This is a genomic window from Streptomyces sp. NPDC049915 (assembly GCF_040656475.1).
Classification (GTDB): domain Bacteria; phylum Actinomycetota; class Actinomycetes; order Streptomycetales; family Streptomycetaceae; genus Streptomyces.
In genome coordinates this window covers 1-55,003 of sequence record NZ_JBFAMH010000011.1, presented here as the reverse complement: position 1 = coordinate 55,003, position 55,003 = coordinate 1, and the positions used below count along the sequence as shown (strand labels likewise).

Below are 55,003 nucleotides of genomic sequence, written 5' to 3'. Positions count from 1 at the left end.
CGGCGAACAGCTCCAGCAGGGAGCCGTCGACCAGGAGCCGTACGCTGCGGGCCGGGGTCCGCAGCACAAGCGGGGCCGAGCCACCCCGTTCAAACTCCGTTAACAATGGACTGTGATCTCTCCGGTCTCCTCGATGCCCCGGAGCGCCCACCGGAACCGTCCGGAGGCGACTCCCTACGTCGATCTCACCCGTGCCGAGTGGAGCGCGCTGCGCGACAAGACTCCGCTGCCACTGAGCGCGGAGGAGGTCGAACGGCTGCGCGGCCTCGGTGACGTCATCGACCTCGACGAGGTGCGGGACATCTACCTCCCGCTGTCCCGGCTGCTCAACCTCTACGTCGGCGCCACCGACGGCCTCAGAGGGGCGCTGAACACCTTCCTCGGGGAGCAGGGCTCCCAGTCCGGCACGCCGTTCGTCATAGGGGTCGCCGGCTCGGTCGCCGTGGGGAAGTCCACGGTCGCCCGTCTGCTGCAGGCCCTGCTCTCGCGCTGGCCCGAACACCCACGCGTCGAGCTGGTCACGACGGACGGGTTCCTGCTGCCCACCAAGGAGCTCCAGGCGCGCGGCCTGATGTCGCGCAAGGGCTTCCCCGAGTCGTACGACCGCCGCGCCCTGACCCGGTTCGTCGCCGACATCAAGGCCGGCAAGGGCGAGGTCACCGCGCCCGTCTACTCCCACCTGATCTACGACATCGTCCCCGACGAGAAGCTCGTCGTGCGCCGCCCGGACATCCTGATCGTCGAAGGGCTCAACGTCCTGCAGCCCGCCCTGCCCGGCAACGACGGCCGCACCCGGGTCGGCCTCGCCGACTACTTCGACTTCAGCGTGTACGTCGACGCGCGCACCGAGGACATCGAGCGCTGGTACCTGAGCCGCTTCAGGAAGCTGCGCGAGACGGCCTTCCAGGACCCGTCGTCGTACTTCCGCAAGTACACGCAGGTGTCCGAGGAGGAGGCTCTCGACTACGCCCGCACCATGTGGCGGACGATCAACAAGCCGAACCTGGTCGAGAACATCGCCCCCACCCGCGGCCGCGCCACCCTGGTCGTCCGCAAGGGCCCGGACCACAAGGTGCAGCGCCTGAGCCTGCGCAAGCTGTAACGGCCCCGGGGCACCCGGGGCGCCTGTTAGAAAGGGCGTCATGCTGCATCTACGCCTGATCACACCGTCCGACACCACGGACGACGTGGTCCGTCTGATCGAGAAGACCGTCGGCACCACGCATCTCGTGGTGCTGCCGGGCGCCGCCCGCGACCCGGCCGGGGACGTGGTGCAGTGCGACGTGGCGCGTGAGGCCGCCGACCAGTTGCTGTCGGGTCTTCAGCACCTCGGCCTGGAGCGCACCGGCTCCATCGCCGCCGAGAACATCGACCTGTCTCTGTCCACCCGGGCCGACAAGGCGGAGGCCGACGCACCGGGCGAAGGCGCGGACGCGGTGCTGTGGGAGCACCTCACCGAAGCCACCCACGAGGAGTCGACCCTCTCGGTCACCTACGTCGCGTTCATCACGCTGGCCACGATGATCGCGGCGTGCGGTGTGGTGCTGGACAACGCGATCCTGATCGTCGGCGCGATGGCCGTCGGCCCGGAGTTCGGACCGCTGGCCGGCATCTGCACAGCGATCGTGCAGCGCACCCCGCGTCTCGCCCTGCGGTCCCTGATCGCGCTGCTGGTCGGCTTCGCGGCGGCCATGGCGGTGACCGCGGGCTTCAGCCTCTTCATGGACGCCGTCGGCCTGTTCACCAAGGGGCAGTTGGAGGCGGAGCGACCCAACACCGGCTTCATCTACGCGCCGGACTGGTTCTCGTTCGTCGTCGCGGTCCTCGCCGGCTGCGCCGGCACCCTGTCCCTGACCTCGTCGAAGTCCGGCGCCCTGGTCGGCGTCGCCATCTCCGTCACCACGGTCCCGGCCGCGGCGAACGCGGCGGTCGCCGCGATCTACGGCGACACCACCCAGACGATCCGCTCCACGGAACAACTCCTGCTGAACCTGCTGGGCATCGTCCTGGCGGGAACGCTCACGCTCCTGGCCCAGAAGTACTTCTGGGCCAGGCAACGGGCGCATTCCAAGGAGCAGCAGCAGGGCAGCTAGCCCGAGATCAGCCCAGCGCCGACTTCACGACATCGGCCAGCCGCCCGGCAACGGACCGAGCCTGCTCGATGTCCGCCGCCTCGACCATCACCCGGACCAACGGCTCGGTGCCGGACGGCCGCAACAGCACTCGCCCGGTCTCGCCAAGCTCCCGCTCCGCGTCGGAAACGGCCGTCGCCAGCTCACCGGAGGTCTTCACCCGGGCCCGGTCCACGTCCCGCACGTTGATCAGCACCTGCGGCAGCCGCTCCATCACGGATGCCAGCTCCCGCAGCGACCGCCCGGTCTCGGCGACGCGCGCGGCGAGCAGGAGGCCCGTCAGCGTGCCGTCGCCCGTCGTCGCGTGGTCGAGGATGATCACGTGCCCGGACTGCTCGCCGCCGAGCGCGTACCCGTGCTCCTTCATCTCCTCCAGCACATAGCGGTCGCCGACCGCGGTCTGGACGAGCTTCAGCCCCTCACGCTCCAGCGCCAGCTTGAAGCCGAGGTTGGACATGACGGTCGCGACGACGGTGTCGGAGCGCAGCGCGGACCGCTCCCGCATGGCGAGGGCCAGCACGGCGAGGATCTGGTCGCCGTCGATCTCCTCACCGGTGTGGTCGACGGCGAGGCAGCGGTCGGCGTCGCCGTCGTGGGCGATGCCGAAGTGCGCGCCGTGCTCGATGACCGCTGCCTTGAGCAGGTCGAGGTGGGTGGAGCCGCAGCCGTCGTTGATGTTGAGCCCGTCCGGCTCCGCACCGATCGTGATGATCTCGGCGCCGGCCCGCGTGAACGCCTCCGGGGAGACCCGGGCGGCGGCGCCGTGCGCCTCGTCGAGGACGATCTTCAGCCCGTCGAGCCGGTTCGGCAGCACGCCGATCAGGTGGTCGACGTACCGGTCGGAGCCCTCCTCGTAGTCGCGGACGCGGCCCACGCCGGCACCGGTGGGGCGGTCCCACGGCTCGCCGTGGCGGTGGGAGTCGTACACCGCCTCGATCCGGTCCTCGAGCTCGTCGGCGAGTTTGTGGCCGCCGCGGGCGAAGAACTTGATGCCGTTGTCGGGCATGGCGTTGTGGCTGGCGGACAGCATCACACCGAGGTCGGCGCCGAGCGCGCCGGTCAGGAACGCGACGGCCGGGGTCGGCAGGACACCGACGCGCAGCACGTCGACGCCGGCGCTGGCGAGGCCCGCGACGACGGCCGCTTCCAGGAACTCCCCGGACGCGCGCGGGTCACGGCCGACCACCGCGACCGGCCGGTGCCCCTCGAAGGTGCCCGCCTCGGCGAGTACGTGTGCCGCCGCGACGGACAGGCCGAGTGCCATCTCGGCGGTCAGATCCGCGTTGGCGACACCACGCACACCGTCCGTGCCGAAGAGTCGTCCCACGTGTCCTCCTGAGGAAGCGTCAGTTACGAAGAGCGGCGCGCCGGTGCGGCCCCTGCGCGTGCCGTTCGTGTCCCGGGACTGCGCCGCCCGGGCACGCAATCGCACAAGCTGCTGAACGTCTTGTGCCGTTATACGCCCGAAGGCTGTGATAAACGAACGCCCCGGCGGCACACTGGCGTGCCGCCGGGGCGTTCGGAGTACGCGGAGGGCAACCGAAACGGAAGCCCGGATACGTACGAGCAGGCAGCGAAGCTTAGCGCTTGCTGTACTGCGGGGCCTTGCGGGCCTTCTTCAGACCGGCCTTCTTGCGCTCGACCGCACGGTCGTCGCGCTTGAGGAAGCCGGCCTTCTTCAGCGGGCCGCGGTTGTTGTCGACGTCGGCCTCGTTCAGGGCACGGGCGACACCGAGGCGCAGGGCACCGGCCTGACCGGAGACACCGCCACCCGCGATGCGGGCGATGACGTCGTAACGGCCCTCGAGCTCGAGCACCTTGAAGGGCTCGTTGACTTCCTGCTGGTGCACCTTGTTCGGGAAGTAGTCCTCGAGGGTGCGACCGTTGATCTTCCACTTGCCGGTGCCCGGGACGATCCGGACACGGGCGATGGCGTTCTTGCGGCGGCCCAGGCCGGCGGCCGGCTGGGGCTCGCCGAAGCGGGAAGCCATGGACTCCGAGGTGTACTCGCCCTCGACGGGCACCTCGGACTCCGTGGTGTAGCTCTCGATGTCGATCTCTTCGATCGGCTGCTCGGCAGTGGTCTCGGCCACGATTCTCCTCAGATTCTCTTCGGTCTTAGGGGGTGGCCGGACTTACTGCGCGACCTGGGTGATCTCGAACGGCACCGGCTGCTGGGCAGCGTGCGGGTGCTGGTCACCCTTGTAGACCTTCAGCTTCGAGAGCATCTGACGGCCCAGCGTGTTCTTGGGGAGCATGCCCTTGACGGCCTTCTCGATGGCCTTCTCGGGGTTCTTCTCCAGCAGCTCGTCGTAACGGACCGAGCGCAGACCACCCGGGTAGCCGGAGTGGCGGTACGCCATCTTCTGGGTCCGCTTGTTGCCGGACAGGTGCACCTTGTCGGCGTTGATGATGATGACGAAGTCACCGGTGTCGACGTGCGGTGCGTAGATCGGCTTGTGCTTGCCACGCAGGATGGAGGCCGCAGTGGAGGCCAGACGGCCCAGGACGATGTCCTGAGCGTCGATGACGTGCCACTGGCGCGTCACATCGCCGGGCTTGGGGCTGTACGTACGCACGGTTCGTAGCCTTCGCTTCGAGTGAATGGTCCTAGACAAGGTCACCGAAACGATCACGACAGCCTTGACCCACGGCGGCGACGCATACCGCGTACGTGGGGTCGCTGGTCATCGGCCCGGTGGACCGGTGTAAGGGCCCGTCCCGTGAGAATGAGCAAGCCAATACACAACGAACAAGCAGAATACCGGGGCACAGGGGGTGGGTCAAAACGGCCCCGCTCAGGCACCTCGCGGGCACCCCCGCTCCCCCCTCCCCACTGCACGGGCCATGACACACGGGCACCCCGTCTAAGATGCGCCCCATGAGCTATGGGCAGGGGGGACCCCAGCAGCCCCAGTGGGATCCCTGGAAACCGAACTCCCAGCAGCCGTGGAGCGACGGCGGTGACGGCGAGACCCCGGACTGGGCGGCACTGGCCGAGGCGTCCGAGGCGCGCAACAAGCGGCGCCGGATGCTGTTCATCGGCGGCGGCGCGCTGGCCACCCTCGCGGTCGGCGCCGCGGTCGCCCTGGCCGTGACCTCGGCGAACGGCAGCGATCAGGCGGGCGGCGACCCCAGCTCGCTGCCGCCGACGGCGTCCATCCCAGGCGAGACGGCCACGGCCCCGTCGTTCGCACCGACGAGCGCCCCGCCCCCGCTGGACCCGAAGGACTTCGTCTCCAGCAAGAACAAGGACACCGCACCGCTCGGCCCGGACATCCTCTTCCCCGGCTCGCAGCTCACCATGGGCTCGACCGTGTACAAGAAGGGCCCCACCGCCGACACCAAGGACTGCGCGTCGGCCGCCAAGGGCACCCTGCCCCAGGCGCTCACCGCCGGCGGCTGCACCCGTCTGATGCGCGTCACCTACACACAGGGCGCTGTCGCGGTCACGGTCGGTGTCGCGGTCTTCGACACGGAGGCGCAGGCCGCCCGGGCGAAGAAGGCGACCTCCCCCAAGAAGGGCATGGTGCAGCCGCTGTCGGGCAAGGACGTCAAGCCGTTCTGCGACGGCGCGGTCTGCCGCTCCACGACGAACTCCTACGGCCGCTACGCCTACTTCACCCTCACCGGTTTCACCAGCGGCAAGGACGTCACCCTGAAGGACACCAAGGCCTTCGCGGCCGGTGACGACCTCGCCCAGTTCGCCTTCAACCAGATCAAGCGGCGCGGCGAGGCCCAGGCGTCGGCGGCGGCGAACGGCTGACCCGCCGGACGCGTCGGGCAGGTTAACTTCTCCCGACAGCTCCTCCGCGGGCGTTTCCCGGGCCCGGCACGCGTGCCAGCATCGGTGATCAGCCGGCCGTCGCCGGCGCGCCCACCGGACCGGGGCGGCGCGGGCGACCGATCTCACGGCGAGATTCGATCTCGGGGGGAGTCCCGCAGCCTCATGTCCGAAGCGATCCTTCTCGTGGGTGGTCAGGGCACTCGGCTGCGCCCCCTGACCAGCCACATCCCCAAGCCGCTGCTGCCCGTCGCCGGGGTGCCGTTCCTCACACACCAGCTGGCGCGGGCCGCCGCCGCGGGCGTCACCCGCGTCGTCCTCGCCACGTCCTACCTCGCGGAACTCTTCGAGGCGGAGTACGGCAACGGCGCACGGCTGGGCCTGGAGCTGGAGTACGTCACCGAGGAGAGCGCCCTCGGCACCGGCGGCGCCATCCGCAACGCCGCCCGGCGCCTGCGCAGCGCGCCCGACGAGGCGGTGCTCGTCTTCAACGGCGACATCCTCTCCGGCGTCGACATCGCCGCCCTGCGCGCCCACCACCGGACCACCGGCGCGGACGTCACCCTGCAGCTGAAACGGGTCGGCGACCCGCGCGCCTTCGGCCTGGTCCCGACCGACGAGGGCGGCCGCGTCACCGCGTTCCTGGAGAAGCCGCAGACCCCGCAAGAGATCATCACCGACCAGATCAACGCCGGCTGCTACGTCTTCACCCGCTCGGTCATCGACCGCATCCCGCCGGGCCGGGTCGTGTCCGTGGAACGCGAGACGTTCCCCGAACTGCTCGCGGCCGATGCCCACGTCCGCGGTGTGGTGGACGACACCTACTGGCTCGACCTCGGCACCCCGGCCGCCTTCGTCCAGGGCTCGGCCGACCTGGTCCGCGGCCGCGTCACCTCCCCCGCGCTGCCCGGCCCGCCCGGCGACGCGCTGGTCCTGCCCGGCGCGCGCGTCCACCCCGGCGCGGTGCTCGGCGGCGGCACGGTCGTCTCCCCCGGCGCGGTGATCGACGAGGGCGCCGTCGTCGAGGGCAGCGTGGTGATGACGGGCGCCCACATCGCCCCCGGCGCCACGATCCACGCCTCGGCCGTCGGCCGCCACGCCCGCGTGGGCCCCCTCACATCCGTGGCCGGGACGGTCATCGGCGACGGCGCCCACGTCGAGGAGGGCAACGAACTCCCCGCCGGGGTACGCATCGCCTGCGGTTCGCGGATAGCGCCGTACAGCGTGCGCCTGTCGGCGGCGCCGACGCCCTGCGCGAGGGAACACACGGCAGTGAGACCCACCTCAGGGGCGCGGGGAACTGCGCGACCGGCCACGACGGCGTAGCGCCGGCAGGACGGCAGAGCCCGGCACTAACAACAGCCGCCCCGCAGGGGCAGGCTGCGCTTGTTGCGCGCCTCACGACTGCGCTCCGCGAGCAGCGAGTCCGCCGGATACCCGACCTCCTCCAGCGTCAGCCCGTGCGGCCGCACCACATGCACGGCAGAGTCCCGCACCCCCGCGGCCAGCACCTTCGCGGGCCACTCGGGCGCCCGGTGCCCGTCCCCCACGAACAACAGCGCCCCGATCAACGACCGCACCATGTTGTGGCAGAAGGCGTCGGCCCGGACGGTGGCGGTGATGATCCCGTCGTCGCCCCGCGACAGGCTCAGCTCCTGCAAGGTACGGATGGTGGTCGCGCCCTCCCGCTTCTTGCAGTAGGCGGCGAAGTCGTGCTCGCCCAGCAGTCCCCGGGCGGCCTCGTTCATGGCGTCGACGTCGAGCGGCCAGTCGTGCCACAGCACGTGCCCCCGCAGCAGCGGGTCGACGCCGCCGGGGTTGTCCGTCACCCGGTACGCGTACCGGCGCCAGATCGCCGAGAAACGGGCGTTGAAGCCGCTCGGCGCGGGCCGCAGGGCCCACACGCGCACATCCTTCGGCAGCCGCCCGGCGAGGCGCTTCAGCAGCTTCTCGTGATGCTCACGCCAGACGCCCTCGGGCAGATCCACGTGCGCCACCTGCCCGCGCGCGTGCACCCCGGCGTCGGTGCGTCCGGCGACGGTCAGCTCGTACGTCTCCCGGGAGCGGGTGACGGTCCGCAGCGCGTCCTCGATCTCCCCCTGCACGGTGCGCCGGCCGCCGGCCTGCTTGGCCCATCCGGAGAAGTCGGTTCCGTCGTAGGACAGATCGAGGCGGACACGGACGTAACCGGGCGCTGCTTCTTCACTCACGTACAGATCCTCTCAGCAACACAAGAACGGGCCCGCTCCTCGAAAGGAACGGGCCCGCTCTTCAGACGTCAGGCAGAGCCTCAGGCGTCCTTGGACTCCTCGGCGGGAGCCTCGGCGGCGTCCTCGGCCTTGGTCTCCTCGACCTTGGCCTCGTCGGCCTCCTTGACCGCGCGCTTGGTGGCGGCCTCGGCCTCACCAGTCGCCTGCTGCGCGACCGTCAGCGCCTCGACCAGCTCGATGACAGCCATGGGCGCGTTGTCGCCACGGCGGTTACCGATCTTGGTGATGCGGGTGTAGCCACCCGGACGGTTCTCGTAGCGCGGGCCGATCTCGGTGAAGAGCGTGTGGACGACGCTCTTGTCCGTGATCACCTGGAGCACCTGACGGCGGTTGTGAAGGTCGCCCTTCTTCGCCTTGGTGACCAGACGCTCGGCGTACGGACGCAGCTTGCGCGCCTTCGCCTCGGTGGTGGTGATACGGCCGTGCTCGAAGAGGCTCTTCGCGAGGTTCGCGAGGAGGAGCTTCTCGTGCGCGGCGCTGCCGCCCAGACGGGCACCCTTGGTGGGCTTCGGCATGATCTATCTCCTGTGTGTCTGCCCCGGCCGTATCAGGTACCGGAGTCAGTATCCGAGCAGACGGTTGTCTGTCGGAGATCCGAGCAGGCCCCGAAGGGGCCTGGCCCGGAAAGGGGCGCGGGGGAACTGCGCGACCAGCCACGACCGGCCCGCGGATACAGTACGGCCTCCCCGCGGAGCGCTCAGTACTGCTCGGTCTCGACGAACCCGGCGTCCGCGTCGTCGTCGGCGCCGAAGGCGTCCGCGGCGGCGGTCGGGTCGAATCCGGGCGGGCTGTCCTTGAGGGCCAGGCCCATGCCGGCCAGCTTCGCCTTGACCTCGTCGATGGACTTCGCACCGAAGTTGCGGATGTCCAGCAGGTCGGCCTCGGAACGAGCGACGAGCTCACCCACGGAGTGGATGCCCTCACGCTTGAGGCAGTTGTACGACCGAACGGTGAGCTCGAGCTCCTCGATCGGCAGCGCCAGATCGGCGGCCAGCGCGGCGTCCGTCGGGGACGGACCCATGTCGATGCCCTCGGCGTCGATGTTCAGCTCGCGAGCGAGACCGAACAGCTCGACCAGCGTCTTACCGGCGGAGGCCATGGCGTCACGCGGACGCATCGCCTGCTTGGTCTCGACGTCGACGATCAGCTTGTCGAAGTCGGTGCGCTGCTCGACACGCGTGGCCTCGACCTTGTACGTGACCTTCAGCACCGGCGAGTAGATGGAGTCGACCGGGATACGGCCGATCTCCTGGCCCGCCTGCTTGTTCTGCACGGCGGAGACGTAGCCGCGACCGCGCTCGACGGTCAGCTCCATCTCCAGCTTGCCCTTGCCGTTGAGCGTGGCGAGGACGAGGTCGGGGTTGTGCACCTCGACACCGGCCGGGGGCGCGATGTCGGCGGCGGTGACCAGACCCGGGCCCTGCTTGCGCAGGTACATCACGACCGGCTCGTCGTGCTCCGAGGAGACGACCAGCTGCTTGATGTTGAGGATCAGGTCGGTGACGTCCTCCTTGACGCCCGGCACGGTGGTGAACTCGTGCAGGACACCGTCGATCCGGATCGAGGTGACGGCGGCACCCGGGATCGAGGAGAGGAGCGTGCGGCGGAGGGAGTTGCCGAGGGTGTAGCCGAAGCCCGGCTCCAGCGGCTCGATCACGAACCGGGAGCGGAATTCGTCGACGACCTCTTCGGTCAACGAGGGACGCTGAGCGATCAGCATGTGTGGATCAGATCCTTCTTTCGTGGACGCCCGCTATTTGACGCCCGACGGAAACCTCGCCCGGTGAAAAGCGCGGGTACTGCAAGGGTACGGGCGGCACGACCCGAAGGAGCCGTACCGCCCGGAAAGCCCTGGAGAAGCGAGGTCAGACGCGACGACGCTTCGGCGGACGGCAGCCGTTGTGCGGGGTCGGGGTGACGTCCTGGATGGAGCCGACCTCGAGGCCCGTGGCCTGCAGGGAGCGGATCGCGGTCTCACGACCGGAACCCGGGCCCTTCACGAACACGTCGACCTTGCGCATGCCGTGCTCCTGAGCGCGGCGGGCAGCCGACTCGGCGGCCATCTGCGCGGCGAACGGCGTGGACTTCCGGGAGCCCTTGAAGCCGACGTGGCCGGCGGAGGCCCAGGAGATCACGTTGCCCGACGGGTCCGTGATGGAGACGATCGTGTTGTTGAACGTGCTCTTGATGTGCGCGTGGCCGTGAGCGACGTTCTTCTTTTCCTTGCGGCGCACCTTCTTGGCAGCGCCCTGACGACCCTTGGGGGGCATCTACTAACTCCTACGGGAGGTGGTCGGTCCTACAGCGAAGACCGTGGACAGAGGTCCGCTGCGGACTACTTCTTGCCCGGCTTCTTCTTGCCGGCGATGGCGCGACGCGGGCCCTTGCGGGTACGAGCGTTGGTGCTGGTGCGCTGACCGCGGACGGGCAGACCGCGACGGTGACGCAGACCCTGGTAGCAACCGATCTCGACCTTGCGGCGGATGTCGGCCTGGATCTCGCGACGGAGGTCACCCTCGGTCTTGATGTTGTTGTCGACGTACTCGCGGATCGCGACGAGCTGCTCCTCGGAGAGGTCGCGGACGCGGGTGTTCGGGTCGACGCCGGTCGCTGCCAGCGTCTCCTTCGAGAGGGTCCGGCCGATGCCGAACACGTAGGTGAGGGCGACCTCCACGCGCTTTTCGCGCGGGATGTCAACACCGGAAACGCGTGCCATTCAATGGCTCCTGGTGATCTTCGGAGGTCTTCCACAGGACCGGTTCCCAGCCGCCGTATCAGGTACGAACTGGGTCCCCGGCCTCCGAGCCGGGGGTGTCAGGCGAACGCACGAGGGATGCCTGGGTCCTGCGTATGAACAATTCAGCTCGCGTCGCGCGAAACTCTGCGATTCAAGTGCAGAGGGTGCGATCCGTGTGCGATCAGCCCTGGCGCTGCTTGTGGCGCGGGTTCTCGCAGATGATCATGACCCGGCCGTGACGGCGGATCACCCTGCACTTGTCGCAGATCTTCTTGACGCTCGGCTTGACCTTCATGGGATGTGAGGTTCTCCGGGTCAGTTGCCGGCGGCCCCGTGCACAGAGAGGGCACAAGGCGTGGGCAAGATCTACTTGTACCGGTAGACGATCCGGCCACGCGTCAGGTCGTACGGAGACAGCTCCACCACGACCCGGTCGTCAGGGAGGATGCGGATGTAGTGCATACGCATCTTGCCGCTGATGTGTGCCAGGACCTGGTGGCCGTTCTGGAGCTCGACCTTGAACATGGCGTTCGGAAGAGACTCGACGACAGTGCCCTCGATCTCGATGGCACCTTGCTTCTTGGCCACGCTTCGCCCTTCGAATCGACTACCTTGATCGACTCCAGCGTGCACCGTTTGTAAGCATGCGGACATGCGGGTGCACCAGAGCCGACGAGTCAGTCTACGTCAGCACACCCGAAAAGGCGAAACGAGGAAGTCTGCCCTACGGGGGAGATCGTCATGCAAAGGGGGCGCAACTCAGGTCGGCAGACCTGGCGCGGCTCAGCCCAGCGGATCCGGCGCCGCCGTCACGCCGTACTCGGCCAGCTTGGCCTTGCCGGCGTCGGGGGCGGTCAGGACCAGAGGGCCCTCTTCCGTCAGGGCGACGGAATGCTCCCAGTGGGAGGACCAGGTGCCGTCGGTCGTGATGACCGTCCAGTCGTCGGAGAGGACCTCGGTCTTCGGTGTGCCGAGGGACACCATCGGCTCGATCGCCAGGCAGAAGCCGGGAACCAGCTTGGGGCCCTTGCCGCGGCGCTTCTCGACGTAGTTCAGCAGGTGCGGGTCCATGTGCATCTCGGTGCCGATGCCGTGGCCGCCGTAGTCCTCGATGATCCCGTAGCGGCCGCCGCCGGGCTTGGGCTGGCGGCGGATGTACGTCTCGATCGCGCGGGAGATGTCGACGAGCCGGTTGCCGAGCTTCATCGCGGCGATGCCTGCCCACATCGACTCTTCGGTCACCCGGGACAGCTCGACCAGCTCCGGGGCGTGACCGGAACCCACGAACGCCGTGTACGCGGCGTCGCCGTGCCAGCCGTCGACGATCGCGCCGCAGTCGATGGAGATGATGTCGCCGTCCTTCAGCACGACGTCATCCGAAGGGATGCCATGGACGACGACCTCGTTGACGGAGGTGCAGATCGTCGCGGGGAAGCCGCCGTAGCCGAGGAAGTTCGGCTTGGCGCCGTGCTCGGCGAGCACCTTGCGCGCGACATCGTCCAGGTCCTTGGTCGTGGCGCCCGGCACCGCCGCCTCGCGGGTGGCCTGATGGATGGCGGCGACGACCAGGCCCGCCGCACGCATCTTCGCGATCTGCTCGGGCGTCTTGATCTGCACCATGGGGGGCCTGCGCTCTCCGTCACTCACGTCAACCGGTTACCAACACAACAGTACGGCCGTGACGCCCCCCAGGGCGCCACGGCCGACAGCGGACCGACGACTACTGGCCGTCGTCCTCACGCTTCAGCGCACCGAGCGCCCGCTGCGTGACCTCGTCCACCGGACCCATGGCCGAGATCGTCACGACCAGGCCCTGGGACTTGTAGTAGTCGATGATCGGCTCGGTCTGCGTGTGGTAGACCTCAAGCCGCGTGCGCACCGTCTCCTCGGTGTCGTCGTCCCGCTGGTACAGCTCGCCGCCGCAGACGTCGCAGACGCCTTCCTTGGCCGGCTTCTTGTACGACACATGGAAGACGTGCGCCGAGTCGTTGCGGCAGATGCGACGGCCGGCGATGCGCTTCACGACCTCGTCCTCGGGGGCTTCGAGGTCGAGTACCGCGTCCAGCTTGATGTTCTCGGTGTTCAGCAGTTCGTCCAGCGCCTCGGCCTGCGAGACATTGCGCGGGAAGCCGTCCAGCAGGAAGCCGTTCTCGGCGTCCGGCTGCTCCATGCGGTCCTTCGCCATCGCGATGGTGACCTCGTCGGGGACGAGGTTACCGGCGTCCATGTAGGACTTCGCGAGCTTCCCGAGCTCCGTCTGCCGGCTGATGTTGGCGCGGAAGAGGTCGCCCGTGGAGATGTGCGGGACGCGCAGGCGCTCGGCAAGGCGGGTGGCCTGCGTACCCTTTCCGGCACCCGGCGGCCCGACGAGGACGATTCGCATCAGCGGAGGAACCCTTCGTAATTGCGCTGCTGGAGCTGGCTCTCGATCTGCTTCACCGTCTCGAGACCCACACCCACGATGATCAGGATGCTGGTCCCACCGAACGGGAAGTTCTGGCTTGCCCCGAAGCCCACCAACGCCATCGTCGGCACGAGAGCGATCAGTCCCAAGTACAGCGAACCCGGCCAGGTGATCCGGTTGAGCACGTAGGAGAGGTACTCAGCGGTCGGTCGGCCAGCCCGGATGCCCGGGATGAAGCCACCATACTTCTTCATGTTGTCGGCGACTTCCTCGGGGTTGAAGGAGATCGCCACATAGAAGAACGCGAAGAAAACGATGAGCAAGAAGTACGAAGTGATGTAAATCGGGTGGTCGCCCTTCACCAGGTTCTGCTGAACCCAGGTCTTCCATCCCGAGTTACCCCCGGCGAACTGCGCGATCAGCGCCGGAATGTAGAGCAGCGACGAGGCGAAGATGACGGGAATCACACCCGCCTGGTTCACCTTCAGCGGGATGTAGGTCGACGTACCGCCGTAGGAACGGCGGCCGATCATCCGCTTCGCGTACTGGACCGGAATACGGCGCTGGGCCTGCTCCACGAAGACCACGAGTCCGACCATGACCAGGCCGACCAGGATCACCGTGCCGAACTCGATCCAGCCGCCGGCCAGGTTGCCCGACTTCTTGATCGACCACAGGGCGGACGGGAAGGTCGCGGCGATCGAGATGAACATCAGGATCGACATGCCGTTGCCGATACCGCGGTCGGTGACCAGCTCACCCAGCCACATCACGACGGCCGTACCGGCGGTCATGCAGATGACCATGGTGATGGTGGAGAAGATGGCCCGGTCGGGAACGATCTGCGACGCGACGGTGCAGCCGTTGAACAGGGCGCCGCTGCGGGCGGTGGCCACCAGACCGGTGCCCTGCAGGATGGCCAGGGCGATGGTCAGGTACCGGGTGTACTGGGTGATCTTGGCCGTGCCGGCCTGGCCCTCCTTCTTGAGGGCCTCCAGGCGCGGGATCACCACGGTCAGCAGCTGCAGGATGATGCTCGCCGTGATGTACGGCATGATGCCCAGCGCGAAGACCGTGATCTGCAGCAGCGCACCGCCGCTGAACATGTTGACCAGACCGAAGAGGCCCTGGTTGCCGGACGCCTCGTCCACACACTGTTGGACGGACTTGTAGTCCACGCCGGGAATCGGGATGTGGGTACCGACCCGGTAGACCACGATGATGCCGAGCGTGAAGAGCAGCTTCTTGCGCAGGTCGGGCGTCTTGAACGCCCGGGCGAACGCGGTGAGCACGGTGCCTCCTGCGACCCCCGCGCAACTGCGTCGAAGGGCGGTCTTGAGGTTCGACGAATACGAAAAAGAACAGTGGACGCTACCTTACCGGCGACACTGCTCCCCTAGGAACGACCAACCGGGGATACCCCAATTGTGGGGTATCCCCGGTTGACGCGTTACGCGTTACGTCATCGGGCTCAGATGAGCTCGGTGACCGTACCGCCGGCGGCGGTGATCTTCTCCTTGGCGGAGCCGGAGACGGCGTCGACCGTCACCTGCAGCGCCACGGAGATCTCGCCCTGGCCGAGGACCTTGACGAGGCTGTTCTTGCGCACGGCACCCTTGGCCACGAGGGACTCGACAGTGACCTCGCCACCCTCGGGGTAGAGCGCGGCCAGCTTGTCGAGGTTCACGACCTGGTACTCGGTCTTGAACGGGTTCTTGAAGCCCTTGAGCTTCGGGAGACGCATGTGGAGGGGCATCTGCCCACCCTCGAAGCGCTCCGGAACCTGGTAGCGGGCCTTGGTGCCCTTGGTACCACGACCGGCCGTCTTACCCTTCGACGCCTCACCACGACCGACACGGGTCTTGGCGGTCTTGGCGCCCGGGGCGGGACGGAGGTTGTGGATCTTGAGCGGGTTGTTCTCCGCCATGATCAGTCGACCTCCTCGACCGTCACGAGGTGGCGGACGGTGTGCACCATTCCGCGGAACTCGGGGCGGTCCTCCTTGACGACCTGCGTGTTGATGCCCTTGAGACCAAGGGACCGCAGGGTGTCACGGTGGTTCTGCTTGCTGCCGATGTAGGACTTGACCTGCGTGATCTTGAGCTGCGCCATGATTACGCACCCGCCCCGGCACGCGCACGCAGCAGAGCCGCGGGGGCGACGTCCTCGAGCGGCAGACCACGGCGGGCCGCGATCTCCTCGGGACGCTGCAGACCCTTCAGGGCCGCCACGGTCGCGTGCACGATGTTGATGGCGTTGTCGGAGCCCAGGGACTTCGACAGGATGTCGTGAACGCCGGCGCACTCGAGCACGGCACGCACGGGACCACCGGCGATAACACCGGTACCCGGCGAAGCCGGCTTGAGCAGCACGACGCCGGCAGCCTTCTCACCCTGGATCGGGTGGGGGATGGTGCCCTGGATACGGGGGACCTTGAAGAAGTGCTTCTTGGCCTCCTCTACACCCTTGGCGATGGCGGCCGGCACCTCCTTGGCCTTGCCGTAACCGACACCCACGGTGCCGTCACCGTCGCCCACCACGACCAGCGCGGTGAAGCTGAAGCGACGACCACCCTTCACAACCTTGGCGACACGGTTGATCGCGACGACGCGCTCGACGTACGCGGTCTTCTCGGCGGCAGCAGCGCCGCCGTCACGGCCCTTCCGGTCCCGCCGCTCGCCGCCACCGGCACCGCTTCCGCGGCGCTGGGGTCCAGCCATTGGATTACCTCTCTCTTTCCGCTAGCTACAAGCGGCTCAGAACTTGAGCCCGGCCTCGCGGGCGGCGTCCGCCAGGGCAGCGATGCGCCCGGCGTACTGGTTGCCACCACGGTCGAATACGACGGCCTCGACACCGGCGGCCTTGGCACGCTCGGCAACCAGGGCGCCGACCTGCTTGGCCAGGGCCGACTTGTCGCCCTCGGCACCGCGGATCGAGCTGTCCAGGGTGGACGCCGACGCGAGGGTGTGGCCCTTCAGGTCGTCGATCACCTGCGCCACGATGTGACGGTTGGAGCGGGTCACGACCAGGCGGGGACGCTCCGCAGTACCGGAGACGTTCTTGCGGATCCGAAGGTGACGACGCTTGATAGCAGCACGCTTGTAAGCGTCGCCCTTGAGAATCTTCTGTCCGTATGCCATGGCTTACTTACCCGCCTTTCCGACCTTGCGGCGGATGACTTCGCCCTCGTACTTGACGCCCTTGGCCTTGTACGGGTCGGGCTTGCGCAGCTTGCGGATGTTGGCCGCAACCTCGCCGACCTTCTGCTTGTCGATGCCCTCGACCGAGAAACGGGTCGGGGTCTCCACCTTGAAGGAGATGCCCTCGGGGGCCTCGACGGTGATCGGGTGGCTGTAGCCCAGCGCGAACTCGAGGTTCGAACCCTTGGCGGTCACTCGGTAACCGACACCGCTGATCTCGAGCTTCTTGACGTATCCCTGGGTCACACCGGTGATCATGTTCGCCACCAGCGTGCGGGACAGGCCGTGCAGGGCCTTGCTCTGCCGCTCGTCGTTCGGGCGGAGCACCTGGAGGGTGCCGTCCTCGCCCTTAGCGATGTCGATCGGCGCGACGATGGTGTGGGTCAGCTCGCCCTTGGGGCCCTTGACCTTGACCGTACGGCCGTCGATGGTGACGTCCACGCCGGCGGGAACCGGGATGGGGAGCTTGCCGATACGCGACATAGCTGTTTCCTCCGTTCCCTTCCGTTACCAGACGTAGGCGAGGACTTCCCCACCCACGCCCTTCTTCTGCGCCTGCTTGTCGGTCAGCAGGCCGTGAGACGTGGAGATGATCGCCACGCCGAGGCCGCCGAGCACCTTCGGCAGGTTGGTGGACTTCGCGTAGACCCGGAGGCCGGGCTTCGAGATCCGCTTGATGCCCGCGATGGAGCGCTCACGGTTCGGGCCGAACTTCAGGTCGAGCACGAGGTTCTTGCCGACCTCGGCGTCCTCGACCTTCCAGCCGGTGATGAAGCCCTCCTGCTGGAGGATCTCCGCGATGTGAGACTTGATCTTGGAGTGCGGCATCGACACGGAGTCGTGGTAAGCCGCGTTCGCGTTCCGCAGACGCGTCAGCATGTCTGCGATCGGATCAGTCATGGTCATGAATTGGCCTGTGGCCTTTCTCGCCGGGGTTTCCTATATGCGCCATCCCTCTCCCCATACATGGACGGGACGGGTGCGGTGCGGGGACCTACGGCGTAGTAAGTCGTTCAGGGCGGCAGAGGCCCAACCCTCCTAGCCTAAGCCATGAGAGCTCGGGCCTCTGCCGTCCCGGTTGCTTACCGAGAGGTCCAGGTATCCCTAACTACGGGATTACCAGGAGCTCTTGGTCACGCCCGGCAGCTCGCCACGGTGAGCCATCTCACGAAGGCACACGCGGCAGAGGCCGAACTTGCGGTACACGGAGTGCGGGCGGCCGCAGCGCTGGCAACGGGTGTAGCCACGCACACCGAACTTGGGCTTGCGAGCAGCCTTCGCGATGAGAGCCTTCTTCGCCATCTCGCTCACGCCTCCTTGAACGGGAAGCCGAGGTGACGGAGGAGCGCGCGGCCCTCTTCGTCGTTGGTCGCCGTGGTGACCACGGTGATGTCCATACCCCGGACACGGTCGATCTTGTCCTGGTCGATCTCGTGGAACATGACCTGCTCCGTGAGACCGAAGGTGTAGTTGCCACGGCCGTCGAACTGCTTGGGGGACAGGCCGCGGAAGTCGCGGATGCGCGGCAGCGCGAGCGACAGGGTGCGGTCCAGGAACTCCCACATGCGGTCGCCACGGAGCGTGACGTGGGCACCGATCGGCTGACCCTCACGCAGCTTGAACTGCGCGATGGACTTGCGGGCCTTGGTGACGGCCGGCTTCTGACCGGTGATCGTGGTGAGGTCGCGAATGGCGCCCTCGATCAGCTTCGAGTCGCGGGCGGCGTCGCCCACACCCATGTTGACCACGATCTTGACGAGGCCCGGAACCTGCATGACGTTCTCGTACTTGAACTCGTCACGCAGCTTGCCGATGATCTCCTCGCGGTACTTCGTCTTGAGACGCGGAGTCACGGTGGTCGTCATCAGATGTCCTCACCCGTCCGCTTGGCAACGCGGATCTTGTTGCCCTCGTCGTCGAAGCGGTAGCCGACGCGGGTCGGGACCTTCTGGCCTTCCTTCTCCACGACCAGCATGACGTTGCTGACGTGGATGGGGGCCTCGGTGGTCACGATGCCGCCGGCCTGCGAACCGCCGGCGGTGGGGCCGGCCTTCGTGTGCTTCTTGACCCGGTTGACACCCTCGACCAGGACGCGCTCGTCGCGCGGGTAAGCGGCAATGACCTTGCCCTGCTTGCCCTTGTCCTTACCGGTGATGACCTGGACCAGGTCGCCCTTCTTGATCTTCATGCTCACAGCACCTCCGGCGCGAGGGAGATGATCTTCATGAACTTCTTCTCGCGCAGCTCACGGCCCACCGGGCCGAAGATACGGGTGCCGCGGGGGTCGCCGTCGTTCTTCAGAATGACGGCGGCGTTCTCGTCGAAGCGGATGTACGAGCCGTCCGGACGGCGGCGCTCCTTGACGGTGCGAACGATGACCGCCTTGACGACGTCACCCTTCTTCACGTTGCCACCGGGGATCGCGTCCTTGACGGTGGCGACGATGACGTCACCGATGCCCGCGTAGCGGCGACCGGAGCCACCGAGCACACGGATGCAAAGGATTTCCTTCGCACCAGTGTTGTCGGCGACACGCAGTCGCGACTCCTGCTGGATCACGTCTATCTCCTGGATGTCTGCCGGTTCCCGGGGAGAAGCGTGAATGACTCACGCTTCTCCCCGAGCCTGGCGGAACGGTGCGTAGGGGGTCCCCCTACGAGGGATTACTTGGCCTTCTCGAGGATCTCGACGACGCGCCAGCGCTTCGTCGCGGACAGCGGCCGGGTCTCCATGAGGAGGACGCGGTCGCCGACGCCCGCAGCGTTCTGCTCGTCGTGGGCCTTGAGCTTGTTCGTACGGCGGATGACCTTGCCGTACAGCGCGTGCTTGACACGGTCCTCGACGGCGACGACGACGGTCTTGTCCATCTTGTCGCTGACGACCAGACCCTCACGGGTCTTGCGGAATCCGCGTGCCTCGGTGTTCTCAGTCACGTTGCTCTCGCTCATCAGGCGCTCTCCACCGTCTCGATGCCCAGCTCGCGCTCACGCATCAGGGTGTAGATCCGCGCGATGTCCTTACGGACGGCCTTCAGCCGGCCGTGGTTCTCGAGCTGACCCGTCGCCGCCTGGAAGCGGAGGTTGAACAGCTCTTCCTTGGCCTCGCGGAGCTTGTTCAGAAGCTCCTCGTTGCCCAGCTCGCGCAGCTCGGACGCCTTGGTACCGGCCGACATCACGCTTCACCTGCCTCGCGCTTGACGATCCGGCACTTCATCGGCAGCTTGTGGGCCGCACGAGTCAGCGCCTCACGGGCGATCTTCTCGTTGGGGTACGACAGCTCGAACATCACACGTCCGGGCTTGACGTTCGCGATCCACCACTCCGGAGAACCCTTACCGGAACCCATGCGGGTCTCGGCAGGCTTCTTGGTGAGGGGACGGTCCGGGTAGATGTTGATCCAGACCTTGCCGCCACGCTTGATGTGACGGGTCATCGCGATACGGGCCGCCTCGATCTGGCGGTTCGTCACGTAGGCCGGGGTCAGCGCCTGGATGCCGTATTCGCCGAACGCAACCTGCGTTCCACCCTTGGACATACCGTTGCGCTTCGGGTGGTGCTGCTTGCGGTGCTTGACCCTACGGGGGATCAGCATTTCGGTCAGGCCTCCGTTCCGGTGCTCTCAGCCGGAGCGGACGCGGGAGCCTCGGCCTTGGGGGCCTCGGCGCCGGCAGCCTGCTGCGGCTTGCGACCGCGCCCGCCACGCTCGCCACCACGGCCACCACGGGCCGGGCGGTCGGCGCCGCCACGGGCCGGGCGGTTACCCGCACGGGCCGCAGCGTTCTCGGCGCGGACCTCGGCGATGTTCTTCACGTCGCCCTTGTAGATCCAGACCTTCACGCCGATGCGGCCGAAGGTCGTCTTGGCCTCGAAGAAGCCGTAGTCCACGTTCGCGCGGAGCGTGTGCAGGGGCACACGGCCCTCGCGGTAGAACTCCGAGCGGGACATCTCGGCGCCACCGAGGCGGCCACCGCACTGGATCTTGATGCCCTTGGCGCCGGCCTTCATCGCCGACTGCATGCTCTTACGCATGGCGCGGCGGAAGGAGACGCGGGAGGAGAGCTGCTCGGCGACGGCCTGGGCAACCAGCTGAGCGTCGGTCTCGGGGTTCTTGACCTCGAGGATGTTCAGCTGGACCTGCTTGCCCGTGAGCTTCTCGAGGTCACCGCGGATGCGGTCGGCCTCGGCGCCACGGCGGCCGATGACGATGCCCGGACGAGCGGTGTGGATGTCCACACGCACGCGGTCACGGGTGCGCTCGATCTCCACCTTCGAGATGCCGGCGCGCTCCATGCCGGACGTCATCATCCGACGGATGGCGACGTCTTCCTTGACGTAGTCCTTGTACAGCTTGTCGGCGTACCAACGCGACTTGAAGTCGGTCGTGACACCGAGCCGGAACCCGTGCGGGTTTACCTTCTGGCCCATTACCGGGTTCCTTCCTTGCTGCTGACGACCACGGTGATGTGGCTGGTCCGCTTGCGGATCCGGTAGGCGCGGCCCTGGGCACGCGGCCGGAACCGCTTCAGGGTCGGGCCCTCGTCGACGTAGGCCTCGGAGATGAAGAGGCTGTCGGCGTCGGTGTGGTCGTAGTTGTGCGCGGCGTTGGCGATGGCGCTGTCGAGCACCTTGCCCACCGGCACCGAGGCGGCCTGCGGAGCGAATCGCAGGACCGCCTGGGCCTCCGTGGCGTCCATGCCACGGATGAGGTCCACCACGCGGCGGGCCTTCATGGGCGTGACGCGGATGTACCGCGCCTGGGCCCTGGCTTCCATGGTTGTCCCTTCAGTTACTTACGTGTCTGAATGCGATCCGCTACTAGCGGCGCTTCGACTTCCGGTCTTCCTTGACGTGACCCCGGAAGGTGCGCGTCGGCGAGAACTCGCCGAGCTTGTGGCCGACCATCGCCTCGGTGACGAACACCGGGATGTGGGTCTTGCCGTTGTGCACCGCGATCGTGTGACCCAGCATCGCCGGGACGATCATGGAGCGACGGGACCAGGTCTTGATGACGTTCTTGGTGCCGGCTTCGTTCTGCGTGTCCACCTTCTTGATCAGGTGGTCGTCGACGAAGGGCCCCTTCTTGAGACTACGCGGCATCTAAACCCGCTCCTAGCGCTTCTTGTTCGTCTTGCGGCGGCGGACGATGTACTTGTTCGAAGCCTTCTTAGGCGAACGAGTACGACCTTCCTTCTGACCCCAGGGGCTGACCGGGTGGCGACCACCGGAGGTCTTGCCCTCACCACCACCGTGGGGGTGGTCAACCGGGTTCATCGCCACACCGCGAACGGTCGGGCGGACGCCCAGCCAGCGCTTACGGCCGGCCTTGCCCCAGTTGATGTTGCTCTGCTCGGCGTTGCCGACCTCACCGACGGTGGCGCGGCAGCGCACGTCGACCAGGCGGATCTCACCGGAGGGCATGCGCAGGTGGGCCATCTGGCCCTCCTTCGCGAGCAGCTGCACGGAGGCACCGGCGGAGCGGGCGAACTTGGCGCCGCCGCCCGGACGAAGCTCCACGGAGTGGATCGTCGTACCGACGGGGATGTTGCGCAGCGCCAGGTTGTTACCGGGCTTGATGTCGGCACCGGGGCCGTTCTCGATCCGGTCACCCTGGTTCAGCCCACGCGGGGCCAGGATGTAGCGCTTCTCGCCGTCCGCGTAGTGGAGCAGCGCGATGCGCGCGGTGCGGTTCGGGTCGTACTCGATGTGCGCGACCTTCGCCGGCACGCCGTCCTTGTCGTGACGACGGAAGTCGATCACTCGGTAGGCGCGCTTGTGGCCACCGCCCTGGTGGCGGACGGTCACACGACCGGCGTTGTTACGGCCGCCCTTGCTGTGCAGCGGGCGGACCAGCGACTTCTCCGGCGTGGACCGCGTGACCTCGACGAAGTCGGCAACGCTGGCGCCACGACGGCCCGGCGTAGTCGGCTTGTACTTGCGGATTCCCATTTCTCAGTCCTCGTCCGATATCGGACGATCCGACCCGCTTACGCGGTCGGACCGCCGAAGATGTCGATACGGTCGCCCTCGGCGAGGGTCACGATCGCCCGCTTGCTGCCGGCACGCTGACCGAAGCCGGTCTTGGTGCGCTTGCGCTTGCCCTGGCGGTTGATCGTGTTGACCCCGGTGACCTTGACCGAGAAGACCGCCTGGACGGCCTGCTTGATCTGGGTCTTGTTGGCGCCCGGGGCGACGATGAACGTGTACTTGTTCTCGTCGAGGAGCGCGTAGCTCTTCTCGGAGACGACCGGCTTGAGCAGCACGTCACGGGGGTCCGTGAAGGACTTGCTCAGCGGGGTCTCGACGGTGTTCTTGCCCTCGGCGGCGTGACGACGCGCCTTGGCGACGCGCGCGGCCTTGGCGGCCTTGGCCGCCTTCGAGGCGATAGCGGGGTGACGGATAGCCATCAGGCCTCGCTCCCTTCGGTGTCATTGGCCTTCGGGCCGGACACGAAGGACTCGAACGCGGACTGGGTGAAGACCACGTCGTCCGAGACGAGAACGTCGTACGTGTTCAGCTGGCCCGGCTCCAGGATGTGGACCTGGGGCAGGTTGCGGGCGGACAGCCACGCGGCCTCGTCGGCGCGGTCGACGACCAGGAGCAGGTTCTTGCGCTCCGAGATCTTGCCGAACAGCGACTTGGCGGCCTTCGTGGACGGGTTCGCGCCCTCGACCACGCCGGAGACGACGTGGATGCGGTTGTGGCGGGCCCGGTCGGTGAGGGCGTGGCGCAGGGCCGCGGCCTTCATCTTCTTCGGGGTCCGCTGCGAGTAGTCACGCGGCACGGGACCGTGCACGACGCCACCACCGGCGAACTGCGGCGCGCGGGTCGAACCCTGACGGGCGCGACCGGTGCCCTTCTGGCGGTACGGCTTCCTGCCACCGCCGCGGACCTCGCCACGCGTCTTCGTCTTGTGGGTGCCCTGGCGGGCAGCGGCCAGCTGCGCGACGACGACCTGGTGGATCAGCGGGATGCTGATCTTTTCCACGTCGAAGATCTCCGCGGGGAGCTCGACGGAACCGGCCTTGTCGCCCGCCGGCGAAAGGATGTCAACAGTGCTCATCGGTTACCTCAGGCCCCCTTGGCCGCGGTGCGGACCAGGACGAGGCCGCCGTTCGGACCGGGAACCGCGCCCTTGATGAGCAGCAGACCCTTCTCCGCGTCAACGGCGTGGACGGTCAGGTTCTGGGTGGTGACCCGCTCGTTGCCCATACGACCCGCCATGCGCAGGCCCTTGAACACACGGCCCGGGGTGGCGCAGCCACCGATGGAACCGGGCGAGCGGTGCTTGCGCTGGGTGCCGTGACCGGCGCCGAGGCCACCGAAGTTGTGGCGCTTCATGACACCGGCGAAGCCCTTGCCCTTGCTCTTGCCGGTGACGTCGACCTTCACGCCGGCCTCGAACACCTCAGCGGTGATCTCCTGGCCGAGGGTGTACTCGGAGGCGTCGGCCGTCCGGATCTCGACGAGGTGGCGACGGGGGGTGACGTCGGCCTTGGCGAAGTGACCCTTGAGGGGCTTGTTCACCTTGCGCGGGTCGATCTCGCCGAAGGCGATCTGGACCGACTCGTAGCCGTCGACGTCGTTGGTACGGACCTGGGTGACGACGTTGGGGCTGGCCTTGACGACGGTGACCGGAACAACACGGTTGTTCTCGTCCCACACCTGCGTCATGCCGAGCTTCTCGCCCAGGATGCCCTTGATCTGCTTAGCCATTCTCAGCCCACCAGCCTCAGAGCTTGATCTCGATGTCGACACCGGCCGGGAGGTCGAGTCGCATCAGAGAGTCAACGGTCTTGGGGGTCGGGTCGAGGATGTCGATCAGGCGCTTGTGCGTGCGCATCTCGAAGTGCTCGCGCGAGTCCTTGTACTTGTGCGGCGACTTGATGACGCAGTACACGTTCTTCTCAGTGGGCAGCGGCACCGGGCCCGCGACCGACGCACCAGTGCGCGTCACCGTCTCGACGATCTTCTTCGCCGAAGAGTCGATGACTTCGTGGTCGTAGGCCTTGAGCCGGATGCGGATCTTCTGTCCCGCCATGGCTACTCAGTAGTCCTGTCTCTCTACAGCTCTGGAACCTGGTGTCCCTTCGACTCTGTCCGACCCACGCGGTCGGGCGTGTCGCACTCCCGCTGACACAGATGTCCCTTGTTCGAACATCCCTTGCCTGGGGAAGAGGTTCACCGGGTGCCTGGCCAGTGCCGCACCACACTTCCCGGAAGATTCCCGTACGTCCGCCCCAGCGCTGCCCGAGGGCAGTTAGGGCGACGAGTACTGTGGGACTCGCTTCCGGTCCTCCCGGCGGGAGGCGCGCAGCATCAACACTCGACCGAGCAACTCCGACAGTCTGCCATATGGGGCAGGCCGGACGCCAATCGAGCGGAAGAGATTACCCCGGGGGTGACGCAGGTCAAACCCGGGGCGCCCGCCACCCTCAGTCCCGAGTGGCGTAGGTCACGAAATCCGCCCACGCGCTCTCCGTGAGCGCGAGCCGGGGACCGGCGGTGTGCTTGGAGTCACGCACGTGCACGGCGCCGGGAGCGTGGGCGACCTCGACGCAGGAGTTGCCGTCGGTACCACCGCTGTAGCTGCTCTTGAACCAGACCAGCTCGGCGGTGTCCCCGGCCGTGGTCTTGCGGATCATGTCTCTCCCAGCAGGTGCTCGATGAAGGCCAGCGACTCCCGGGGCGAGAGCGCCTGAGCCCGGATGGTGCCATACCGCAGCTCAAGGATGCGCAGGTGTTTGGGATCATGCGTCGGCCGGCCGTTGAACGCGCCGTCGGAGCGGCCCACCGCCGTCCCGTCCGGGAACTTGAGCAGCTCGATCCTGCCGTCCAACCCTGGATGGGCCTCGGTGTTCGTAGGCATCACCTGGAGCGTGACATTGCGCAACTGCCCCACCTCCAGCAGACGTTCGAGCTGCCGTCGCCAGGCCATTGTGCCCCCGACCTGCCGACGTAGTGGCGCCTCTTCCAAAACGAAGTGGATCGAGGATGCCGGATCCCGCTCGAAAACCGACTGCCGCGCCAGCCGAGCCGCCACCATGCGCTCGACGTCGTCCGGTGAGTACGGCGGCTGGGCCGCGCCGATCACGGCTCGTGCATGGTCCGGCGTCTGGAGCAACCCGGCGATGATGTTGCACTCATACACCCCGATCTCCACCGCCTGCGCTTCCAGCTTCGCCAGCTCCCGCACCCGCTTCGGATAGCGGACCTTCTTCACGTCCTCCCACGTCGCCGCGATGAGCCCGCCGGCGTTCAGCACCTGGTCGGCCGCGACCAGGTAGTCCTGGCGGGGAATCCGCTTCCCGGACTCGATCTTGTAGACCATGTCCTCGCTGTAGCCGATGAGCCTGCCGAACTCGGCGGCCCGCAGCCCGGCCGCCTCCCGGCGCAGTTTCAGCTGCCGCCCGACCGTGGCGATGACGGCCACGCCCCACTCGTCGTCCGGGTCCACTTCCCAACCCGGCTCGTCCGCCTCGCTCTTGAGCCGTACCGCCTCGCCGTCCACGGACATCCGCGCCCCTCCGTCGTCCCGTTGCCGCGCCGTACGTCGGCGCCCTACCCCTGGCAACCGTGCCGACAGCCAAGACAGCACCGGACAAGCGCCGGACAGTGACCGTACGCAACCGCCCTGTCACTCTCCACGGTAGGCAGAAGCCGCCACGCTGAGTGACGTGAATCAGGAAATCGCCGCCTCCGGCACCGAACTCGCCCACTCCGTCCCCCACTTCAGCGTGCTGCTGTCGTCCACCGCGCGCGGCGCCCGCCTGGCCCGGCTGCTCGCCGAGGCGCAACTGCGCCGCTGGGGGCTGCCGACCGAGCCCGCGAACCACCTCGTGGCCGAGCTGGCGGCCAACGCGGCCACCCACGGCCGCGTCCCCGGGCGCAACTTCCGGCTGACGCTGTTCGTGGTCGGCGGCACCCTGCGCATCGAGGTGACGGACACGCGGGGTGAGCGTCTGCCGGAGGTGCGGTGCCCGGAGGAGAGTGCCGAGTCCGGGCGGGGGCTGCTCCTCGTCGAGGCGCTCGCGGACCGGTGGGGTGTGCGGGAGGAACGCTTCCCGCGCAAGACCGTCTGGGCGGAGATCGGGACGGGGAGCACCGCGTCGCGGCCGGTCACGTTCCGGTGAGCGGCGACGCGGCCCGGCGCGTGGTCAATGCTTTAAAGAACCCTGAGGAAAGTACCGGCCCAACCCGGCCCCACCCCGCCGACTACCCTGCGGACCCCCGTCACCCGCACGAGTGGTCTTCTTCAACTGGACTGGATTTGCAGCCAGTTCGATGGCATATGCTCGCGGCGACCACAACCGAAGACATGCGACGGCCCCCGGCCGGGACTGGCATCCCGATCGAGGGCCTGACCACCGAGGAAGAGAAGAGCTTCCCGATGGGTACCGAGCACTTTAGCGCGCCCCCGTGCGCCCAGCCGCTGAATCAGCGCGGCATCACCCACATCAACACCCCGCACACCACCTGCTTCACGGTCATCGGCAACCACCTCGCGCAGCACCGCGAGCTGTCGCTCACCGCGATCGGTATCGCCACCCACATCCAGTCGCTGCCCGCCGGCGCCCCCGTCGGCATCAAGACGCTCGCCGCCCGCTTCCCGGAGGGCGAGACCCGTATCGCCGCCGCCCTGCGCGAACTGGAGGCCCACGGCTACCTGGCCCGCATCCGCCAGAAGCTCCCGAACGGCCGGATCATCACGCACACGGTGTCGTACAACCGGCCCGCCACCGGCGCGACCCCTCGCCCCGAGACACCGCCGCCGCCACCACCGCGGGCACCCGCTCCCCCGCCGCCTCCGGCACCGGTCCCCGAGCCCGCGCCCGCGCCCGAGGCACCACCGCGGCCCGCGTCACCTCCGCTCCCCGAGCCGCAGGGCCTTGACCTGGACCGTCACCGTGCGGCCACGGCCGTCCTGGCCAGCCTCCACCACCGCGACCCCCGCCTGCTGCTCTCCGAGCGCGCCGTCCACCGCCTCGCCCCGGCCGTCGCCGCCTGGCTCGAACGCGGCGTACGGCCCGAAGCCGTCCACCACGCCCTGACCGCGAACCTCCCACGCGAGTCTTTGCGCAACCCGGCGGCCCTGCTCGCCCACCGCCTGACCGAGCTGCTCCCTCCTCCCGCGCCCCCCGAACCGCCGGCCGCCGGGAACCGCCCCACCGGACGCCTGCCCCTGCACAGCTGTGAGGGGTGCGAACGCGCGATTCGCACCCCTCACCCAGGCACCTACTGCCGCGACTGCCGGGAAGGCCACCCCGGCAGCCGGTCAGCGGCGTGATCACATCACTTCGTGAAGTACCCCGTGATGTCGGCGATCAGGTCTACCGAGCCCCACTGGTTGTAGAAATCCACCTTGCCGTTCACGACCGGGACGATCACCAGGTTCGGGATCGTCAGGCCCGACGTGAAGTTCAGGTTCGACGCCGACGTGCGGGCCGTACCGTCCGGGTAGACCGAGACGAAGCTCGACGACGTCGGGTTCGTCGCCGTCACGTTCAGGACCACCGCCGTCACACCGGACGACGGCACGCCCTGGACGCCGGCCACCGGCAGCGACACCACGCCCTGCGGACCCACCGGAGCCTTCGGGACACCGATGCCGTACCGCGTGTCCATCAGCCGCAGCGGGCCCAGGTTGATGTGCGAGGCGCCCTCGGTGCCGGAGGTGAAGTAGCCGGTGATGTCGGCGATCAGATCGACCGAGCCCCACTGGTTGTAGAAGTCCACCTTGCCGTTGACCACCGGGACGATCACCAGGTTCGGGATCGTCTGGCGGGCGGTGAAGTTCAGGTTCGACGCCGACGTGCGCGCCGTACCGTCCGGGTAGACCGAGACGAAGCTCGACGACGTCGGGTTCGTCGCCGTCACGTTCAGGACCACCGCCGTCACACCGGACGACGGCACACCCTGGACGCCGGCCACCGGCAGCGACACCACGCCCTGAGGACCCACCGGGGCCTTCGGGACACCGATGCCGTACCGCGTGTCCATCAGCCGCAGCGGGCCGTGGCTGACGTGGGTCGAGCCGCTGGTGTCCGTCGCGTAGTAGCCGGTGACGTCGGCGATCAGGTCGACCGAGCCCGCGTGGTTGTAGAACCGCACCTTGCCGTCGATCACCGGCACGGTCACCAGGTTCGGGATGGTCTTCCCGGCGGTGAAGTTGAGGTTCGAAGCGGCCGTGCGGTCGGTGCCGTTCGGGTAGACGGACACATAGCTGGTCGACGTGGGGTTCGTGGCCGTCACGTTCAGGACGACCGCGCCGACGCCGGTGGACGGCACCACGCTGTTGCCGGTGACGTCGAGCACCACCTCACCGCCGGGACCGACCTTGGCCTTCGTCACGCCCGTGCCGTACCGGGTGTCCATCAGGCGGGTCGGGGTGACCGGCTTGAAGGTCTTCGGGCCCGGCACGGTCACGGTGACCGGCGCCGAGGTCGTCACCTTGCCGGAGGTGTGGGTGGCGCGGACGGCCACCGTGTGGTCGCCGTAGCCGGTCAGGGTGAGCGACGCGCTGCGGACATGACCCCAGCTCCAGGTCGCGACCTGATCGTCGACCAGTACCTCGAACTTGTAGATCAGGGCGTTCTGCGTGCTCGTGGACCAGTTGACCGTGGCCGGGCCGGACGTCTGGTAGCCGCTGCCGGCCTTCGTCGCCTGGCCGCCCACCGAGCTGATCGCCAGGTTCTGGACCGTGCCGCTCGCGTAGCCGCGGATCGTGCCGAGCTGCCCGTAGAGCAGGCTGCCGGGGCACTCGGTGGCGTAGGCGTCACGGTGCCCGGAGACGGTCGCGAACGTGTAGTCCTGGCCCTGCGTGAAGGACGTGTTGAAGTAGTTCTTCTGCGTGGCACCGGCGTTCAGCAGCGTCGTACCGGACGGGTCGACGCCGTACTGACCGAGCTTGTACGCGATGAGCCGCGAGGCGGAGACCAGGGACGCGTCCGAGGCGCTCGTCAGGTTGTGGTCACCGAGGAAGGCCACGGCCGTCGACTGGGAGTTCCAGCCGTAGGTGTGGGCCCCGTACACCGGCTGGTCGATACCGCCCTTGCGGCCCTCGAAAAGGGTGCCGCACTTGTCGACCAGGAAGTTGTAGCCGATGTCCTTCCAGCCGCTCCCCTTCACGTGGTACGTGTAGATGCTCCGGATGATCGCGGCGGACTCGGAGCAGTCGTAGGGGTTGGCGTCCGCGGTGTGGTGCACGAACGCGGCCTTGATGGTGTTGCCGTTCGGCAGATACTCCGGCGCTTCGGGGCTGATGCTCTCGTCCGCGCCCCAGCCGGCCCGCGAGACGATCGTCGGCTGCGGGGCCGTGGAGGCCGGGCCGGGCATCGTCGGAGGCGTGGTGTCCTGCGCGAAGGCCGCGGGCTCCGCGGCCAGATCACCCGAGGGCTCGCCCGCCGTGGCCGTGCCCGGGTCGACCAGGTCCAGCCGCAGACCGGCGGGGAGCTTGCCGTTGCGGGCGCCGTCGGTGACGCGGACCTCGGCGCCGTCGGAGGCGTCCACCCACACCGGCTCGGTGGAGCCGCGCGCGCCGGACCGGTTGCCGTCGAGCAGCGCCGGGTACGGCGTCAGGTCCTGCCACGCGGTCCACTCGCCGGTCTCGGCGTTGCGGGCGCGCGCCTGGATCGTGCCCTGGATCTTCGCCCGTGGGTCCGTCCAGGAGACGCCCATGAGGGCGAAACGGTCGGTGTCCCGCTTCGACAGGACCGCCTCGCCATGGCCCTGGTCGCGCAGCGCGAGCAGGTGGACGGCGGTCCGGACCGGGCCGTCCGCCTTCCCCCGCGCGCTGTAGACGCTCGGTCGGCGCCCCTGATCGTCCCCGTTCCCGAAGACCGCTCCGCTCGCGATGGACTGGATACCCACGAGCGCGGCGATCCCGAGGGCGGCTCCGACAGCCGTGCGCCGCGCCCGAGCGGCGGTGGTGCGACGTGCTCGACGTCCCGATCTCAAGTTGTTCCCACCCCAACGGGCCCTGCCGGGCCCTTTGATGAACATGCAACCAATAAGTGGCGGCATGCTACAGGGCGCATGAGAGCGCTTTCGAAGCGGGCGCACAAAAACGAGGGGCCCGTACGACCGAAGTCGTACGGGCCCCTCGCGGAGCTCGCAGCTGAGCTACCGGGTCACAGAACCCTCAAGCAAGCGGAACTTACTTGTTGATCTTGGTGACCTGGCCGGCGCCGACGGTCCGGCCACCCTCACGGATGGCGAACTTCAGGCCCTCCTCCATGGCGACCGGCTGGATCAGCTCGACCTTCATGTCGGTGTTGTCGCCCGGCATGACCATCTCGGTGCCCTCGGGGAGGGTCACGACGCCGGTCACGTCCGTGGTACGGAAGTAGAACTGCGGGCGGTAGTTGTTGAAGAACGGGGTGTGACGGCCACCCTCGTCCTTCGACAGGATGTAGGCCGTGGCCTCGAACTCGGTGTGCGGGGTGACCGAGCCCGGCTTGATGATGACCTGGCCGCGCTCGACGTCCTCGCGCTTGATGCCACGAAGCAGCAGACCGACGTTCTCACCGGCCTGGCCCTCGTCGAGCAGCTTGCGGAACATCTCGATACCGGTGACCGTGGTGGTGGTCTTCTCGGTCTTGATGCCGATGATGTCGACGGTCTCGTTGACCTTCAGGACACCACGCTCGATACGGCCGGTGACGACCGTACCGCGACCGGTGATCGTGAAGACGTCCTCGATCGGCATGAGGAACGGCTTGTCGACGTCGCGCTCCGGCTCCGGGATGGACTCGTCGACGGCCTTCATCAGGTCGAGGACGGTCTTGGTCCACTCGGGGTCGCCCTCGAGCGCCTTCAGCGCGGAGACCTTGACGACCGGCAGGTCGTCGCCCGGGAACTCGTACTCGGAGAGGAGCTCACGGACCTCGAGCTCGACGAGCTCCAGGATCTCCTCGTCGTCCACCATGTCGGCCTTGTTCAGGGCGACGACGATGTACGGCACACCGACCTGGCGGGCCAGGAGCACGTGCTCCTTGGTCTGCGGCATCGGACCGTCGGTCGCGGCGACCACGAGGATCGCGCCGTCCATCTGGGCGGCACCGGTGATCATGTTCTTGATGTAGTCCGCGTGACCCGGGCAGTCGACGTGGGCGTAGTGACGCGCCTCGGTCTGGTACTCGACGTGCGCGATGGAGATGGTGATACCGCGCTGACGCTCCTCGGGCGCCTTGTCGATGTTGTCGAACGCGGTGGCCTCGTTCAGGTCCGGGTACGCGTCGTGCAGCACCTTGGTAATGGCGGCCGTGAGGGTCGTCTTACCGTGGTCGATGTGACCGATGGTGCCGATGTTGACGTGCGGCTTAGTCCGCTCGAACTTCGCCTTCGCCACTGGGGTCCTCCTGGGAGTGGTTCTGGTACGCCTTACTTCATCGGCGCCAGGTGATCTTTGCTGTTAAGTCCCGGAACCCGGGGCAAACACCCACGATCGTGTGCGTTTGCCCCGCGAGGCTCCGGAGTCAAGCCTACGGCGTGTGAACGCGGTGCGTTACTCGCCCTTGGCCTTCGCGATGATCTCCTCGGCGACGTTCCGGGGAACCTCGGCGTAGGAGTCGAACTGCATCGAGTAGCTTGCGCGCCCCGACGTCTTGCTGCGGAGGTCGCCGACGTAGCCGAACATCTCCGACAGGGGCACGAGGCCCTTCACGACACGGGCACCGGCCCGCTCCTCCATGGCCTGGATCTGACCACGGCGGGAGTTGATGTCGCCGATGACCTCACCCATGTAGTCCTCGGGCGTGGTGACCTCGACGGCCATCATCGGCTCGAGCAGCACGGGGCTGGCCTTGCGCGCGGCCTCCTTGAAGGCCTGCGAACCGGCGATCTTGAACGCGAGCTCGGAGGAGTCGACCTCGTGGTAGGCACCGTCGTGGAGGATGACACGGACACCGGTCATCTCGTAGCCGGCGAGGATGCCGAACTGCATGGCCTCCTGCGCACCGGCGTCCACCGAAGGGATGTACTCCTTCGGGATACGGCCACCGGTCACCTTGTTCACGAACTCGTACGAGACGTCGCCGCCCTCGAGGGGCTCGATGCCGATCTGCACCTTCGCGAACTGACCGGTACCACCGGTCTGCTTCTTGTGGGTGTAGTCGACGCGCTCGACGGCCTTGCGGATCGTCTCGCGGTAGGCCACCTGCGGCTTGCCGACGTTGGCCTCGACCTTGAACTCGCGCTTCATGCGGTCGACGAGGACCTCGAGGTGAAGCTCGCCCATACCGCCGATGACGGTCTGGCCGGTCTCCTCGTTGGTGTGCACCTGGAAGGAGGGGTCCTCCTCCGCGAGACGCTGGATGGCGACACCCAGCTTCTCCTGGTCACCCTTGGACTTGGGCTCGATCGCGACCTCGATGACCGGCGCCGGGAAGTCCATGGACTCCAGGATCACCGGGTTCTTCTCGTCGCAGAGCGTCTCACCGGTGGTGGTCTGCTTCAGGCCCATGACGGCGACGATGTCGCCGGCGCCCACCGCGTCGATCTCCTCACGCTTGTTGGCGTGCATGCGGTAGATCTTGCCGATGCGCTCCTTCTTGCCCTTGACCGAGTTCAGCACCGAGGTGCCGGACTCCAGGCGGCCCGAGTAGACCCGGACGAAGGTGAGCTTGCCCAGGTGCGGGTCGCTCATGATCTTGAACGCGAGCGCCGACAGCGGCTCGTCCTCGGACGGCTTGCGCTTGACGACCGTCTCCGGGTCCTTGACGTCGTGGCCCTCGATGGCCTCGATGTCGACCGGGGACGGCAGGTAGCGCACGACCGCGTCGAGCAGGGGCTGGACGCCCTTGTTCTTGAACGCGGTGCCGCAGAACACCGGGGTGACGGTGGTGCCGGTGCCCTTGCCGGACGCGATGGTGATACGACGGATCGCGGCGTACAGCTGCTCCTCGGTGGGCTCCTGGCCCTCCAGGTACAGCTCCATGATCTCTTCGTCGTTCTCGGCCACGGCCTCGAGCAGCTTGCCGCGGTACTCCTCGGCAGCCTCGGTGTGCGTGTCCGGGATGTCGACGACGTCGTACATCTCGCCCTTGGTGGCCTCGGCGGACCACACGAACGCCTTCATGCGGACCAGGTCCACGACGCCCTGGAAGTCGGCCTCGGCACCGATCGGGAGCTGCATGACGATCGGCTGCGCGCCCAGGCGGTCCGAGATCATGTCCACACAGCGGTGGAACTCGGCGCCCGTGCGGTCGAGCTTGTTGACGAAGCAGATACGCGGAACGCCGTAGCGGTCCGCCTGACGCCACACCGTCTCGGACTGCGGCTCAACGCCGGCGACACCGTCGAACACCGTCACGGCACCGTCGAGCACGCGCAGCGAGCGCTCCACCTCGACGGTGAAGTCGACGTGACCGGGGGTGTCGATGATGTTGATGGTGTGGTCGACGTCTTCCAGCGGCCAGTGGCAGGTGGTGGCAGCAGAGGTGATCGTGATGCCACGCTCCTGCTCCTGCTCCATCCAGTCCATGGTGGCAGCGCCGTCGTGGACCTCACCGATCTTGTAAGACACACCGGTGTAGAACAGGATCCGCTCGGTGGTGGTCGTCTTGCCCGCGTCGATGTGGGCCATGATCCCGATGTTGCGGACCTTGGCCAGGTCAAGTGAAGTGGTAGCCATAAGGCTTCAGTCTTCTCTCGGTCTCGATGTGGGTAGCGACTACCAGCGGTAGTGCGCGAAGGCCTTGTTGGACTCGGCCATCTTGTGCGTGTCCTCGCGCTTCTTCACAGCGGCACCGAGGCCGTTGGAGGCGTCGAGAAGCTCGTTGAGCAGACGCTCGGTCATGGTCTTCTCGCGACGGGCGCGGGAGTAACCGACCAGCCAGCGCAGCGCGAGCGTGTTGGCACGACCGGGCTTGACCTCGATCGGAACCTGGTACGTCGCACCACCGACACGGCGGGACTTGACCTCGAGGGTCGGCTTGATGTTCTCCAGCGCGCGCTTCAGCGTGATGATCGGGTCGTTGCCCGTCTTCTCACGCAGACCCTCCATAGCGCCGTAGACGATGCGCTCGGCGGTGGAGCGCTTGCCGTTCAGCAGCACCTTGTTGATCAGGGAGGTCACCAGAGGAGAACCGTAGACCGGGTCGATGATGACCGGGCGCTTCGGGGCGGGGCCCTTACGAGGCATTCTTACTTCTCCTTCTTGGCGCCGTAACGGCTGCGAGCCTGCTTGCGGTTCTTGACACCCTGGGTGTCGAGCGAGCCGCGGATGATCTTGTAGCGAACACCCGGCAGGTCCTTCACACGGCCGCCGCGCACGAGCACGATGGAGTGCTCCTGCAGGTTGTGTCCCTCACCCGGAATGTAGGCCGTGACCTCGATGCCGCTGGTCAGACGCACACGCGCGACCTTACGGAGGGCCGAGTTCGGCTTCTTCGGGGTGGTCGTGAACACACGCGTGCAGACGCCACGACGCTGAGGGGAACCCTCGAGTGCGGGCGTCTTGTTCTTCTCGACCTTGTCCTGCCGGCCCTTCCGGACCAGCTGCTGGATCGTAGGCACTACTTCTCCGGTTTCTGTGTGCCGAATGGTGAAGCTAACCTGGAACGTCGCCGACCCACGCGGTCGGGTGTGTCGAATCGTGCGGGCCCCTGCCGCAGTGGCAGAAAGAGACGCAGATCGCGGTGGCCGAAGATGGCTCCTATGCGGTTGAAGGCACGCAGGAGAGCCAAGGCACACCCCAGGCACAAGGTCTGAGCGTACCTACCTCAAACGCTACGGTCAAAACAAATGGGCCCCGCCCACAGCGACACGCGCCACATGTCAAGCCCGCCGAGCCCACGTGATCTACGAATCGGCGGCCGCTGTCCGCTTCGAACACTTTTCTCACGCCCTTGCCCCGGGGTCGTGGCCGCAGTCGTGGCCGGGGTCATCCGACCGCGAGGGACACGGCCGTCAGCAGAAGCAGTACGAGTGCCCAGCCGGCCGTGGCCAACCACCCGAGCACCAGACCCGTCAGGGCCAGCCCCTCCCCCAGCTCACCCGTCCGGCGGATCTCGGACCGTGCCGTGTGGCCCAGGACGACCGCCGGAATGCCGGTGAGCCCGAAGGTGGGCACACACAGCAGCCCGCACACGGCGGCCCCCACCGCCTTCCCGTTCGTCCGCGGCCGGGACACCGGCACGAACGCCGGCGGTGCGAGGGCAGCGGGCACAGAGGGCGGTACGGGGCCCTGCGGCAGGTCGGCGACGAGGGAGGCCAGCTGCCCCACCGTACGGGCCGCATACGCCCGCGCGACCCGCTCCTCGAACTCCTCACGCTCCATGCGCCCCTCGCCGAATCCGGCCCGGAGCACATCGACGGCCCGCTCCCGGTCGGCGTGCGAGGCGAGCATCACGCCCCAGCCCTGCTGCCCGGGCTGCCAGGGCTGCCACGGATACGGCGACTGCGACACGAGCACCTCCCCGAAGCGCCGGCGTCCCTCCATGATGCGCCGAACCGGCGCGTGCGGCACCGGCACAACGCCGAAGGGCGGCCACCCGCACGGGGTGACCGCCCTTCAGTGGACGTACGCCTTACTGGTTGTACGGACCGTAGTCGTAGTCCTCCAGCGGAACGGCCTGGCCGGAGCCGGTGCCGAACGGCGAGTAGTCGATGTCGTCGTAGCCGACGGCCGAGTACATCGCGGCCTTGGCCTCCTCGGTCGGCTCGACCCGGATGTTGCGGTAGCGGGACAGACCCGTACCGGCCGGGATGAGCTTACCGATGATGACGTTCTCCTTGAGGCCGATGAGGCTGTCGGACTTGGCGTTGATCGCCGCATCCGTCAGGACTCGGGTCGTCTCCTGGAAGGAGGCGGCCGACAGCCAGGACTCCGTCGCCAGCGAGGCCTTGGTGATACCCATCAGCTGCGGACGACCGGAGGCCGGGTGACCGCCCTCCTGGACCACACGACGGTTCTCGGTCTCGAACTTCGAGCGCTCGACCAGCTCGCCGGGCAGCAGCTCGGCGTCGCCGGACTCGATGATCGTCACGCGGCGCAACATCTGCCGGATGATGATCTCGATGTGCTTGTCGTGGATCGACACACCCTGCGAGTTGTACACCTTCTGGACCTCGCCGACCAGGTGGACCTGGACGGCACGCTGACCCAGGATGCGCAGCACGTCGTGCGGGTTGGTGGCACCCACGGTGAGCTTCTGGCCCACCTCGACGTGCTCGCCCTCGCCGACCAGGAGACGGGCACGCTTCGAGATCGGGTAGGCCGTCTCGTCGCTGCCGTCGTCCGGCGTGATGACGATCTTCTTGGTCTTCTCGGTCTCCTCGATGCGCACGCGGCCGGAGGCCTCGGAGATCGGGGCGACACCCTTCGGGGTACGGGCCTCGAAGAGCTCGACGACACGCGGCAGACCCTGGGTGATGTCGTCACCGGCCACACCACCGGTGTGGAAGGTACGCATCGTCAGCTGGGTACCGGGCTCACCGATGGACTGGGCGGCGATGATGCCGACCGCCTCACCGATGTCGACCAGCTTGCCGGTGGCCAGCGAACGGCCGTAGCACATGGCGCAGGTACCGACCGCGGACTCACAGGTCAGGACCGAACGGGTCTTGACCTCCTCGATGCCGCGGGAGACCAGCTCGTCGATCAGGACGTCACCGAGGTCGGTGCCGGCCGGGGCCAGGACCTGACCGTCGACCACGATGTCCTCGGCGAGGCAGCGCGCGTACACGCTGGTCTCGACGTCCTCCGCCTTGATGAGCGTGCCCTCGGCGTCGCGCTCGGCGATCCGCAGCTTGAGACCACGCTCGGTGCCGCAGTCCTCCTCGCGGATGATGACGTCCTGGGAGACGTCGACCAGACGACGGGTGAGGTAACCGGAGTCGGCGGTACGCAGAGCGGTGTCCGCCAGACCCTTACGGGCACCGTGCGTGGAGATGAAGTACTCCAGCACGGACAGACCCTCACGGAAGGACGCCTTGATGGGACGCGGGATCGTCTCGTTCTTGGCGTTCGACACCAGACCACGCATACCGGCAATCTGACGCATCTGCATCATGTTGCCTCGTGCACCCGAGTTCACCATCATGAAGATCGGGTTGGTCTTCGGGAAGTTCTCGTTCATCGCCTCGGCGACCTCGTTGGTCGCGTTGGTCCAGATGCCGATCAGTTCCTGGGTGCGCTCGTCCTTGGTGATCAGACCACGCTCGTACTGGCGCTGGACCTTCTCGTCCGCGGCCTCCCAGCGGGCGACGATCTCCTTCTTCGCCTCGGGAACGACGACGTCGGAGATGGCCACGGTGACGCCGGAACGGGTCGCCCAGTAGAAGCCCGCCGCCTTCAGGTTGTCGAGCGTCGCCGCCACGATGACCTTCGGGTAGCGCTCGGCCAGGTCGTTGACGATCTGGGAGAGCTGCTTCTTGCCGACCTCGTAGTCGACGAACGGGTAGTCCTCGGGCAGCAGCTCGTTGAAGAGCGCACGGCCCAGCGTGGCCTTCAGCGTGAAGCTGTCACCCTGCTGCCACTCCGGCTCGCCCTCCTCGCGCACCGGCGGCACCCAGCCACGCGGCGGGATGGTGCCCACCGGGAAGCGGATGTCGACCGGGGTCTGCAGGGACAGCTCGCCGGCGTCGAACGCCATGATCGCCTCGGCGACGGACGCGAACGCGCGGCCCTCACCCTTGGGGTTGCGGCCCTCGGCGTCGGTGGTGAGGAAGAACAGACCGAGGACCATGTCCTGGGTCGGCATCGTCACCGGACGGCCGTCGGCCGGCTTGAGGATGTTGTTCGAGGACAGCATCAGGATGCGGGCCTCGGCCTGCGCCTCCGCGGACAGCGGCAGGTGCACGGCCATCTGGTCACCGTCGAAGTCCGCGTTGAACGCGGTGCAGACGAGCGGGTGGATCTGGATGGCCTTGCCCTCGACCAGCTGCGGCTCGAAGGCCTGGATGCCGAGGCGGTGCAGGGTGGGAGCACGGTTCAGCAGAACCGGGTGCTCGGCGATGACCTCTTCGAGGACGTCGTACACGACCGTGCGGCCGCGCTCCACCATGCGCTTGGCGCTCTTGATGTTCTGCGCGTGGTTCAGGTCGACCAGGCGCTTCATCACGAACGGCTTGAACAGCTCCAGCGCCATCGCCTTCGGCAGACCGCACTGGTGCAGCTTCAGCTGCGGACCGACGACGATCACGGAACGCGCCGAGTAGTCGACACGCTTACCGAGCAGGTTCTGACGGAAACGACCCTGCTTGCCCTTCAGCATGTCGCTGAGGGACTTCAGCGGGCGGTTACCCGGGCCGGTCACCGGCCGGCCGCGACGACCGTTGTCGAAGAGGGCGTCAACAGCCTCCTGAAGCATGCGCTTCTCGTTGTTGACGATGATCTCCGGAGCGCCCAGGTCGAGCAGGCGCTTCAGACGGTTGTTGCGGTTGATGACACGGCGGTACAGGTCGTTCAGGTCGGAGGTCGCGAAGCGGCCACCGTCCAGCTGCACCATCGGACGCAGGTCCGGCGGGATGACCGGGACGCAGTCCAGGACCATGCCCTTGGGGCTGTTGGACGTCTGCAGGAACGCGGAGACGACCTTCAGACGCTTGAGCGCACGGGTCTTCTTCTGGCCCTTGCCGGTCCGGATGATCTCGCGGAGGCGCTCGGCCTCCTCCTCCAGGTCGAAGGACTCCAGGCGCTTCTGCAGCGCCGCGGCACCCATCGAGCCGTCGAAGTACGTGCCGAAGCGGTCACGCAGCTCGCGGTAGAGCAGCTCGTCGCCCTCGAGGTCCTGGACCTTGAGGTTCTTGAACCGGTTCCACACCTCGTCGAGGCGGTCGATCTCGCGCTGCGCACGGTCGCGCAGCTGCTTCATCTCGCGCTCGGCACCCTCACGCACCTTGCGGCGCACGTCGGCCTTGGCGCCCTCGGCCTCCAGCTCGGCCAGGTCCGTCTCGAGCTTCTTGGCGCGGGCCTCGAGGTCGGCGTCGCGGCGCTGCTCGATCTGCTGGCGCTCGACGGAGACATGGGCCTCCAGCGAGGGCAGGTCGCGCTGGCGGCGCTCCTCGTCGACGTACGTGATCATGTACGCCGCGAAGTAGATGACCTTCTCCAGGTCCTTCGGGGCGAGGTCCAGCAGGTAACCCAGGCGCGACGGGACGCCCTTGAAGTACCAGATGTGCGTGACGGGCGCGGCCAGCTCGATGTGGCCCATCCGCTCGCGGCGCACCTTGGCACGCGTCACCTCGACGCCGCAGCGCTCACAGATGATGCCCTTGAAGCGAACGCGCTTGTACTTGCCGCAGTAGCACTCCCAGTCCCGGGTCGGACCGAAGATCTTCTCGCAGAAGAGTCCGTCCTTTTCGGGCTTGAGGGTGCGGTAGTTGATGGTCTCGGGCTTCTTGACCTCGCCGTGGCTCCACTGACGGATGTCGTCAGCGGTGGCCAGACCGATCCGGAGCTCATCGAAGAAGTTGACGTCGAGCACTATGCGTCAATCCCTCTCAGGGTTGTAAGTCTGTGGTCTGAAACGGGGGCCTGGGGGTCGGCGGGGCCCTGTGGGTGGGGGCCCCGCCGGACTCCCGTCAGACCTCTTCGACGCTGCTCGGCTCGCGCCGGGACAGGTCGATACCGAGCTCCTCCGCAGCGCGGAAGACGTCCTCATCGGTGTCGCGCATCTCGATGGACATGCCGTCCGAGGACAGCACCTCCACGTTGAGGCACAGGGACTGCATTTCCTTGATGAGCACCTTGAAGGACTCGGGAATGCCGGGCTCAGGGATGTTCTCGCCCTTGACGATGGCCTCGTAGACCTTCACACGGCCGGTGACGTCGTCGGACTTGATGGTCAGCAGCTCCTGGAGGGCGTACGCGGCGCCGTATGCCTCGAGCGCCCACACCTCCATCTCACCGAAGCGCTGGCCACCGAACTGGGCCTTACCACCCAGCGGCTGCTGGGTGATCATCGAGTACGGACCGGTCGAACGGGCGTGCAGCTTGTCGTCGACCAGGTGGTGCAGCTTGAGGATGTACATGTAGCCGACCGAGATCGGCTCCGGGAACGGCTCGCCGGAGCGGCCGTCGTACAGTCGCGCCTTGCCGGACGGGAGCACCATGCGCTCGCCGTCGCGGTTCGGGATGGTGTGCTGCAGCAGACCCGCCAGCTCGTCCTCACGGGCACCGTCGAACACCGGGGTGGCGACGTTGGTGCCGGGGGCGACCTTGTCGGCGCCGATCACCTGGAGGCGCTGCGCCCACTCGTCGGCGAGGCCGGAGACGTCCCAGCCGCGGCTGGCGAGCCAGCCGAGGTGGATCTCCAGGACCTGTCCCGGGTTCATTCGGGACGGCACACCCAGCGGGTTGAGGATGATGTCGACCGGGGTGCCGTCCTCCAGGAACGGCATGTCCTCGATCGGCAGGATCTTGGAGATGACACCCTTGTTGCCGTGACGGCCGGCGAGCTTGTCACCGTCGGTGATCTTGCGCTTCTGCGCGACGTAGACGCGGACCAGCTGGTTCACGCCCGGCGGCAGCTCGTCGCCCTCTTCGCGGTCGAAGACGCGGACGCCGATGACCTTGCCGATCTCGCCGTGCGGCACCTTCAGCGAGGTGTCGCGCACCTCGCGCGCCTTCTCACCGAAGATCGCGCGGAGCAGGCGCTCCTCGGGGGTCAGCTCGGTCTCACCCTTGGGCGTGACCTTGCCGACGAGGATGTCGCCGGCGACGACCTCGGCACCGATACGGATGATGCCGCGCTCGTCGAGGTCGGCGAGGACCTCCTCGGAGACGTTCGGGATGTCCCGGGTGATCTCCTCGGGGCCGAGCTTGGTGTCACGGGCGTCGACCTCGTGCTCCTCGATGTGGATCGAGGAGAGGACGTCGTCCTGCACGAGGCGCTGCGACAGGATGATCGCGTCCTCGTAGTTGTGACCCTCCCACGGCATGAACGCCACGAGCAGGTTCTTGCCCAGCGCCATCTCGCCGTTCTGGGTGGCCGGGCCGTCGGCGAGCACCTGGCCCGTGATGACGCGGTCGCCCTCGTTGACGATGACCTTCTGGTTGACCGAGGTGCCCTGGTTGGAGCGGGCGAACTTGGCCAGGCGGTACGTGATGTACGTGCCGTCGTCGTTGGCGGTGGTGATGTAGTCCGCGGAGACCTCCTGGACCACACCGGCCTTCTCGGCCTTGACGACGTCGCCGGCGTCGACGGCGGAGCGGTACTCCATGCCGGTACCGACGAGCGGGGCCTCCGACTTAATCAGCGGAACGGCCTGGCGCATCATGTTCGCGCCCATGAGGGCACGGTTGGCGTCGTCGTGCTCGAGGAAGGGGATCATGGCCGTCGCGACCGACACCATCTGGCGCGGCGAGACGTCCATGTAGTCCACGTCCTCGGGGCCGACGTAGTCGACCTCGCCGCCCTTGCGGCGGACGAGCACGCGGGCCTCGGCGAAGCGCAGGTCGTCGTTGAGCGTGGCGTTGGCCTGCGCGATGACGAAGCGGTCCTCCTCGTCGGCGGTCAGGTAGTCCACCTCGTCGGTGACCTGGCCGTCGATGACCTTGCGGTACGGGGTCTCGACGAAACCGAACGCGTTGACCCGGCCGTAGGAGGCGAGCGAGCCGATCAGACCGATGTTCGGGCCTTCAGGCGTCTCGATCGGGCACATGCGGCCGTAGTGCGACGGGTGCACGTCACGGACCTCGAAGCCGGCCCGCTCACGTGAGAGACCACCCGGGCCAAGAGCCGACAGACGGCGCTTGTGGGTGAGACCCGACAGCGGGTTGTTCTGGTCCATGAACTGCGACAGCTGGCTGGTGCCGAAGAACTCCTTGATGGAGGCGACGACCGGCCGGATGTTGATCAGGGTCTGCGGCGTGATCGCCTCGACGTCCTGGGTGGTCATCCGCTCACGGACGACGCGCTCCATACGGGCCAGACCCGTGCGGACCTGGTTCTGGATGAGCTCGCCGACGCTGCGCAGACGACGGTTGCCGAAGTGGTCGATGTCGTCGGTCTCGACGACGACCGGCTGGCCGTTGTCACCGACCGTCTCGGTCTCGCCGGCGTGCAGCTTCACCAGGTACTTGATCGTCGCGATGATGTCCTCGACGGTCAGGATCCCGGCGTCCAGCGGGGCGTCCGCGCCCAGCTTCTTGTTGACCTTGTAGCGGCCGACCTTGGCCAGGTCGTAGCGCTTGGGGTTGAAGTAGAGGTTCTCGAGCAGCGTCTGCGCGGCCTCACGCGTGGGGGGCTCGCCCGGACGCAGCTTGCGGTAGATGTCGAGCAGCGCGTCGTCCTGGCCCTGGGTGTGGTCCTTCTCCAGGGTGGCGCGCATGGACTCGTACTCGCCGAACTCCTCGAGGATCTGCTCGGTGGTCCAGCCGAGGGCCTTGAGGAGGACGGTGACGGACTGCTTGCGCTTGCGGTCGATACGGACACCGACCATGTCGCGCTTGTCGATCTCCATCTCCAGCCAGGCACCCCGGGACGGGATGATCTTGGCGGAGAAGATGTCCTTGTCGGACGTCTTGTCGATGGAGGAGTCGAAGTAGACGCCGGGGGAACGCACCAGCTGGGACACCACGACACGCTCGGTGCCGTTGATGACGAAGGTGCCCTTGTTCGTCATGAGCGGGAAGTCGCCCATGAAGACGGTCTGGGACTTGATCTCGCCGGTCTCGTTGTTGGTGAACTCGGCGGTGACGAAGAGCGGGGCCGCGTAAGTGAAGTCGCGGTCCTTGCACTCGTCGATGGAGTTCTTCGGCGGCTCGAAGCGGTGGTCGCGGAAGGTCAGCGACATCGACCCGCTGAAGTCCTCGATCGGGGAGATCTCCTCGAAGATCTCCTCCAGACCGGACTTGGTGGGGACATCCTGACCGTTCTCGAGGGCCTCCTCGACGCGAGCCTTCCACGCGTCGTTGCCGAGCAGCCAGTCGAAGCTCTCGGTTTGCAGCGCGAGTAGGTTCGGAACCTCGAGGGGCTCCTTGATCTTTGCAAAGGAGATGCGCAGCGGGGCGGTGCTGGCAGCGTTGTTCGTATTCGCGGTCGAGGCGTTGCGCGAGGCGGCCAAGAGGGGGTCCTTCCGAGGGCTCGGACTCACTACGCGCGTACCGTCCCCTCTCCCGCGCACAAAGACAGAGGTCCCAGGTCAGAGACGATCTGTCGGTCAGTGCTCGAGTGAGGGCAGACCCCTGGTGACGGGCAGGGGGCAGCTAACAGGCAGCGCAAAGGGTCAGTGTAGCCACTTGGCACACTGATGTCCAGTCCCGCATTTCGGAGACCTCACTCTTCCAAACGCCTGCGGCATACCTGCCTTCAACGCACGTTGATACTGCCCTCTTCGCCGTCGATCCATGCCTCGGATTGGATCCTGTGACGACGCGTCCTGAGAATTGCGCGCTGCGTGCGGTTCGTCAAGGCCCCCCTTGCACGAACCGGGGCGACCGAGACACGGCGAAGATCACCTTACCCCTCACGAACACAGGTGCAAGGCAGCCCGGGCCGTCCCCCGGGGAACGCCGAAGGGCGACCACCCGGATGGATGATCGCCCTTCGGTGCGTTCGCGTTACAGCCCCAGGGAAGACGTTTTCACGACCTGGGCCCTGGGAGGCCGTTCAGGCGGTCGCGAAGGTCTTACTTGACCTCGACGGAGGCGCCGGCGCCCTCGAGGGCCTCCTTGGCCTTGTCGGCGGCGTCCTTGGCGACCTTCTCGAGAACGGGCTTCGGGGCGCCGTCCACGAGGTCCTTGGCCTCCTTCAGACCCAGGGAGGTCAGCTCACGCACGACCTTGATGACCTGGATCTTCTTGTCACCGGCGCCGGTGAGGACGACGTCGAACTCGTCCTTCTCCTCGACGGCCTCGGCCGGGGCGCCGGGGGCACCCGGGGCGGCAACGGCGACGGCCGCGGCGGCGGTGACGTCGAACTTCTCCTCGAAGGCCTTCACGAACTCGGAGAGCTCGATGAGGGTCATCTCCTCGAACTGCGCGAGCAGGTCGTCCTGAGAGAGCTTCGCCATGATGGCGTCCTTCCACTAATTCGGCAGGTGCCGGATGTACGGGGTGAGGCGGGCGTACGTTGGCCCGCTGGCGACACGCGCCGCGCTCAGGCGGCGAGCGTCAGAAAGCGAGCCGAATTACTCGGCACCGCCCTGCTCTGCCTGCTTGGCACGCAGCGCGTCCACGGTGCGGACGAGCTTCGACGGCAGCGCCTGGAAGAGCTGAGCAGCCTGGGACTGCTTGCCCTTGAAGGCACCGGCCAGCTTGGAGAGCAGAACCTCGCGGGACTCGAGGTCCGCAAGCTTCTTGATCTCGTCGGCGGAGAGGGCCTTGCCCTCGAGCACACCGCCCTTGATGACGAGATTCGGGTTGTCCTTGGCGAAGTCACGGAGACCCTTCGCCGACTCCACCGGGTCACCGGTGATGAAGGCGACGGCCGTCGGACCAGCGAACTGGTCGTCCAGCGTCGTGATCCCGGCCTCGTTGGCCGCAATCTTGGTCAGCGTGTTCTTCACCACGGCGTACTGGGCGTTCTCACCGAGCGAGCGGCGCAGCGTCTTGAGCTGCGCCACGGTGAGACCGCGGTACTCGGTCAGCACGGCGGCGTTCGAGTTGCGGAACTTGTCCGTCAGCTCGGCAACCGCGGCAGCCTTGTCGGGCCTCGCCATAGAGCCTCGGCCTCCTTCCGGGTGATTCGGACCGCGCGGACCCGAAGGAGGACTGGGGAAAACGAAACGCCCCGGCGCAGGCGCACGGGGCGGACTCGACCGGCAGCACACGCATGTGAACACACACATGCTCCGGGAGTTCTTCCACAGTCACCTGCGCGGGTCGCCCGCATTTTCAGCGGATCCTTCGGCCACCGGCCCCTTTGTTGGGGCACGGCAACGACCAGCGGTCTTTGGCTTCGTTAGGAGAGTACGGGAACGGGTCGCCTTCGAGCAAATCCGCCCGTACGGGTCAGCCCTCGGCGCCCTTCATCATCTCCTCGAGATCGGCGACGTCCTTCGCCGGCGGGGCGACGACGGTCACCGGCTTGTTGACGTCGAGGAAGGTGATGGTCATGTCCAGTGGGCCCTTGTCGGCGTCGCCGCGCATGCGGAACTGCCTGGTGTGCTGCTCACCGTCGATCCACAGGTCCATGGTGAAATTGTCGACGCCGAGCTCGTCGTACTCGTCGATGCTCTTCTCCCGCTTCTCGCGGGTGGCCTGGTCCTTGCCGCTCAGGGACGCCTTGAGGTCGGCGAGGGTGACCGTGCCGGCGTAGTGGGTGGTCCTCACTCCCTCGACGGTCTCGGTGCCGACCTTCTTCACGTCCTTGGAGCCGTCGAGGAAGGTGGAGTCGGCCGCCGGGTTCTTGCGGGCCTGTCCCGCCCCCATCTGGTCCCCACCCTGTCCGCCGTCGGCCCCGGACATGTCGAACTTGATCCAGCTCTTGCCGTCCATCTCCTTGGCGGCCTCGGCGCCCCCGCCCAGATACAGCGCCTTGTCGACGAGCCGGATCTCCATCTCGCCGGAATCGGTCCCGCCCTCGACCGTCATCTTCATGCTCATGGCGAGCGGCTTCACGCTCATCGCGGCCTCGCCGCGCACCTTGCCCTGCTCCGGAACGGTGCCGCTCATGCGATAGCGGAAGGAGGTGATGGCGTCGGCGTTCTCCGCGGCTTTCGCCACGGCGGCCGCCGGAGACATCTCCGGGGACTGCGCGTCGCCCTTTCCGCAGCCGACGGCCCCGGCGAGCAGCAGCACGGCCACAGAGGCAGCGGGTACGACAGAGGACTTCTTCATGGTTTCCCCCCACGACAGACACAGCTGCCACACGGCAGCCTTGCGAGGGTAACGGTAAGGGGCAGGTAAGACACCGGGTTTTCTCATGGCCCCGTGGTGCCCATGAGCTGCGCGAAGTCCTCGGTGTCGGCCGCCGGGGGCCGCTGTACGGCGACGTGGACGCCGTAGTCGCCGTAGGTGGCCGTCTGAGTCATCAGGCCGCTCGTCATCGCGGCCTTCTCGGTCTTCTTGACGATCAGGTCGTGGTCGTCGACCCACAGGTCGATGTGCTCGCCGCGCACGCCGGCGTCGGTGAGCTGCTTCTTCAGGGACCCCTCGGCGAGGGACGCGACGTCGACCGTGCCCGTGTAGTGCCGGGTGCGGCGGCCGGCGACGGTCTCCTCACCGGCGGCGCGGGCGTCACCGGAGGCCAGCAGCAGTTTCACGGGCGGCACGGGAGCGGTGTTGCGCAGCTGGTCGCGCAGATAGCTGCCGGAGTCGCCGGGCAGGCCGGCGAGGTCGTCGTAGTCGTAGCGGATCCAGTGCCGGCCGCCGATGCGCCGGGCGAACTCGGCGCCCACGCGCGCGTAGTACGCGTCGGGCAGCAGACGCGCCTGCATGGTGGTGCTGCCGAGCGCCCGCAGCGGTTCGGCGAGGCTGCCGCCGGTGTAGGTGATGGTGAGCGTGCCGGTGGACTCGCCCGCCCAGTCCAGGGTGCCCTCGCTGCGGGTGGACAGCAGGCCGGCCATCACGGTGGTGGAGCCGATCCGGGCGGAACCGGCCCGGGTGGTGGCCTGCTCGACGGCGTGCAGCGCGGCCGCGGTACGCGCGTCGAGGCTGGGCGACGCGGTGGGGCGCGGCCGGCTGCCCCCGCCGCCGCAGGCCGTCAAGGCGGTCAGTACGGCCGTCAAAAGGACCGGCAGGACTCCACGTCCGATGCTCCTCATCCGTTTTTCCCCCTCGGCTCCCCCGCGATCTTCACGCTAACCCGGCGGGGACTGCTTCGGGAACGGAACGGGCCCCGCCCCCTGCGAGCAGGGGGCGGGGCCCGGAACCGACTTCGGTGAGCGTCAGGCTCAGACCGCGGCCGGGTCCTCCTCGACGAGGAGGTTGCGGGTGCGGTTCGGGTCGACCGGAATGCCGGGGCCCATGGTGGTGCTGAGCGCGGCCTTCTTGATGTAGCGACCCTTGGCGGCGGACGGCTTCAGACGGAGGATCTCCTCCAGGGCCGCGCCGTAGTTCTCCACCAGCTTGGTGTCGTCGAAGGACGCCTTGCCGATGATGAAGTGCAGGTTCGCGTGCTTGTCGACCCGGAACTCGATCTTGCCGCCCTTGATGTCGGTGACGGCCTTGGTCACGTCGGGGGTGACGGTGCCGGTCTTCGGGTTCGGCATCAGACCACGCGGACCGAGCACGCGGCCGAGGCGGCCGACCTTGCCCATGAGGTCCGGGGTGGCGACGACGGCGTCGAAGTCCAGACGGCCCTTCGCGACCTCGTCGATCAGTTCGTCGGAGCCGACGATGTCGGCGCCCGCGGCCTCCGCGGCCGCAGCACGGTCACCGGTCGCGAAGACCAGGACCCGGGCAGTCTTGCCGGTGCCGTGCGGCAGGTTCACGGTGCCACGGACCATCTGGTCGGCCTTGCGCGGGTCGACACCCAGACGGAAGGCGACCTCGACGGTCGAGTCGAACTTGGTCGTGGCGGTCTCCTTGGCGAGACGGACGGCCTCGAGCGGGGCGTACAGCTTCTCCCGGTCGACCTTGGCGTCCGCAGCCTTGAGAGCCTTGCTGCGCTTGCTCACGTGATGCTCCTGTATGTACTGAGGAGTTGTGGTCCGGGCCGAGCAGGCCCTGCCACTACTGCTGGAAGGTGGGGTCAGCCCTCGACCGTGACGCCCATGGAACGGGCGGTGCCGGCGATGATCTTCTCGGCGGCGTCCAGGTCGTTGGCGTTGAGGTCGGGCATCTTGGTGGTGGCGATCTCGCGGACCTGGTCACGCGTGATCTTCGCGACCTTGGTCTTGTGCGGCTCGCCGGAGCCCTTCTCAACGCCCGCGGCCTTGAGGATCATCTTCGCGGCCGGCGGGGTCTTGGTGATGAAGGTGAAGGAGCGGTCCTCGTAGACCGTGATCTCCACCGGGATGACCCAGCCACGCTGCGACTCGGTCGCGGCGTTGTAGGCCTTGCAGAACTCCATGATGTTCACGCCGTGCTGACCCAGCGCGGGGCCGACCGGCGGGGCCGGGTTGGCGGCACCGGCCTGGATCTGGAGCTTGATGAGCCCCGTGACCTTCTTCTTCTTGGGAGGCATGGCTCTCCGGGTCCTTTCACTTCGGGTCCATGCCCGCTTCCGGGGACCACCCGGACGCAGGCATACCGCACAACGATAACGGGTATAGATGCGCGGCTAAAAACCGTGCAGGTCAGGCGCTCGCTGAGCGTTCGCCTGACCTGCACGGAAGCGGTACGTCCAGAAAGAAACTAGTTCTTCTGGATCTGGTCGAAGGACAGCTCGACCGGCGTCTCGCGACCGAAGATCTCCACCAGACCCTTGACCTTCTTGGAGTCCGGGTTGATCTCGTTGATCGTGGCCTGCAGCGTGGCGAACGGGCCGTCGGTGACGGTGACCGAGTCGCCGACCTCGAAGTCCAGCACCTGGACCTCGACCTTGCGCTGCGGCGCCGGCTTGCCCTCGGCCTCGGCGGCCTCACGGGCGGCCTTGGCCTCCGCCTCGGGGGCGAGCATCTTCACGATCTCGTCCAGCGACAGCGGGTACGGGTCGTAGGCATTGCCGACGAAGCCGGTGACGCCCGGCGTGTTGCGGACGACGCCCCAGGACTCGTTCGTCAGGTCCATCCGGACGAGCACGTAACCGGGAAGCTTGTTCTGCTTGACGGTCTTGCGCTCGCCGTTCTTGATCTGGACGATCTCTTCCTCGGGCACCTCGGCCTGGTAGATGAAGTCCTCGACGTTCAGCGAGACGGCGCGCTGCTCCAGGTTGGCCTTCACGCGCTTCTCGTAGCCGGCGTACGTGTGGATGACGTACCACTCGCCGGGCAGCGTGCGCAGCTCCTCGCGGAGCTTCTCGACCGGGTCGCGGTCGTCCTCGGGCTCGGGCTCGGGCTCCTCGGCCACGGCCTCGGCGACGTCGTCCTCATCGACCTCGTCGCCGGCCTCGGCCTCGTCCTCCTCGTGGAGGGCGGCTTCCTCGGCGGGCTCGCCCGCTTCGAGGTCGGCAGCCTCGGCCTCGTCCAGGTCCTCGTCCGCGCCCTCGACGATGTCGAGCTCGTCGTCCACCGACTCTGCCGCAGTCTCGCTTGGCTCAACGGCGTCGTTCAGGTTCTGGTCAGACACGGTGGCTGCTTCTTCCTGGATACATAGGGGTGGAACACGCGAAAAGGGGCGCCGGATACCTCGGCGCCCTTCGCTTCTGGCTCAGCCGAAGACGTACTTGGCCGCGTGGTTGAGCCCATAGTCAATCACGGTCACCAGGCCGATCATGATGGCGACGAAGAAGATCACCACAGTCGTGTACGACGTCAGCTGGTTGCGCGTGGGCCAGACGACCTTGCGCAGCTCGGCGATGATCTGCCGATAGAAGGTGGCCAGGCGCCTGAGCGGACCCTTCTTGGCCCGCTTGCCGCCCTTGCGGGCCTTCTTCCGACTCTCCGGCGCCTCGTCCTGGACGTCAGGCGTGTCGATGGAGCCCACGGCGTCCGCCATTAGTCCTCACCTGATCCCGGGTCGTGGCCGTGCCGCGCCCGGTCTGAGCCGCACGGCGGTGCATTGCTGTACGTACATGCGCACACATCCTGGCGAAGGTGTGTGTAGCAGGGCCGGAGGGACTTGAACCCCCAACCGCCGGTTTTGGAGACCGGTGCTCTACCAATTGAGCTACGACCCTTTGGTGTGTCCCCAACGTACCGCATCCGCCCGGATGCTCGGTGTGCACCGGTTGCGGTCGCGGCTGCTGAAGGCCAACGAGGTGAGAGTGTACGTGGTCCGGAGCGCGCAGTCGAACGGAAAGCGCCCCCGGGGGTGGTTGGTTTGATGTTCGTGGCCGGACGCGGATCGGCCGCGCCGGGCGTTCCGTCAGGCGTTCGGTCGGTGCCCACTGGGTGAAACCGGCGTGCCCGCCAGGTTTCCGGTCTGAAAGCATGGGCCGTATGAGCGCTGCAATCCCTCCCACCGAGCGCCGGGTCTCGGCCCGCATCGGCGCGATCTCCGAGTCCGCCACCCTCGCCGTGGACGCCAAGGCCAAGGCACTGAAGGCCGCCGGGCGCCCGGTGATCGGCTTCGGCGCCGGTGAGCCCGACTTCCCGACTCCGGACTACATCGTCGAGGCGGCCGTCGAGGCCTGCAAGAACCCGAAGTACCACCGCTACACGCCGGCCGGCGGCCTGCCCGAGCTGAAGGCCGCCATCGCCGCGAAGACGCTGCGCGACTCCGGCTACGAGGTCGACGCGTCCCAGGTCCTGGTGACCAACGGCGGCAAGCAGGCGATCTACGAGGCGTTCGCCGCGATCCTCGACCCGGGCGACGAGGTCATCGTCCCGGCGCCGTACTGGACGACCTACCCGGAGTCGATCCGGCTGGCCGGCGGTGTCCCCGTCTTCGTGACCGCCGACGAGACCACCGGCTACCGCGTCTCCGTCGAGCAGCTGGAGGCCGCCCGCACCGAGAAGACGAAGGTCGTCCTCTTCGTCTCCCCGTCCAACCCGACCGGCGCGGTCTACTCCGAGCACGAGACCGAGGCCATCGGCCGCTGGGCCCACGAGCACGGCCTGTGGGTGCTCACCGACGAGATCTACGAGCACCTGGTCTACGGCGGCGCCTCCGCCGTGTCGCTGCCCGCGGTCCTGCCCGAGCTGCGCGACAAGTGCATCGTCGTCAACGGCGTCGCCAAGACGTACGCCATGACCGGCTGGCGCGTGGGCTGGATCATCGGCCCCAAGGACGTCGTGAAGGCCGCGACCAACCTGCAGTCGCACGCCACCTCCAACGTCTCCAACGTCGCCCAGGTGGCCGCGCTGGCCGCCGTCTCCGGTGACCTCGAGGCCGTGGCGAAGATGCGCGAGGCCTTCGACCGGCGCCGCAAGACCATCGTGCGGATGCTCAACGACATCGACGGCGTGTTCTGCCCGGAGCCCGAGGGCGCCTTCTACGCCTACCCCTCGGTCAAGCCGCTGCTGGGCAAGGAGATCCGCGGCAAGCGTCCGCAGGACACCGTCGAGCTGGCCGCGCTGATCCTGGAGGAGGCCGAGGTCGCGGTCGTCCCGGGTGAGGCGTTCGGCACGCCGGGCTATCTGCGGCTGTCGTACGCGCTCGGCGACGAGGACCTCGTCGAGGGCGTGAGCCGGATCCAGAAGCTGCTGGCGGAGGCGAGGGACTGACGTCCCCGCCGCGCCGGACACGGGCCGTCCCCTCGGGGGGCGGCCCGTTTCTTCGTGCCGGCAAGACCTCGATCGGGGAAAGTGCTACCGGGACGCCCGTAGCGTGCGGCAGGATCCTGGAATGGAGCGCGTACGTGATCTGTCTGCACTGCCCAAGGCCCATCTGCACCTGCACTTCACCGGCTCGATGCGGCCCAGCACCCTCCTGGAACTCGCCGACAAGCACGGCGTCCGGCTGCCGGACGCGCTGACCGACGCGCTGGTCAGCGGGGAGTCGCCGCGGCTGCGGGCGACGGACGAGCGCGGCTGGTTCCGCTTCCAGCGGCTCTACGACGCCGCACGCTCGTGCCTCCAGCGGCCGGAGGACATCCAGCGGCTGGTGCGGGAGGCCGCGGAGGAGGACCTGAAGGACGGCTCCCGGTGGCTGGAGATCCAGGTCGACCCCACGTCGTACGCCCCGCGGCTGGGCGGGCTGATTCCGGCGCTGGAGATCATCCTGGACGCGGTGGAGACCACCAGCCGGGAGACCGGGCTCGGGATGCGGGTGGTGGTCGCGGCCAACCGGATGAAGCACCCGCTGGACGCGCGCACCCTGGCCCGCCTGGCCGTGCGGTACGCCGACCGGGGTGTCGTCGGCTTCGGGCTGTCCAACGACGAGCGCCGCGGCCTGGCGCGCGACTTCGACCGTGCCTTCGCCATCGCGCGCGAGGGCGGTCTGCTGTCCGCGCCGCACGGCGGTGAGCTGACCGGCCCGTTCTCGGTGCGGGACTGCCTGGACGATCTGCACGCCGACCGGCTCGGGCACGGGGTGCGGGCCGCGGAGGACCCGTGGCTGCTGCGGCGGCTCGCCGAACAGGGCGTGACCTGCGAGGTCTGCCCGGCGTCCAATGTGGCGTTGGGGGTGTACGAGAAGCCCGAGGACGTACCGCTGCGCACGCTGTTCGAGGCGGGCGTGCCGATGGCCCTGGGCGCGGACGACCCGCTGCTGTTCGGCTCGCGGCTCGCCGCGCAGTACGAGATCGCGCGCCGGCACCACGAGTTCACGGACGAGGAGCTGGCGGAGCTGGCCCGGCAGTCGCTGCGCGCGACGGCGGCGCCGGACGGGGTCAAGCGGGAGCTGCTGTCCGAGGTGGACGACTGGCTGGAGGGCTGAGCCCGTCGGTTCACCGGCTCATGGAGCCGATCACCATCGGGAACGACTGCTTGTCGAAGAGGCCGCCGGCCAGGCTCTGCGGGACGATCTTGCCGTTGACCTTCAGCGTGGGCGTGCCGGTCGCGCCGGACGTGTCGAAGGCCTTCTCGGAGGCGGTGACGAAGGAGCGGTGCTTCATGCCCTTCACCGCCGCGTCGAACTCGGTGCCGCGCAAGCCCGGTACCTGGGAAGCCGTCCGCAGCAGGAAGGTGTCGGTGTAGCCGTCGATGCTCTCGTCGGGCTGGTGGGCGAAGAGGGCGTCGTGGAGCCCGACGAACCTGCCCGCGTCCAGCGCGGCCCGCAGGGCGTTGGCGGCCTTCTTCGAGCCCTGGCCGCCGAGCTTGCCGTCCAGGAAGGACGCGAGGGTGTACTCGGCCCTGACCTGGCCGGAGCGGACCATCTCGCGCAGCGCCTCGCCGCCGCCCTGGGTCTCGAACCGCTCGCAGACCGGGCAGCGCATGTCCTCGTAGACGTGCACGACGGTCTTCGCGCTCGGCGAGCCGACACGGACGGTGGTGCCGTCGGGGGCGAGGGACTCGGGGAGGTCGGCGTCCGTGGCGTACGTCTGTGCCGGGGCGGCGTGCGCCCGCTGCCCGCCGGCCGGTTTGGCGTCGACGCCGTCGTCCGCGCCGCCGCCGCATCCCGTGGCGGCTGCGGCCAGCAGTACGGCGACCGCCGTGGTCGCGGTCGCGGCGGTACGGGTGCGGCGGGTGCCTCCGCGGGTGCCTCGCATGGGTCGTTCCCCTCATGTCTCCTGGCGGGGTACGACCCTATGTGATCTTCCGCTACAGGCTGACGCCCACCGTCACCGGTTCGTTGACGAGGGTGACGCCGAAGGCCTCGTGGACGCCGGCGACGACCTCGCGGGCGAGGGCGAGGAGGTCCTCGGTGGTGGCCTCGCCTCGGTTGGTCAGGGCGAGGGTGTGCTTGGTGGAGATGCGGGCGGGGCCGGTGCCGTAGCCCTTGGTGAAACCGGCCTTGTCGATCAGCCAGGCGGCGGAGGTCTTGGTGTGTCCGTCGCGGGCCGGGTAGGCGGGCGGTTCGGTGCCGGCGCCGAGGCGGCCGTGGACGCGGGCACGGAAGGCCGCGAAGGCGGTGTCCGGGAGGATCGGGTTGGTGAAGAAGGAACCGGCGGACCAGGTGTCGTGGTCGTCGGGGTCCAGCACCATGCCCTTGCCGGCGCGCAGCTTCAGGACCGTGTCGCGGGCGTCCGCGAGCGGGACGCGGTCGCCGGGTTCCACGCCGAGGGCGCGGGCGGTCTCGGCGTAGCGGATCGGGGCGGAGAGGCCGCCGGCGTCCTCCAGTGCGAAGCGGACGCGGAGGACGACGTAGCGGTCCGGGTCCTGCTTGAAGCGGCTGTGGCGGTAGGAGAAGGCGCAGTCGGCGTTGGCCAAGGTGACCGTGCGGTGGGTGTGGCGGTCGTAGGCGATCACTTCGGTGATCGTGGCGGAGACGTCCTGGCCGTACGCGCCGACGTTCTGGATCGGGGTGGCGCCGGCGGAGCCGGGGATGCCGGCGAGGCACTCGATGCCGGCGAGCCCGGCCTCCACGGTGCGGGCGACGGCGTCGGTCCAGATCTCGCCGGCGGCGAGCTCCAGGGTGGTGCCGGTCAGCTCGACACCGCGGGTGGCGATGCGGAGGGCGGTGCCGGGGAAGCCCTTGTCGCCGATGAGCAGGTTGGAGCCGCCGCCGATGATCAGCAGGGGGGTGCCGGTCGCGTCCGCCTCGCGGACGGCTTCGATCACCTCGGCGTCACTGCTCGCCGTGAGCAGCCGGGTGGCGGGGCCGCCGAGCCTGAGGGTGGTGAGGGGGGCGAGGGGGGCGTCGTGTTGTTCCAGCACGCGGGCAAGCCTATGCCTGCGGCGGCGGGGTGGGGGGTGAGGGGGGCGGGGGGGGGTGGTGTGGTGCGGGTGCGGGTCTCGTTGTGGTTGCCTGCGGCGGCCTGTGCGGGTTTCGTTGTGGCTGGTCGCGGTGGCCTGCGGCGGCCTGTGCGGGTTTCGTTGTGGCTGGTCGCGCCGTTCCCCGCGCCCCTTATATGCCTGCGGCGGCCCGTTGCTGTCCGGTGGCCGGTTGCGGTAGCGCCTGCCGTTGTCTGTGGGTCGGGGCCGGGGTGGGGGGTGTCCGTCCTCGGTCCGGCCGCCCGTTTCCGACGAGGGGCGCCCTGTGCCGGTGCCGGCCGCTGCGGGCG

At 67.9% G+C, this 55,003-nt stretch carries 62 protein-coding genes and 1 tRNA gene; 8 read left to right on the top strand and 55 right to left on the bottom strand.

From position 1 onward, the window contains the following. Nucleotides 1–133: 133 nt before the first annotated feature. Both coaA and AB0J12_RS20590 read left to right on the top strand, forming a co-directional pair. Nucleotides 134–1,102 carry a type I pantothenate kinase gene (gene coaA / locus AB0J12_RS20595; RefSeq protein ID WP_363265752.1) on the top strand — a complete coding sequence of 323 codons (969 nt, stop codon included), beginning with the start codon at nt 134–136 and terminating at the stop codon, nt 1,100–1,102. 40 nt (nt 1,103–1,142) lie between these two features. After that, nucleotides 1,143–2,093 (top strand): DUF389 domain-containing protein, encoded by a 951-nt coding sequence (locus tag AB0J12_RS20590; RefSeq protein WP_363265751.1) that lies wholly within the window; start codon nt 1,143–1,145, stop codon nt 2,091–2,093. Nucleotides 2,094–2,100: 7 nt separating this feature from the next. On the opposite strand, the gene glmM is transcribed toward AB0J12_RS20590, so the two are convergent. From glmM to rplM, 3 genes are all read right to left on the bottom strand, one after another. Further along, the gene (gene glmM, locus AB0J12_RS20585; protein ID WP_363265750.1) at nt 2,101–3,459 is read right to left on the bottom strand and encodes a phosphoglucosamine mutase; all 1,359 of its coding nucleotides are present in this window, start codon (nt 3,457–3,459) and stop codon (nt 2,101–2,103) included. Between the two features lie 253 nt (nt 3,460–3,712). Beyond that, nucleotides 3,713–4,225 (bottom strand): 30S ribosomal protein S9, encoded by a 513-nt coding sequence (gene rpsI / locus AB0J12_RS20580; protein WP_161162943.1) that lies wholly within the window; start codon nt 4,223–4,225, stop codon nt 3,713–3,715. Between the two features lie 42 nt (nt 4,226–4,267). Then, on the bottom strand, nt 4,268–4,711 hold the full coding sequence (rplM, locus tag AB0J12_RS20575) for a 50S ribosomal protein L13 (protein WP_363265748.1): 444 nt from the start codon (nt 4,709–4,711) through the stop codon (nt 4,268–4,270). A 302-nt stretch (nt 4,712–5,013) separates the two neighbouring features. On the opposite strand from rplM, the gene AB0J12_RS20570 reads away from it, so the two are divergent. Both AB0J12_RS20570 and AB0J12_RS20565 read left to right on the top strand, forming a co-directional pair. Continuing rightward, a complete protein-coding gene (locus AB0J12_RS20570; RefSeq protein WP_363265747.1) occupies nt 5,014–5,898 on the top strand; it encodes a hypothetical protein in 885 nt (294 codons plus the stop codon). A 183-nt stretch (nt 5,899–6,081) separates the two neighbouring features. Further along, the gene (locus AB0J12_RS20565; RefSeq protein ID WP_363265746.1) at nt 6,082–7,242 is read left to right on the top strand and encodes an NDP-sugar synthase; all 1,161 of its coding nucleotides are present in this window, start codon (nt 6,082–6,084) and stop codon (nt 7,240–7,242) included. A 26-nt stretch (nt 7,243–7,268) separates the two neighbouring features. Here AB0J12_RS20565 and truA read toward each other — a convergent pair whose 3' ends face one another. The 33 genes from truA to AB0J12_RS20400 all read right to left on the bottom strand — a co-directional run bounded on the left by truA (nt 7,269) and on the right by AB0J12_RS20400 (nt 26,040). Beyond that, the gene (gene truA / locus AB0J12_RS20560) at nt 7,269–8,126 is read right to left on the bottom strand and encodes a tRNA pseudouridine(38-40) synthase TruA (RefSeq protein ID WP_363265745.1); all 858 of its coding nucleotides are present in this window, start codon (nt 8,124–8,126) and stop codon (nt 7,269–7,271) included. 80 nt (nt 8,127–8,206) lie between these two features. Then, nucleotides 8,207–8,701, bottom strand: coding sequence for a 50S ribosomal protein L17 (rplQ, locus tag AB0J12_RS20555; protein WP_363265744.1), 495 nt, complete (start codon nt 8,699–8,701; stop codon nt 8,207–8,209). Between the two features lie 182 nt (nt 8,702–8,883). Further along, nucleotides 8,884–9,906: a DNA-directed RNA polymerase subunit alpha gene (locus AB0J12_RS20550; RefSeq protein ID WP_024755423.1), complete on the bottom strand. Its 1,023-nt coding sequence runs from the start codon at nt 9,904–9,906 to the stop codon at nt 8,884–8,886. A 145-nt stretch (nt 9,907–10,051) separates the two neighbouring features. Continuing rightward, complete coding sequence (rpsK, locus tag AB0J12_RS20545; protein ID WP_003956432.1) at nt 10,052–10,456, bottom strand: 30S ribosomal protein S11; 405 nt, start codon at nt 10,454–10,456, stop codon at nt 10,052–10,054. Nucleotides 10,457–10,521: 65 nt separating this feature from the next. Then, nucleotides 10,522–10,902: a 30S ribosomal protein S13 gene (gene rpsM, locus AB0J12_RS20540; RefSeq protein ID WP_009300593.1), complete on the bottom strand. Its 381-nt coding sequence runs from the start codon at nt 10,900–10,902 to the stop codon at nt 10,522–10,524. Nucleotides 10,903–11,104: 202 nt separating this feature from the next. After that, nucleotides 11,105–11,218 carry a 50S ribosomal protein L36 gene (gene rpmJ / locus AB0J12_RS20535; RefSeq protein WP_004984509.1) on the bottom strand — a complete coding sequence of 38 codons (114 nt, stop codon included), beginning with the start codon at nt 11,216–11,218 and terminating at the stop codon, nt 11,105–11,107. Nucleotides 11,219–11,289: 71 nt separating this feature from the next. Then, nucleotides 11,290–11,511: a translation initiation factor IF-1 gene (gene infA, locus AB0J12_RS20530; RefSeq protein WP_003948620.1), complete on the bottom strand. Its 222-nt coding sequence runs from the start codon at nt 11,509–11,511 to the stop codon at nt 11,290–11,292. A gap of 195 nt (nt 11,512–11,706) precedes the next feature. Continuing rightward, nucleotides 11,707–12,543, bottom strand: a complete 837-nt coding sequence (gene map / locus AB0J12_RS20525) for a type I methionyl aminopeptidase (protein WP_363265743.1) — start codon at nt 12,541–12,543, stop codon at nt 11,707–11,709. A gap of 100 nt (nt 12,544–12,643) precedes the next feature. Next, a complete protein-coding gene (locus AB0J12_RS20520; protein ID WP_363265742.1) occupies nt 12,644–13,306 on the bottom strand; it encodes an adenylate kinase in 663 nt (220 codons plus the stop codon). Continuing rightward, nucleotides 13,306–14,619 (bottom strand): preprotein translocase subunit SecY, encoded by a 1,314-nt coding sequence (gene secY, locus AB0J12_RS20515; RefSeq protein WP_363265741.1) that lies wholly within the window; start codon nt 14,617–14,619, stop codon nt 13,306–13,308. The genes AB0J12_RS20520 and secY overlap by 1 nt, the downstream gene beginning before the upstream one ends. A gap of 179 nt (nt 14,620–14,798) precedes the next feature. Further along, complete coding sequence (gene rplO / locus AB0J12_RS20510; RefSeq protein WP_363265740.1) at nt 14,799–15,254, bottom strand: 50S ribosomal protein L15; 456 nt, start codon at nt 15,252–15,254, stop codon at nt 14,799–14,801. A gap of 2 nt (nt 15,255–15,256) precedes the next feature. Further along, a complete protein-coding gene (rpmD, locus tag AB0J12_RS20505; RefSeq protein ID WP_003974250.1) occupies nt 15,257–15,439 on the bottom strand; it encodes a 50S ribosomal protein L30 in 183 nt (60 codons plus the stop codon). A 2-nt stretch (nt 15,440–15,441) separates the two neighbouring features. After that, entirely contained in the window at nt 15,442–16,047 is a 606-nt protein-coding gene (rpsE, locus tag AB0J12_RS20500) for a 30S ribosomal protein S5 (protein WP_005313527.1), read from the bottom strand. A 36-nt stretch (nt 16,048–16,083) separates the two neighbouring features. Beyond that, nucleotides 16,084–16,467 carry a 50S ribosomal protein L18 gene (gene rplR / locus AB0J12_RS20495; RefSeq protein ID WP_363265739.1) on the bottom strand — a complete coding sequence of 128 codons (384 nt, stop codon included), beginning with the start codon at nt 16,465–16,467 and terminating at the stop codon, nt 16,084–16,086. A 3-nt stretch (nt 16,468–16,470) separates the two neighbouring features. After that, on the bottom strand, nt 16,471–17,010 hold the full coding sequence (gene rplF, locus AB0J12_RS20490) for a 50S ribosomal protein L6 (RefSeq protein ID WP_363265738.1): 540 nt from the start codon (nt 17,008–17,010) through the stop codon (nt 16,471–16,473). 24 nt (nt 17,011–17,034) lie between these two features. Then, nucleotides 17,035–17,433, bottom strand: coding sequence for a 30S ribosomal protein S8 (rpsH, locus tag AB0J12_RS20485; RefSeq protein ID WP_361630554.1), 399 nt, complete (start codon nt 17,431–17,433; stop codon nt 17,035–17,037). A gap of 210 nt (nt 17,434–17,643) precedes the next feature. Beyond that, a complete protein-coding gene (locus AB0J12_RS20480) occupies nt 17,644–17,829 on the bottom strand; it encodes a type Z 30S ribosomal protein S14 (protein WP_003948630.1) in 186 nt (61 codons plus the stop codon). Nucleotides 17,830–17,834: 5 nt separating this feature from the next. Continuing rightward, nucleotides 17,835–18,392 carry a 50S ribosomal protein L5 gene (gene rplE / locus AB0J12_RS20475; RefSeq protein ID WP_110629826.1) on the bottom strand — a complete coding sequence of 186 codons (558 nt, stop codon included), beginning with the start codon at nt 18,390–18,392 and terminating at the stop codon, nt 17,835–17,837. After that, nucleotides 18,392–18,715, bottom strand: a complete 324-nt coding sequence (gene rplX, locus AB0J12_RS20470) for a 50S ribosomal protein L24 (protein ID WP_363265737.1) — start codon at nt 18,713–18,715, stop codon at nt 18,392–18,394. The genes rplE and rplX overlap by 1 nt, the downstream gene beginning before the upstream one ends. Nucleotides 18,716–18,717: 2 nt before the next feature. Further along, the gene (rplN, locus tag AB0J12_RS20465; protein WP_003998823.1) at nt 18,718–19,086 is read right to left on the bottom strand and encodes a 50S ribosomal protein L14; all 369 of its coding nucleotides are present in this window, start codon (nt 19,084–19,086) and stop codon (nt 18,718–18,720) included. Nucleotides 19,087–19,190: 104 nt separating this feature from the next. Further along, nucleotides 19,191–19,475, bottom strand: coding sequence for a 30S ribosomal protein S17 (gene rpsQ, locus AB0J12_RS20460; protein ID WP_014674375.1), 285 nt, complete (start codon nt 19,473–19,475; stop codon nt 19,191–19,193). Further along, nucleotides 19,475–19,699, bottom strand: a complete 225-nt coding sequence (gene rpmC, locus AB0J12_RS20455) for a 50S ribosomal protein L29 (protein WP_010036720.1) — start codon at nt 19,697–19,699, stop codon at nt 19,475–19,477. Before rpmC ends, rpsQ begins: the two co-directional genes overlap by 1 nt. Then, entirely contained in the window at nt 19,699–20,118 is a 420-nt protein-coding gene (gene rplP, locus AB0J12_RS20450) for a 50S ribosomal protein L16 (protein ID WP_009190136.1), read from the bottom strand. Before rplP ends, rpmC begins: the two co-directional genes overlap by 1 nt. 5 nt (nt 20,119–20,123) lie before the next feature. Further along, nucleotides 20,124–20,951 carry a 30S ribosomal protein S3 gene (rpsC, locus tag AB0J12_RS20445; RefSeq protein WP_116148545.1) on the bottom strand — a complete coding sequence of 276 codons (828 nt, stop codon included), beginning with the start codon at nt 20,949–20,951 and terminating at the stop codon, nt 20,124–20,126. Next, the gene (rplV, locus tag AB0J12_RS20440) at nt 20,951–21,298 is read right to left on the bottom strand and encodes a 50S ribosomal protein L22 (RefSeq protein WP_003974262.1); all 348 of its coding nucleotides are present in this window, start codon (nt 21,296–21,298) and stop codon (nt 20,951–20,953) included. Before rplV ends, rpsC begins: the two co-directional genes overlap by 1 nt. 43 nt (nt 21,299–21,341) lie before the next feature. Next, nucleotides 21,342–21,623, bottom strand: a complete 282-nt coding sequence (gene rpsS / locus AB0J12_RS20435) for a 30S ribosomal protein S19 (protein WP_363265736.1) — start codon at nt 21,621–21,623, stop codon at nt 21,342–21,344. Between the two features lie 12 nt (nt 21,624–21,635). After that, nucleotides 21,636–22,472: a 50S ribosomal protein L2 gene (rplB, locus tag AB0J12_RS20430; protein WP_240118074.1), complete on the bottom strand. Its 837-nt coding sequence runs from the start codon at nt 22,470–22,472 to the stop codon at nt 21,636–21,638. A 38-nt stretch (nt 22,473–22,510) separates the two neighbouring features. Further along, on the bottom strand, nt 22,511–22,930 hold the full coding sequence (gene rplW, locus AB0J12_RS20425; RefSeq protein WP_363265735.1) for a 50S ribosomal protein L23: 420 nt from the start codon (nt 22,928–22,930) through the stop codon (nt 22,511–22,513). Next, entirely contained in the window at nt 22,930–23,586 is a 657-nt protein-coding gene (gene rplD / locus AB0J12_RS20420) for a 50S ribosomal protein L4 (protein WP_363265733.1), read from the bottom strand. Before rplD ends, rplW begins: the two co-directional genes overlap by 1 nt. A gap of 8 nt (nt 23,587–23,594) precedes the next feature. Next, entirely contained in the window at nt 23,595–24,239 is a 645-nt protein-coding gene (rplC, locus tag AB0J12_RS20415) for a 50S ribosomal protein L3 (RefSeq protein ID WP_306190413.1), read from the bottom strand. Nucleotides 24,240–24,255: 16 nt separating this feature from the next. Beyond that, nucleotides 24,256–24,564 carry a 30S ribosomal protein S10 gene (rpsJ, locus tag AB0J12_RS20410; protein ID WP_003948644.1) on the bottom strand — a complete coding sequence of 103 codons (309 nt, stop codon included), beginning with the start codon at nt 24,562–24,564 and terminating at the stop codon, nt 24,256–24,258. Nucleotides 24,565–24,958: 394 nt separating this feature from the next. Next, nucleotides 24,959–25,168 (bottom strand): DUF397 domain-containing protein, encoded by a 210-nt coding sequence (locus tag AB0J12_RS20405; protein ID WP_363265732.1) that lies wholly within the window; start codon nt 25,166–25,168, stop codon nt 24,959–24,961. Further along, nucleotides 25,165–26,040 (bottom strand): helix-turn-helix transcriptional regulator, encoded by an 876-nt coding sequence (locus AB0J12_RS20400; protein ID WP_363265731.1) that lies wholly within the window; start codon nt 26,038–26,040, stop codon nt 25,165–25,167. The genes AB0J12_RS20405 and AB0J12_RS20400 overlap by 4 nt, the downstream gene beginning before the upstream one ends. A 160-nt stretch (nt 26,041–26,200) precedes the next feature. Between AB0J12_RS20400 and AB0J12_RS20395 the strand changes: the two genes are divergently transcribed. Together AB0J12_RS20395 and AB0J12_RS20390 are read left to right on the top strand one after the other, a co-directional pair. Further along, nucleotides 26,201–26,656: an ATP-binding protein gene (locus AB0J12_RS20395; RefSeq protein WP_363265730.1), complete on the top strand. Its 456-nt coding sequence runs from the start codon at nt 26,201–26,203 to the stop codon at nt 26,654–26,656. A gap of 185 nt (nt 26,657–26,841) precedes the next feature. Next, nucleotides 26,842–27,810, top strand: a complete 969-nt coding sequence (locus AB0J12_RS20390; RefSeq protein ID WP_363265729.1) for a helix-turn-helix domain-containing protein — start codon at nt 26,842–26,844, stop codon at nt 27,808–27,810. A 5-nt stretch (nt 27,811–27,815) separates the two neighbouring features. Here AB0J12_RS20390 and AB0J12_RS20385 read toward each other — a convergent pair whose 3' ends face one another. The 17 genes from AB0J12_RS20385 to AB0J12_RS20305 form a co-directional block, all read right to left on the bottom strand. Beyond that, complete coding sequence (locus AB0J12_RS20385; RefSeq protein ID WP_363265728.1) at nt 27,816–30,392, bottom strand: N-acetylmuramoyl-L-alanine amidase; 2,577 nt, start codon at nt 30,390–30,392, stop codon at nt 27,816–27,818. Between the two features lie 286 nt (nt 30,393–30,678). Beyond that, nucleotides 30,679–31,872 (bottom strand): elongation factor Tu, encoded by a 1,194-nt coding sequence (gene tuf, locus AB0J12_RS20380; protein WP_363265727.1) that lies wholly within the window; start codon nt 31,870–31,872, stop codon nt 30,679–30,681. A 156-nt stretch (nt 31,873–32,028) separates the two neighbouring features. Then, complete coding sequence (gene fusA, locus AB0J12_RS20375; RefSeq protein ID WP_363265726.1) at nt 32,029–34,155, bottom strand: elongation factor G; 2,127 nt, start codon at nt 34,153–34,155, stop codon at nt 32,029–32,031. A 39-nt stretch (nt 34,156–34,194) separates the two neighbouring features. Continuing rightward, entirely contained in the window at nt 34,195–34,665 is a 471-nt protein-coding gene (gene rpsG / locus AB0J12_RS20370) for a 30S ribosomal protein S7 (RefSeq protein WP_003992340.1), read from the bottom strand. 2 nt (nt 34,666–34,667) lie between these two features. After that, nucleotides 34,668–35,039 (bottom strand): 30S ribosomal protein S12, encoded by a 372-nt coding sequence (gene rpsL, locus AB0J12_RS20365; protein WP_003948652.1) that lies wholly within the window; start codon nt 35,037–35,039, stop codon nt 34,668–34,670. Between the two features lie 367 nt (nt 35,040–35,406). Beyond that, nucleotides 35,407–35,931, bottom strand: coding sequence for a DUF1707 and DUF4190 domain-containing protein (locus tag AB0J12_RS20360; RefSeq protein WP_363265725.1), 525 nt, complete (start codon nt 35,929–35,931; stop codon nt 35,407–35,409). Between the two features lie 121 nt (nt 35,932–36,052). Next, nucleotides 36,053–39,952 (bottom strand): DNA-directed RNA polymerase subunit beta', encoded by a 3,900-nt coding sequence (locus tag AB0J12_RS20355; RefSeq protein ID WP_363265724.1) that lies wholly within the window; start codon nt 39,950–39,952, stop codon nt 36,053–36,055. A gap of 97 nt (nt 39,953–40,049) precedes the next feature. Next, nucleotides 40,050–43,535: a DNA-directed RNA polymerase subunit beta gene (gene rpoB / locus AB0J12_RS20350; protein WP_363265723.1), complete on the bottom strand. Its 3,486-nt coding sequence runs from the start codon at nt 43,533–43,535 to the stop codon at nt 40,050–40,052. 564 nt (nt 43,536–44,099) lie between these two features. Next, complete coding sequence (rplL, locus tag AB0J12_RS20345) at nt 44,100–44,483, bottom strand: 50S ribosomal protein L7/L12 (RefSeq protein ID WP_363265722.1); 384 nt, start codon at nt 44,481–44,483, stop codon at nt 44,100–44,102. Between the two features lie 117 nt (nt 44,484–44,600). Beyond that, nucleotides 44,601–45,131 carry a 50S ribosomal protein L10 gene (gene rplJ, locus AB0J12_RS20340; protein WP_363265721.1) on the bottom strand — a complete coding sequence of 177 codons (531 nt, stop codon included), beginning with the start codon at nt 45,129–45,131 and terminating at the stop codon, nt 44,601–44,603. Nucleotides 45,132–45,423: 292 nt separating this feature from the next. Then, nucleotides 45,424–46,251, bottom strand: coding sequence for a DUF1396 domain-containing protein (locus tag AB0J12_RS20335; protein WP_363265720.1), 828 nt, complete (start codon nt 46,249–46,251; stop codon nt 45,424–45,426). An 83-nt stretch (nt 46,252–46,334) separates the two neighbouring features. Continuing rightward, entirely contained in the window at nt 46,335–47,177 is an 843-nt protein-coding gene (locus AB0J12_RS20330; RefSeq protein WP_363265719.1) for a hypothetical protein, read from the bottom strand. Nucleotides 47,178–47,306: 129 nt separating this feature from the next. Then, complete coding sequence (gene rplA / locus AB0J12_RS20325) at nt 47,307–48,032, bottom strand: 50S ribosomal protein L1 (RefSeq protein ID WP_363265718.1); 726 nt, start codon at nt 48,030–48,032, stop codon at nt 47,307–47,309. A gap of 74 nt (nt 48,033–48,106) precedes the next feature. Then, nucleotides 48,107–48,541 (bottom strand): 50S ribosomal protein L11, encoded by a 435-nt coding sequence (gene rplK / locus AB0J12_RS20320; RefSeq protein ID WP_006130605.1) that lies wholly within the window; start codon nt 48,539–48,541, stop codon nt 48,107–48,109. 170 nt (nt 48,542–48,711) lie between these two features. Next, nucleotides 48,712–49,584, bottom strand: coding sequence for a transcription termination/antitermination protein NusG (nusG, locus tag AB0J12_RS20315; RefSeq protein ID WP_363265717.1), 873 nt, complete (start codon nt 49,582–49,584; stop codon nt 48,712–48,714). 81 nt (nt 49,585–49,665) lie between these two features. After that, entirely contained in the window at nt 49,666–49,953 is a 288-nt protein-coding gene (gene secE / locus AB0J12_RS20310) for a preprotein translocase subunit SecE (protein WP_363265716.1), read from the bottom strand. Nucleotides 49,954–50,061: 108 nt separating this feature from the next. Continuing rightward, nucleotides 50,062–50,134: transfer RNA gene (locus AB0J12_RS20305), tRNA-Trp, on the bottom strand. A gap of 262 nt (nt 50,135–50,396) precedes the next feature. On the opposite strand from AB0J12_RS20305, the gene AB0J12_RS20300 reads away from it, so the two are divergent. Together AB0J12_RS20300 and AB0J12_RS20295 are read left to right on the top strand one after the other, a co-directional pair. Continuing rightward, entirely contained in the window at nt 50,397–51,623 is a 1,227-nt protein-coding gene (locus tag AB0J12_RS20300; protein ID WP_363265715.1) for a pyridoxal phosphate-dependent aminotransferase, read from the top strand. Nucleotides 51,624–51,744: 121 nt separating this feature from the next. Continuing rightward, nucleotides 51,745–52,776 carry an adenosine deaminase gene (locus AB0J12_RS20295; RefSeq protein WP_363265714.1) on the top strand — a complete coding sequence of 344 codons (1,032 nt, stop codon included), beginning with the start codon at nt 51,745–51,747 and terminating at the stop codon, nt 52,774–52,776. Nucleotides 52,777–52,786: 10 nt separating this feature from the next. On the opposite strand, the gene AB0J12_RS20290 is transcribed toward AB0J12_RS20295, so the two are convergent. Beyond that, nucleotides 52,787–53,548 carry a thioredoxin domain-containing protein gene (locus AB0J12_RS20290; protein ID WP_363265713.1) on the bottom strand — a complete coding sequence of 254 codons (762 nt, stop codon included), beginning with the start codon at nt 53,546–53,548 and terminating at the stop codon, nt 52,787–52,789. A 52-nt stretch (nt 53,549–53,600) separates the two neighbouring features. Next, the gene (locus AB0J12_RS20285) at nt 53,601–54,656 is read right to left on the bottom strand and encodes a UDP-N-acetylmuramate dehydrogenase (RefSeq protein ID WP_363265712.1); all 1,056 of its coding nucleotides are present in this window, start codon (nt 54,654–54,656) and stop codon (nt 53,601–53,603) included. Nucleotides 54,657–55,003: the final 347 nt, after the last annotated feature.

What these genes read in the sequence shown, in the direction of transcription:
- rplO (WP_363265740.1), bottom strand. Translation starts at nt 15,254, where the DNA reads ATGGCGGAGAACAACCCGCTCAAGATCCACAACCTCCGTCCCGCCCCG.
- AB0J12_RS20590 (WP_363265751.1), top strand. Translation starts at nt 1,143, where the DNA reads ATGCTGCATCTACGCCTGATCACACCGTCCGACACCACGGACGACGTG.
- rpmJ (WP_004984509.1), bottom strand. Translation starts at nt 11,218, where the DNA reads ATGAAGGTCAAGCCGAGCGTCAAGAAGATCTGCGACAAGTGCAGGGTG.
- rpsS (WP_363265736.1), bottom strand. Translation starts at nt 21,623, where the DNA reads ATGCCGCGTAGTCTCAAGAAGGGGCCCTTCGTCGACGACCACCTGATC.
- rpmC (WP_010036720.1), bottom strand. Translation starts at nt 19,699, where the DNA reads ATGTCGGCCGGTACCAAGGCGTCCGAGCTGCGCGAGCTGGGCAACGAG.
- AB0J12_RS20565 (WP_363265746.1), top strand. Translation starts at nt 6,082, where the DNA reads ATGTCCGAAGCGATCCTTCTCGTGGGTGGTCAGGGCACTCGGCTGCGC.
- rplF (WP_363265738.1), bottom strand. Translation starts at nt 17,010, where the DNA reads ATGTCGCGTATCGGCAAGCTCCCCATCCCGGTTCCCGCCGGCGTGGAC.
- rplC (WP_306190413.1), bottom strand. Translation starts at nt 24,239, where the DNA reads ATGGCTAAGCAGATCAAGGGCATCCTGGGCGAGAAGCTCGGCATGACG.
- rplX (WP_363265737.1), bottom strand. Translation starts at nt 18,715, where the DNA reads ATGAAGATCAAGAAGGGCGACCTGGTCCAGGTCATCACCGGTAAGGAC.
- secE (WP_363265716.1), bottom strand. Translation starts at nt 49,953, where the DNA reads ATGGCGGACGCCGTGGGCTCCATCGACACGCCTGACGTCCAGGACGAG.
- rpsM (WP_009300593.1), bottom strand. Translation starts at nt 10,902, where the DNA reads ATGGCACGCGTTTCCGGTGTTGACATCCCGCGCGAAAAGCGCGTGGAG.
- rplW (WP_363265735.1), bottom strand. Translation starts at nt 22,930, where the DNA reads ATGGCTATCCGTCACCCCGCTATCGCCTCGAAGGCGGCCAAGGCCGCC.
- AB0J12_RS20405 (WP_363265732.1), bottom strand. Translation starts at nt 25,168, where the DNA reads ATGATCCGCAAGACCACGGCCGGGGACACCGCCGAGCTGGTCTGGTTC.
- AB0J12_RS20335 (WP_363265720.1), bottom strand. Translation starts at nt 46,251, where the DNA reads ATGAAGAAGTCCTCTGTCGTACCCGCTGCCTCTGTGGCCGTGCTGCTG.
- coaA (WP_363265752.1), top strand. Translation starts at nt 134, where the DNA reads ATGCCCCGGAGCGCCCACCGGAACCGTCCGGAGGCGACTCCCTACGTC.
- AB0J12_RS20290 (WP_363265713.1), bottom strand. Translation starts at nt 53,548, where the DNA reads ATGCGAGGCACCCGCGGAGGCACCCGCCGCACCCGTACCGCCGCGACC.
- rplL (WP_363265722.1), bottom strand. Translation starts at nt 44,483, where the DNA reads ATGGCGAAGCTCTCTCAGGACGACCTGCTCGCGCAGTTCGAGGAGATG.
- rplB (WP_240118074.1), bottom strand. Translation starts at nt 22,472, where the DNA reads ATGGGAATCCGCAAGTACAAGCCGACTACGCCGGGCCGTCGTGGCGCC.
- rplR (WP_363265739.1), bottom strand. Translation starts at nt 16,467, where the DNA reads ATGGCATACGGACAGAAGATTCTCAAGGGCGACGCTTACAAGCGTGCT.
- AB0J12_RS20295 (WP_363265714.1), top strand. Translation starts at nt 51,745, where the DNA reads ATGGAGCGCGTACGTGATCTGTCTGCACTGCCCAAGGCCCATCTGCAC.
- rplP (WP_009190136.1), bottom strand. Translation starts at nt 20,118, where the DNA reads ATGCTGATCCCCCGTAGGGTCAAGCACCGCAAGCAGCACCACCCGAAG.
- AB0J12_RS20330 (WP_363265719.1), bottom strand. Translation starts at nt 47,177, where the DNA reads ATGAGGAGCATCGGACGTGGAGTCCTGCCGGTCCTTTTGACGGCCGTA.
- rpsJ (WP_003948644.1), bottom strand. Translation starts at nt 24,564, where the DNA reads ATGGCGGGACAGAAGATCCGCATCCGGCTCAAGGCCTACGACCACGAA.
- map (WP_363265743.1), bottom strand. Translation starts at nt 12,543, where the DNA reads ATGGTGCAGATCAAGACGCCCGAGCAGATCGCGAAGATGCGTGCGGCG.
- rplE (WP_110629826.1), bottom strand. Translation starts at nt 18,392, where the DNA reads ATGACGACCACCGTGACTCCGCGTCTCAAGACGAAGTACCGCGAGGAG.
- rpsH (WP_361630554.1), bottom strand. Translation starts at nt 17,433, where the DNA reads ATGACCATGACTGATCCGATCGCAGACATGCTGACGCGTCTGCGGAAC.
- AB0J12_RS20520 (WP_363265742.1), bottom strand. Translation starts at nt 13,306, where the DNA reads ATGCGAATCGTCCTCGTCGGGCCGCCGGGTGCCGGAAAGGGTACGCAG.
- AB0J12_RS20480 (WP_003948630.1), bottom strand. Translation starts at nt 17,829, where the DNA reads ATGGCGAAGAAGGCTCTCATCGCGAAGGCTGCTCGCAAGCCCAAGTTC.
- rpsQ (WP_014674375.1), bottom strand. Translation starts at nt 19,475, where the DNA reads ATGAGCGAGAGCAACGTGACTGAGAACACCGAGGCACGCGGATTCCGC.
- rpsK (WP_003956432.1), bottom strand. Translation starts at nt 10,456, where the DNA reads ATGCCCCCCAAGGGTCGTCAGGGCGCTGCCAAGAAGGTGCGCCGCAAG.
- rpsC (WP_116148545.1), bottom strand. Translation starts at nt 20,951, where the DNA reads ATGGGCCAGAAGGTAAACCCGCACGGGTTCCGGCTCGGTGTCACGACC.
- AB0J12_RS20400 (WP_363265731.1), bottom strand. Translation starts at nt 26,040, where the DNA reads ATGTCCGTGGACGGCGAGGCGGTACGGCTCAAGAGCGAGGCGGACGAG.
- rpsE (WP_005313527.1), bottom strand. Translation starts at nt 16,047, where the DNA reads ATGGCTGGACCCCAGCGCCGCGGAAGCGGTGCCGGTGGCGGCGAGCGG.
- rplJ (WP_363265721.1), bottom strand. Translation starts at nt 45,131, where the DNA reads ATGGCGAGGCCCGACAAGGCTGCCGCGGTTGCCGAGCTGACGGACAAG.
- AB0J12_RS20390 (WP_363265729.1), top strand. Translation starts at nt 26,842, where the DNA reads ATGCGACGGCCCCCGGCCGGGACTGGCATCCCGATCGAGGGCCTGACC.
- AB0J12_RS20300 (WP_363265715.1), top strand. Translation starts at nt 50,397, where the DNA reads ATGAGCGCTGCAATCCCTCCCACCGAGCGCCGGGTCTCGGCCCGCATC.
- rplD (WP_363265733.1), bottom strand. Translation starts at nt 23,586, where the DNA reads ATGAGCACTGTTGACATCCTTTCGCCGGCGGGCGACAAGGCCGGTTCC.
- rpsG (WP_003992340.1), bottom strand. Translation starts at nt 34,665, where the DNA reads ATGCCTCGTAAGGGCCCCGCCCCGAAGCGCCCGGTCATCATCGACCCG.
- rpmD (WP_003974250.1), bottom strand. Translation starts at nt 15,439, where the DNA reads ATGGCGCAGCTCAAGATCACGCAGGTCAAGTCCTACATCGGCAGCAAG.
- AB0J12_RS20570 (WP_363265747.1), top strand. Translation starts at nt 5,014, where the DNA reads ATGAGCTATGGGCAGGGGGGACCCCAGCAGCCCCAGTGGGATCCCTGG.
- rplQ (WP_363265744.1), bottom strand. Translation starts at nt 8,701, where the DNA reads ATGCCGAAGCCCACCAAGGGTGCCCGTCTGGGCGGCAGCGCCGCGCAC.
- rplV (WP_003974262.1), bottom strand. Translation starts at nt 21,298, where the DNA reads ATGGAAGCCAGGGCCCAGGCGCGGTACATCCGCGTCACGCCCATGAAG.
- rplK (WP_006130605.1), bottom strand. Translation starts at nt 48,541, where the DNA reads ATGCCTCCCAAGAAGAAGAAGGTCACGGGGCTCATCAAGCTCCAGATC.
- AB0J12_RS20550 (WP_024755423.1), bottom strand. Translation starts at nt 9,906, where the DNA reads ATGCTGATCGCTCAGCGTCCCTCGTTGACCGAAGAGGTCGTCGACGAA.
- fusA (WP_363265726.1), bottom strand. Translation starts at nt 34,155, where the DNA reads ATGGCTACCACTTCACTTGACCTGGCCAAGGTCCGCAACATCGGGATC.